This window comes from Burkholderia sp. AU30198 (genome assembly GCF_020419825.1).
GTDB lineage: Bacteria > Pseudomonadota > Gammaproteobacteria > Burkholderiales > Burkholderiaceae > Burkholderia.
Genome location: NZ_JAIZSA010000019.1, coordinates 55205 through 110628, shown reverse-complemented (window position 1 = coordinate 110628; position 55424 = coordinate 55205). Strand labels below are relative to the sequence as shown.

Here is a 55424-nt window from a genome sequence, read left to right as displayed (position 1 = left end):
GATGGTTCTGTATTCCGGCACAACTTGCCCGTTCTCCCAGCGTTGCCGGCTGGTGCTGTTCGAGAAGGGCATGGACTTCGAAATTCGTGACGTCGACCTGTTCAACAAGCCGGAAGACATCTCGGTGATGAACCCGTACGGTCAGGTGCCGATCCTGGTCGAGCGCGACCTGATCCTGTACGAATCGAACATCATCAACGAGTACATCGACGAGCGCTTCCCGCATCCGCAACTGATGCCGGCCGACCCCGTGCAGCGCGCACGTGCACGCCTGTTCCTGCTCAACTTCGAGAAGGAACTGTTCGTCCACGTCAGCACGCTCGAGAACGAGAAGGGCAAGGCAGCGGAGAAGAATCACGAGAAGGCACGCCTCGCGATCCGCGATCGCCTGACGCAACTCGCGCCGATCTTCGTGAAGAACAAGTACATGCTCGGCGAAGAGTTCTCGATGCTCGACGTCGCGATCGCACCGCTGCTGTGGCGTCTGGATCACTACGGCATCGAACTGTCGAAGAACGCCGCGCCGCTGATGAAGTACGCGGAACGGATCTTCAGCCGTCCGGCGTATATCGAAGCACTGACGCCGTCCGAAAAGGTCATGCGTCGTTAATGTTGCAGGCATGACGGAGAGGGCGGCGCGGCGTGCCGCGCTCCCGCTCCGGGTTCGAGGATTGTGATGCAAGAGATTTCAACGAAGCCTTATCTGCTGCGCGCGTTGTACGAGTGGTGCACCGATAACGGTTACACGCCGCATATCGCGGTGAGGGTCGACAACTCGACGCGCGTGCCGCGTCAGTTCGTGCGTGACGGCGAGATCGTGCTCAACATCAGCTTCGAGGCGACGAGCCAGTTGCAGATGGGCAACGAGTGGATCGAGTTCACGGCCCGGTTCTCCGGGAAGGCGCACAAGATCGAGATTCCGGTTGCCAACGTGCTCGCGATCTATGCACGCGAGAACGGGCAGGGCATGGCGTTCCAGGTCGATGCGGTCGCGGGTGAAGGTGCGGATTCGGGTGCGTTCGACGACGAAGCGGCGCAGGCCGACGACGTGCAGCGTGATGAGTCTCCGTCGACGCTGACACCTGTTGCCGAGCGCGGCGCGAACGAGGAACCGTCCGAAGGTGCCGACGAACCGCCGAAAACCGACGGCGACAGCTCGAAAGGCGGCAGCAGACCTCGCCTCAAGATCGTGAAATGAGGTAGAATCTCAGGCTACGCCGGCTTAGCTCATCTGGTAGAGCAGTTGATTTGTAATCATCAGGTGGCGGGTTCGAGTCCTGCAGCCGGCACCAAATACCCATCCGAGGGAATCCTCGGAAATCCAGAAACCCGTGATAGCATAAGGCTTCACGGGTTTTTTTATTCCAGCGTTGTCCAGCGATGCCCGTCTGAATCCGGGGGCATGTGGGGGCACCTCCGGGGGAATCTTGGCGTTTGATAAGTGCCCCCGAGAAAAATGCCCCCTCGGGTTGTAAGGTGCCCCATGCCATTGACCGACATCGCCGTCCGTAAAGCGACGCCCCGTGAAAAGCCGTACCGCCTTGCTGATGGGGGCGGCATGTACTTGGAGGTCGCGCCCTCGGGCGGGAAATACTGGCGGCTCAAATATCGCTTCGCCGGCAAGGAAAAGCGGCTCGCGCTGGGCGTCTATCCGGATGTTTCGTTGGCCGCTGCGCGCGAGAAGCGCGACGACGCGCGGAAGAAGCTTGCGGCAGACATTGATCCAGGCGAAGCCAAGAAAGCCGATAAGCGGGCGGTACGTCTGGCAGCGACCAATTCCTTCGAGGCAGTTGCGCTTGGCTGGATGGATGAACTCAAGCCGTACGTTACGGCTGGGTCGATGGCGAAGACCAAGGCCCGCTTCGAGAAGGATGTTTTCCCTTGGATCGGCAAGCGGCCGGTAGCGGAAATCGATGCCCCTGAAGTTCTGACTGTCCTTAAGCGGATCGACAGCCGTGGTGCTCGTTTCACGGCTCACAAGGTCCGTGGCGAGATCAGTCGCGCATTCCGCTATGGAATCAAGGAAGGCTACTGTAAGTTTGACCCGGCTCGTGATTTGGTCAATGCCATTCCACCGGCGCAGACCACGCACTTCGCTTCGATTACCGAGCCCGCTAAGGTCGGCGCCATGCTTCGGGCATTCGACGGGTTTTCCGGCACGTTTCCTGTTCTATGCGCGCTCAAGCTTGCGCCCATGTTGTTCACTCGACCCGGCGAACTGCGCAAGGCCGAATGGGCTCAGTTCGATCTTGATAAGGGCGAATGGCGATACCTTGTCACGAAGACGAAGACCGAGCATCTGGTTCCGCTCGCAACACAAGCCGTTCAGATTCTGCGGGATCTTCATGCGCTGACCGGAAACGGCCGTTACGTCTTTCCGGGGGCGCGTTCGGCTCAGCGCCCGATGAGCGATGCCGCAGTCAATGCGGCTCTGCGCCGTTTGGGCTACGACACGCGGACCGAAATCACCGGCCACGGCTTTCGGGCGATGGCGCGGACGATTCTTCACGAGGAACTGGAACAAAAGCCCGAAGTCATCGAGCATCAGCTTGCTCATGCCGTGCCCGACACGCTCGGCAAGGCATATAACCGCACGAAGTTCATCAAGGAGCGGAGGGCGATGATGCAGAAGTGGGCTGACTATCTGGACAAACTCAAGGTAGGGGCAGAAATCGTCCAGACGGGTGCTGCATAGTGCCGGTGGCTTACCGCCGAATTTCTGCGAATAGATGAACGAAGAGTAATGTACTGGTGCCGCGCTCAACGTGGCTTGATCAAAATGAGGACAATATGCCTTTGCAAGTGGACTTGCCTGATGGCGAGCTCATCGAATGCACCCGCTTGGCACGTGCGATCACGTTGGCGAGATTGACGAAACAAGGGCTGACCGGGATTGCTTGCGTTGTCGGCAAAGTCATGAAAATCCAATTAACGCCGAAGGCGGTGGTTGGGCAGACAGGATCGATCACGGTCGATAGCGAGGCAGAGTCCGTCTCGGTTAAGTTCCGGCAGAGGTATACGCCAGTGGGCCAATCGGGCGTTGATCCTCGCCTAATTCAATCTGGTAGACCATCGGGGTTACTGATTATCGATGAGCTGTCCAATGCCGTTGATTTGTTCGCGGAGGCTGGGGTTGACCAAGGGGCGATGTCGTTACACTACAAGCTGACGGACGAAGACCGGGCACTTCTTGTCCGGCTGTTGCCTGATCTGCCGCAATTGCAGGCTCCCGTGACCCTCGAAGCTCGTGAGGCATTTTTGAATGCCTATCGTGCTCATCCAGATCGAGCCGGCTGGGAGCCGGAATTACTCTCTGTATTCGATCCTGACGCGGAGCGGGGGCGGCTTGAAGATTTGTCGCTGAAATGCCAGCAGGAACTGCGCGACGATTTCATCGAGCAGCGTTTCGCGGCGTTCAACTCCGACCATAGTCGGGCAAAGCTGCTGGTTGCGGGGACGTTCATCCCGCGTCAGATGGTGCTCGACTATCTAAAGCAGTGGCACGACATGGTGCCGATTTGGAGCCGACCCGACGAAGGTGCTTCAACGCAGACAGCAGTTCTTGCTAGCCCCCGATCAGATGTGCCGAGCGCCATTCCTGAAAAGGTGCCGTCGCAAGATAGCCGATCCTCCAAGGATAAGGCGAGGGAGGAGGGCCTTGATCCTACGGATGTATATGAATACCGCGAGCAACTTGTGGGCAAGGCTCGCACCAAGCGTACGGCTGAACACTTCGGAGTAAGCGACGGTCTCGTTCGCAGGAAAATTCGTCAATACCACAAGGAAAGGGGGCAGCCTGCGAGTCCATTTCCTGTTCCGGCCAAGAAGAAGTAGTTCCGCTTCGGACGTTGCTGTTCCGCTTCGGACTCCGGCAGACGTTGCTGGACAATGCTCTTCAACAGACCTTTGACCGGAACAGGTGTTCCGGCCGTGAAATCTCCGTCCCCGCGGCGCAAGCCGTAATTCGGTGGGCGACGACCAATGCGTCGTTCGCCACCTCTCGACGGAGATTTTTCATGCAGTTCAAGACCCAGATCGGCAGTTTGCCGCAGCCGCTTTCGGCGTATCGCAGTACGTGTGCCGAAACGGTCGATTCGACTCGCTCGCCGGACACGGTCCGTCGGATCATCCGTGTGAAGGAACTGGTCGAGCGCATCGGCCTCTCGCGCTCGACCGTGTATATGCTCATCGCAACCGACCCGAGCTTCCCCAAGAAAATCAAGCTGACCGAGCGTACGACGGGCTTCGATTCGGTGACCGTCGATGCCTGGATCGCGTCGCGCGCGTGCAAGTAAGGGGGCCGGTCATGCTGCATTTCCCTAACCCCGGCATGTCCGCGCAGCCCGCCGTGTTGGCTCAGGCCTCGTTGAGCGACACGACGGGGCTCAACGTTCTCGGTCAGGAGCTGAGCGACGTTGTGCTCGCGCAGTGCAACAAGTACCAGCTGACCGTGGCTCAGGCCATTGCGCAGATGTTCTTCAAGCTCAGCGTCGCGAACCAGGGCGCCCGTCATGTCGAAGACGAGGGCGGTAACCGCATTCCGCTCACGCTGAACTGCGTGCTGATCGGGCCGGCCGCCACCGGGCCGATCACCATGCAGGCGCTGGCTGCGGATCTGACAGCGATCGAGATCGAAACCGCTCCCGCCGCAATCGAAAAGCAGGCGATGTTCAAGGCGGCAGGTCAGTTGCGTCTCGAACAGCGCAGGCAGATCGACGCCGCGATCAAGGTCGCGGCGCGCAAGATGGTTCGTCTGCACGCGCTGCTCGCGCAACGCCGCGAACTCGAAGCCCGCGAGCCGAAAGCGGACGACTACCCGGATCACCAGATCGAATTGATCGCGTGGAACCAGCGCAAGGAGTCGCTGCAAATCTCAGTCGTGCAGGCCGAGCTGGAAGATGATCCCGACACGGCAAAGGCCTTGTGCAAAGCGCTGAACGCGCTGGTGGCGACGCCGCCGTCGAGCTTCGAGGCCGATTACCGTGTCTGGTCGCTCAAGGTCGCGGCAGTCGAAAGCCAGATCGTGCTGCTTCAGGGAGCCGACGACGAAGTGGCGCACCTGAGCGCTGAAAGCCAGGTACTGCTGGAAGAGGACGCTCGCGCAGTGCAACCTGCCAAGCCGAAGCTCGTTTTCCTGAACGTCGCCGTGTCCGCCGTGCATAAGGCGATCACGACGCAGTGGCCGGTCGCCAGCGCACTTTACTCCGGTGCGTCGGTGATCAAGGCGCTGATCAGGCATGGGGAAGCGATGACCGCGGCAGGCAGCGGCCGGTTGCTGTCCCCGCATGCGCCCGGCCGGGTGCAGCTCGGCATATTCGCCGCGACGACGCCCGGAGTGTTTGTACGCGACGTGGCCGCAGCGGGCGCTGACGGTGCGGCGGCGCTGGGCAATTTCCTGATCCTGGGCGATCTGCCGCAGCATGATCGTGGTGTGCGGCAGAAGCCGTCCGACCCGGACTGCCTGGCGGCGTTCGACGCCCAGGTTCGGGCGATGGGCGCGGCATCGGTGCGCGAACTGTTGTCCGGCGATTTCGTGCCGCCGCCGATCACGGTGTCGCCGGATGCCGTGGCGATCATGGAGGCCGCGTGCAGCGAATGGCGCAACCAGCGCTTCGCCCGGAATCAGCTTCTGGTCATGGATGCGTTCCTCATGATGCGGGTGCGTCAGACGTTCTACGTGATTGCTGGCCTGTTGCACCTGTGGCGCGGTGAGGTGTGGTCGCTGTCGGTCGGCACCATGCAGGACGCGATCACGGTCGGCCGATTCCTGATCGACCAGATGGGGCACACCGTGGCGATGGCGCGCGAGGTGCCCGCTGAAGAGATTGATGCCAAAGCATTGTTCCAAGCGCTGTGCGGCTACGTTGACCAGCAGATGGAGAAGGGCGAGGCCAAGCCCTTCGAAATCAAGCTCAGCACGCTGCATTCCAAGGCGAAGAATTTCGGGCTGAGCCGAGCACGCGTCAACGGCGCCCTGAAGGTGCTGGTGGCGTGGGGCTGGGTCACGGTTCGTCAGGAGGGCCTTGACACTGTGCTCGATCTCGACCAGCACCGCTTCAGCTCGATGAACCGTCCCTCCTGAATCAGCCAAGCGCCCACGGGGTAGCCCGTGGGCAATATGCCCCGGTTCTTCTCTTTACCCGCGAACCTGCTGCGCATGCCGATCTTTGGTATGCGCGAGGCAGGGTGCGCCGTGAATATTCCGTAATCGTGCGGTTTGCGCACGAAAGGATCGACAAATGAAATTCCAGTTCTTCAATTCGCCGGCTCGCATGCCGGCCTTCATCTCTGCCAGGGGCACCGTTGCCACCAACCCGTCGCCCATGCAGTGGTACCTCATGTTGGCGTTCGCCGTCGGCTCGACGTTCCTGGGCGTCTTCATTGCCGCCTGCGCCGGCTGGGAAAGCGGTCGCGGCGTGCGTGATCGACTCGTGATGGCGGCGACGGGCGTCCTGATCGTTTCGAGCTCGCACGTGCTGCCCGCGCTTGGCGTCCGTTTCGATGGCATGCGCCGCGCCGCAACTCTGGGAGCGTGGATCGGATGTCTCTCGTATGCGCTACTCGGGCAGGCGACTTTTTTCGCGCTTGCGCAGCAAGACGCTGGTGATGCTCGCGCGATGGCAGTCAACGTGCCGGGCGCGACGGAGCGCGTGGACGCCTCGCCGGGACGCAGTCTCACGGTCATTGCACAGGACGAAGCCGCCGTGACCGCAAAACTCGAAAGCGCGAAGGCCGCACGCTGTTCGCCCGGTGTATGCCGGTGGCGCGATGCTCGCCAGCACGCACTAGAGGCTCAGCTGACAGCGCTCGAGGTCGAGGCCGATGAAGCCAAGCGCCGCGAAGCGCGAGAAGATCGCGCGGCAAGGCAGGCTGACGACGCGCGGGCGCTGCGCGAGGTGCGTCGTGCCGATCCGGTCGGGTTACAGGCTGCGGCGCTGTTCGGTTGGAGCGCGGCGAGCATTGGCCTGTTTCGGGCACATCTGCCGGCGGTGATGCTCGAATTGCTGCCCGGGCTGTTCTGGGCACTGGTGTTCGCGGGCGAAAGGCGCGTGGCTCCCAGCGCCCGTGATGCATGCAGTGACCATTCTGTTACCGCCGCTCCCGTCGTTGCAGCAGATCCGCTGCCTTCGGGAGCGCGCGCCGGCGCAGGCACGAGGGCAAAAACAGGGTGTGAGATGCCTCTCAACGAAGATCTGGCCACAGCTCTGAAGATGGCCGCGCGCGCGTGGGAAGTTGGCAAGTCCGTTGCGTTCCTCATCGGGCGTCGTTACGCGGTCCGGCCTGGCGTCGACAACAAGTGACGGGGGCGGACATGGGCAATAGATTCGAGACGGCTATTCCGGCGCAACAGTTCCCGGGCGTCGCACCAGATGCGAAGTATGTGACGCACGGGAACGTTCGGTTCCGTCTTCCACGGAGAGCGTCCATGGCTTTGGCCGCTGCACGCCATTTTCTGACACGTGTCGTTCATGACCAGTACGACGTTGCTGGGAGCGCCGGGAGCGAGCGGTTGCATAAGGCGAGCTGCGTCGCTCATCGGTTGGGCGAGATCGAAACGGCCGTGACGGAAGTCCTGCTGCTCAACGAGTCGGGCTTCACGAGCAAGTTGGACAGCTATGGCCGCATCGTCGAACTGATCGAAAACGGCGTGGGGCGCTTCTTCAACGACGAAAACTTCCAGATGGGCAAGGTCATCGGCGGTGATCGTGGAGAGATACTTGATCGCTATCGCGTTCGCCCGAAGGTTCAGCTTTTCTTCGATGTGTGCGCGCGACACCCAGTCGGCCAGTACGGCGCGCAGTATTTCGCCGCGCATCCCGCCAGCCGCACGCCGGACGGCAAGCAGTTCCTATGGGAGTCGTACAACGAGCTGATCGAGATGATGCGGGCCGAGGCCGAAGCGCGCAGGCTCGACAAGCTGGACATCGCGAACACCTTCCGGTCGACGCGGGCTTTCAACAGCATGATGGCGGTTGTGAAACGCTGCTTCGCGAAACGCTCCCGGATCTTCGTCGTGTGCATGGATGTCTTCTATCACGCCGACTGGGCAGACAAGGTGGCCTTTGCGGCGCGGCATGAGAGCTTCGAAACCACCCTCATGATACTGGCGCTCCCAGCGACTGACGCAGTTGGCTTCGCGCAGATCGAATACCGCGCATGTGCGCTGGTAGGACAGTTCGTGGCGCCACATGTGTTGCAGCACCGACATCTTGAAGTCAGCGCTGTACGTCTCGTGCTTCTTGCGCAGCCCTGCTTCACCATGCGCCCGGAAAGCGCTCACCCAACGTCGCAGCGTTGAATACCCGATTCCGTACTGCCGACCGAGCGACTCACAGCTGCCTTCGCCATTCAGATACGCCTTGACCATCTGTTGCTTGAACGACTGGTCATACTTCGTCATGAAAAACCCCCAAGGGTTGGAATCATGTCCAACTCTCGGGGGTCAGCTCAGTTGGCGTAGCCCTTTTTCGTATTCAAGATCCACTTGTCTGGAACTTGCCCGATAACGCACACTGAATATATATCCTGGATGCTTTTTCGGATGCGCATTCGCGGATTTTTCATCTGATGCTGCTGAGAATTTTTAAACTGTCGAGCAGGTAAAGCATGGGTAATCTCGATATTGTGTCGTAGATGGGTTGTCACGATGGGTATCATGCACGGCTCGCGTGTTTTCGCTGGACTTATGCTTCGTGATGTATTGATTGCGGGAGGCTGGATGAAGCGGCTTTTGATAGTGCTGTTCCGGGTAGCAATTATGGCGTTTGTGGCGTCGACCATCATGATGGTGAAACCCGCGCAAGCGGTGACCGTGCCGCAGAAAGATGCTGCAGCGTTGAATACGAGCGAGGGTGCTCAACCGTTCGTAGCGCAAGTTGTCGGACTGGAGTGGCTGAACCCATTGCAGCGGCGCGACTATCCGACGCAATGGCAGATTCTCTGGACAATGGGGCTTGTTCAGCCGAACAAGAACGACGATATGGTTCGGACGATGCCGCAGAAATTTGCGAAGCTCCAGTCAATTGGTGCGCTGGTGTATGGCAACCAAGGAGAGGAAACATTCAAAGGCTTCTATCACAAATACGTCCGTAAAGTGCTCGGACTGTTCGGTGATCGCTATGTGATGAACGCCAAGTATTTCTACACGGTCAAGTCCAAGAGAAAGAGCGACTGGCGTGAACTGGCCGGCATCCATGTGGAGTTTGCCGTGCCGGATGGACTTGATGCTGGCGAGGCGCAGGGGTATCTGCAGGAAAGCATCATCGATAATTTTGAGATAGGGAATAAATATGCGCTGGATCTTTGGAGCAAAGACACGCCTCCCGACGTCCACGTCAACCAGGGTGGCGCAAACGCCGGCTTCACGTCGCTGAACCGCGCACTGGATTACCTGCAGGCGAAGCGGCACAACGTTACGAAGATCACGTGAACCTGCGCATGTGCGCGCGCGACGTGACGGTCGCCCGGCGTGGGTAGGCGACGGGCAACATGAAGGGTGAAGACGGCACGAGCGATGTGCCGGAGGGTTACCAGGAATGGCACAACGACAGCTTGAGTGCTTTCGCTGGACATAAGCCACATGGCGAATTGAGCATGGGAGATTGGATGAAGCGAATGTTGATAGTGCCATCGCTGGTTGCGATTTTGACGTTTGTGGTGTCGACGATCATGATGGCTACGCCTGTCCACGCGGCTACTTCGGTGCAAAAAGACACAACGGTTGCGAGTGCGGGCGATAGTGCGACACCGTTTGTGGCGCAGGTTGTTGGACTGGAGTGGCTGAACCCATTGCAGCGGCGCGACTATCCGACGCAATGGCAGGTTCTCTGGACAATGGGGCTTGCCAAACCCAACAAGAACGACGACATGGTCCGTACAGATCCGAAGTCGTTCACGACACTTCAGTCAGTTGCGGGGGTGGCTTATGGCAATCAAGGAGAGGAAACATTCAAAGGCTTCTATCACAAATACGTCAGGAAGCTGCTTGGGTTGTTCGGTGATCGCTATGTGATGAACGCCAAGTATTTCTACACGGTCAAGTCGAAGAATAAGCGCGACTGGCGTGAACTGGCTGGCATCCATGTGGAGTTTGCCGTGCCGGATAGCCTGGATGCTGGCGAGGCGCAGGGGTATCTGCAGGAAAGCATCATCGATTATTTTGAGATAGGGAATAAATATGCGCTGGATCTTTGGAGCAAAGACACGCCTCCCGACGTCCACGTCAACCAGGGTGGCGCAAACGCCGGTTTCACGTCGCTGAACCGCGCACTGGATTACCTGCAGGCGAACCCGGACAAAAGCGCCTGGGTGATGAACTGGGACGCGCCGAGCTTCCCGCCGAAGGACGCGCAGATCAACGAGAACATGGTGGTGCTGTTTCTCGTCGGGCCGAACTTCAAGACGGAGCGCGAACCGCTCGCGTGGATCGGCCGAGCGGCGACGGGCAACGTCAGGGACTACGAGACGAAGGCCGGCACCACGCGTGCAGTGCAGGCGTGGAAAGCCACGATCGACAGCGCGGCGCGCAACGCGGGCGTGACGGTGCCATCGTTGAACTTCGTGGTGCATGACGCGGGCGGCGGCAGCGAAGCATCGTCAGAGCGGATCGGCGCGTTGTCGCAGACGCTGACGGAAGTGCTGCCGGACTACAACTTTCGCGAGCAGACATTCAATACGCCGGCGCTGCTAGGCCCGATGGGCACCGGTACGGCCTTGACGGACGTGGTGCTTGCAATCGGCCGAGCGAATCACTTGGACGAGAAGGTGCTGGTGGCAGGGACAACGGATGTGCAGCACCCGACGGCGGTGGTGGTGGTTCCGCCATCGAGAATCACGCCGATCGATCCGGACAAGGACTGGTTCCGCGCGAGGGGCGAGAACAATGCGTATCTGCCGTGGTGGGGGCGTCGCCACGATACCAACTACGGCATGCAGGGCTACTCCTACTGACCGGACAACCGACCATGCGAGGAATCATTCGAGTGGGCGACGTCCACAGTCATGGCGGCTATGTCGAGACAGGGGCGTCAAACAGCGATGTCATGGGCCGTACACCTGCACGCGTCGGTGACCGCTGTACGTGCCCGTTACATGGTGTCGAAATTAATTTGAAATGCCAAACTTCTTCCGCTTCTCATTCAATGTAGCCAGCGCGTTATCCAGGCCATCCCAGTTGTTTGCGGCCTCGTTGATTGCTTCGTATAGCAAATCATAGGCTTTGTCCTGGCTGGCGTAAGTATTCATTATGGTGTGTCCGGCGGTATAGTCATTGATACCCAATCCGGTTTTCCTGTCGGCGACGGTCAAAAGCGCCCAGCCATACGACATGCCGGCAAGAACGGAGGCGTCGCCGCTAATATTGATGACAGCATTGGCGCGTTTCAGTTTCTCGCAAACAACATCGAAATTTCTGAAATTCCAGCCTCGACTTTGAAGCAATTTGCCAACGGTATCGCCTCGATTGCTTGTAATCGAGCATTGAGCCATGGCCGATTGAGCGGCTGTAAAGATCAGGGCCGCCAGCAGAATTTTCCTCATATCGTCTCCAAAGAATTACCGAGGTTTTTTTAAAATGGGCCCCAATCCGATTGGTTCTCGGATGTTTATCGGGCATGCGATCGGGTGTGTCGTGAATGTTGGGGTGATGCAATACCTACGCCACGCCGAACCTGGGCAAGCTGCCGCGCCCGGTGGCCCCGACATTCACCAAACAATCGCCTTACTATCGGATTCTTTTAGAGAAACTTGAGGGTTGGACGCTGCTCGGAGTCCGGTTTTCCTGGTTGACGCGGTGATCGACAGTGGCGAAAGCCATTTCGCCTACGTCCCCGCACCGATCTGCATCACATGCGCGGCGCGCAGCGCATCGCCGAGTATCTTCCCCATCGCCGCCCCGCATTGCTTCGCGAGACTGTCGGAATCGACGCACGTGTCGTCGTCGGCGCGCGCCTTGTAGATCGGCCTGAACGTGTAGCGCGTCCCAGCCGGCTTTTCGCGGGTCGCCGCGACCGGCGAAATCGTGACGTCGGAAACGGTCATCTGCCACGTCGCACTCACGGGCGTGTCGTTGCGGCGCAAGTCGGACGCCGTGTACAGGCGAACCATGTGACTCGGATGCAGCGCGTCCAGCGCTTGCGGTATCGGATCGACGAACTTCATCACGTCGAGCTCGACGAGCTTCGTCGGGATGTCCGTCAGCGTGCCCTGGATGCCTTCCCCGAGTCCTGCCAGATAGGCTCGGCCCTCGCTGCCGAATGACGGCGAATCGAAGATCTTGCCGTCCACGACGATCAGGATCCCGCTCGCCTGCGTCGGCGTGATGCCGGCTACGCTCTCGTCGACGAGATTCGGCGTCGTCACGCAACCGCTTGCGAGCGCTGCGAGCACGCACGTTGTCATTCCACGTAGTGTTTTCATGACGGGCCTGCCGGGTGAGGCGTCGTGTTTGCGCGATGCCATGTCGCCGAGTGCGGGATGTTCGCGTGATTGTGTTGGATGCGGCACGGTTTGCCAACGCGTCGTCCACGATCTGTCAGAACGTAATCCTGTTGCGCCGGCCGCAAGCCGACACCCATCACATCTGCCTGAACAACCCCGCATACGCACGACTGACCGGTAGCATCTCCCGCTGACCGTGCACGCGAATCCGCAACCTTCCCAACAGATCGCGCTCGACCCGATCGATCGCTGCATACGCAACGATCACGCCGCGATGCACCTGCGCGAACCGCTCCGGATCGAGCCGCTGCATCAGTTCCTTCAACGGTGTGCGAATCACGAGTCGTTCGCCAGCCGTGACGACTTCGGTGTATTTCTCCGACGCCTGGAAGTACAGCACGTCGTCGACCGATACGAGCCGCGTTGCATCCTTCACGCCGACCGTCAGCCAGCGGATCGGTGCAGCGTCCCGCGCTTGCGCTGCCTGCTCGAGCGCATCGGTTTGTGCGAGCGCCGGCCCGCCGCGCTGCAGTTTCGCGATACAGCGCAGCAGTCGCTCGTCCGTCACCGGTTTCAGCAGGTAGTCGACCGCGGCACGATCGAACGCGTCGACCGCGTATTCGTCGTAGGCCGTGACGAACACGACATGCACATCGGGTACGAGCGCAGCGAGCTTCAGCCCGTCGATGCCGGGCATCCGGATGTCGAGAAACGCGATGTCCGGCCGCGGCGACGCGTTCAGCGCGGCCAGCGTTTCGATGCCGTTGCGCGGCATCGCGACGATTTCCAGTTCAGGCCAGAGCGTGCCCAGCCGCTGCGCGAGCGAGGCGGACAGGTTCGGTTCGTCATCGGCGATGAGGGCGGTCGGCATGTCAGTCGATCGGAATCAGAAGGGTCGCGGTCACGCCATGCGCGGCGGCGGCGTTCGTCTCGACGGAGACACGGCCGCGCTCGCCGTGCAGCGACCGGATGCGTGCCATCACGTTGGCCAGCCCGACGCCGCCATGCAGGCGCGTGTCGCCGTTGCCGAGGCCGACACCCGTATCGATCACGTTCAGTTCGAGCCGGTCGCCGCGCATCCTGCCGCGAATCACGATCACGCCGCCGTCGATCGACGGCTCGATGCCGTGCAGCAGCGCATTTTCGACGAGCGGTTGCAGCAGCAGCGGCGAGAACGGCAGCGCGTGCAGCTCCGCCGGCACGTCGATCGCATACGAAAGCCGCTCGCCGAGCCGGATCGACGCGATCTTCAGCAACGCCTCGACGAGTTCGAGCTCCTCGCCGAGCGTCGACGTCGCATCGCGCGTGCGTCGCAGGCTCGCACGCAGGTAGCGGTTCAGGCTGTCGAGCATCGTCGATGCGCGAGCCGGATCGCGCTCGATCAGGCTCTGCACGTTCGCGAGCGTATTGAACAGGAAGTGCGGCTCGATCTGCGCCTGCAGCAGCGCCAGGCGCGCGGCCGTCTCGGCCTGGCGCGCTTCGGCGGCTTCGCGGCGCTCGGTCTCGAGCGTCGCACGCATGCGCATGGACTGCAGGAACAGCGACACGCATACGAACAGGACCGCCGAGATGAGAAACGACGGCCCGTAGTTGTCCCACGTTCCGATGCGGGCACGCCCGAACACGTGCGGCACGTTTCCGCTGACGATCATCGCCGAGATCTCGAAACCGATGAGCACGCTGGCCGGTGCGATCACGATGGTCTTCAGCGCGAGCCCCGGCTTGCGCGGCAGCAGCCGGTCGGCGGCATAGCTGAACAGCAGCGCGCAGAAACCGATCGTGTTGGCGACGACGAGGTAGGGCAGCAGCGGTTCGTTGAAATGGATGGCCCAGAAACCCAGCCCGACGACCGAGTTGAAGCACGCGAACGCGAGCAGCGCGGCCGGATCGCGCAGCCGCCGCGGCGCGGCGCCGGCGGGTGGCGGCGGAATCGGCGAAGGGTTGGACGTGGCTCGCATGGTGTCGGGTGAGGGAGGGCGCGCGATGCGCCGATGGCCTGACCTTACTGCCGGTCGGGCCGACTGCGTGCGCGTTGCGACGAACGGCGCGCGGTTTCGACGAAGTGCTTCGGCCGCCGACGGTTGGCCGGTTTCCGTCACGAGTGTAGTGGAAGGGGCTGCGGAAGGACACGGGGCGTTGCCGATTTCGCGTCGAGCACGACGCGTCAACTATCCCGGCGAAGGCGGACCTTTCGATTCGGACGACGCCGGTGGCCGGGTGCGTGCGTGCATCGATCGTCCCGATCCGCTGAACGACCGTCGCCGCGACGCGCAACTCGTCCGCGAATTCCTGCCGCCCGTCGCAAGCCGTACCGCTAGTCGGGGCCGGGCAGTACGGTGTGGCCGTGTCCACTCCGATCAGGCGACTCTGACCATGTCCACGCTCCTTCATCTGAAGTCTTACGTGTACGTCACGTTTTGCGTGCTGCTCTATATCGGCATCAAGCGCTGTTTCCCGCGCGAGGTGCCGGCAGCACGACCGCTGATCTCGCCGGTCGCTTTCGGCCTGCTCGGCATCGTCAGCCTGAACGGACTCTTTCCGCATGCCGGCCTCGACGCGAACGCGATCGCGCTGGCGGCCGTCCTGGGCGGCGCGGCGCTGGGCTGGCTGCACGCGGGCCGGTGGCGGCTCGAGTACCGTCCGCTGCCGTCGGGCCTGCGCGTGCGCCTGCCCGGCGACGCGAGCCTGCTCCTGACGCTGATGCTGACGTTCGTCGCGGAAACCGGCATCCATTACGCGGTCGCCGTGCACGCGCCGTGGGCGGCGACGAGCGGCTTCACGATGCTGTCGTTCGCGGGATGGGGTGTGCTCGTCGGGATGACGCTCGGACGCGCGTTGAACGTGGTCGTGCGCTGCATGCGCCATGCGAATGGATTGGAGCGCAGGGGTTTCCCGTATTCGGTCGATCCGCGATGACGGGCACGAAACGCCGCGCGAGCGGGTAACGGACGGCCAGACGGGCGATGCGGCTCGTCGTCGTCAATCGGATCGGCATCGAACCGAAACGACAGGTAACGGACGGCGTTTCGCGCCCCGTTTTCCTGTCACGGTCGCGTCATGGTGCGCCCATAACGTTGCACGTTCCCGTCGCGGCGGCAGCGCCGGATCGGGAACGTGCGCAACCCGCTCGCGACGACGTGCCCTCGTCGCAGGCGGGGGCCGACCGGGATCTCGCTCCCGGCGGCGCAGCGGTCATGCATCGCGCCATTTCATTCGAAAATACGATCGACGACGGTTCGAACCGGATCGCGGACGATCAGGAGACAGGGACCATGCTGAGTCCGCATGAATTCTCGATGCTGTTGCGCGTTGCGCGTGCGCCGGACAGCGTCGATCCGTCGAATCCGGCCTTCGCCGTGCTGGTGGAGAAGCGGCTGGTCGACGATACGCAGGTGCGCATGAATGCCGTGGCCGCGCGCCCGGCGCTGACGCCGATCGGCCAGATGCTGCTGGCGCGCTTCGACGAAGCGGCCTGAGGGGGCGCGTCACGCCTTCACCGTGGCGAAGGGCGTGACGCGTTGAAGCGCCGGGCCGCTTACTGTGCGACCGGCACGGTCACGTCGCTGCCGAACCAGTGCATCGAGATCTTCTTCAACGTGCCGTCCTTGTGCAGCGAGTCGAGCGCGTCGTTGATCGCCTTCTCGAACTTCGGGTTGCCCTTGCGGAACGGGATCGCCATTTCCTGCTTGCCGCCATTCAGCACCGCGCCCGCGCGCAGCGGCAGGTTCGACGTCTTGATCATGTACGGCAGCATCAGGCGGTCGTCGAGCGTCGCCTCGATCCGGCCCGCGGCGAGGTCGCGCAGCTTCTCCGGCGCGCCCGGATACGTCTGCACCTCGATGCCCGGCACGGTGCGCGCCATCTGGTCATAGTTGGTACCGAGCGTCACGCCGAGCTTCTTGCCCTTGAAGTCGTCGAGCGACTTGAAGTTGCGCGTGTCGTCCTTGCGCTGGATCAGCTGCGCGGCCGAGTACGTGTACGGCTGGCTGAAGTCGAGCGCTTCCTTGCGCTGCGGCGTGATCGTGACCTGATTGACGATCACGTCGAACTTGCCGGCCTGCAGGCCGGCGATGATGCCGCTCCATTCGGTCGGAACGAATTGCGTCTTCACGCCGAGCTTGCCGGCGACGGCGTTCGCGACGTCGACGTCGAAGCCCTCGAGCTGGCCCGACGTGCCGCGCGAGTTGAACGGCGGATACGTGCCTTCGAGGCCGACCCGGAGCACGCCGGCTTTCTTGACGGAATCGAGCAGGTCGTCTGCGTGTGCGGCGACGGCCGTGAAGCCGAGGGCCGACGCAAGCAGCAGGCCCGACAGCAGGAACTTCGAACGTTTCATCGCGGATCTCCAGTGGTCAGCGGGGTGTGGGGTGAGCGCCGGGCGCCGGTCGGGCGCGGCGGGCCGCAATACGGGCACGTAGACACTACTCGCAACCGCGCCGCGCCGGAAGTCGAATTGGCCCTGATTGAAATCGATTTCATGGGTGCGCCGGACGGCTGGTGTGGCTGCTGCCCACCCCACATTCCATATTTCGAAAACATCGGGTTCAATGGACATACGCCAATGCGACCCGAAATGAATCGGAGATAGGAGGTAGCGTGGAACGTAAATTGGTGGACTATCCGATGCATGCCCCGTTAGTGAGGCATATCTACGACGAATTGATCCATGACCACTTTGAGGAGCTGGTGCGCCAGGGACTCGCTGCACCAAGCACGGCATCGGAGTACCGAGTTGCGCTGAGATCCTGCTTGTGTGGGGAGGCGGTTCGTCCGATCCCGGATGAGGCGCTGATGAATGGGTATGTATTCGAAATGGGCGGACACAAATCGGACGGACTATCAATCGAGGTACCCATCTTCTCGGAACGGGGGCGTTCGGACGCGTTCATGATCCTTCGAGTGAAGAAGGACAACGCGGCACGGCCGACGCTCTATTTGTACGACATACTGGTGCCGTGAAGCGGGCTTTGGAGAGCGAAATAGAACTGACACCGGGACCATGATCCGGCGTCGTGGCGCTACGTGTCGAAGGATCCAATCGGACTCGCGAGGAGGCAACGTCATCCAGTACGCACCCAATCCGGTGCAGTGGATCGATCCGCTTGAGCTGAATGGTAAGCCTCTTCCCGGGGCCGCTGGGGGGTAACTCGATTGATAACCTCCGTTTGATAGAGCCAGGAAAAAGCTCAATCCAGCCGGGATTTCCGTCCTGCCTGATTGTTGTCCCTGCAGCAGCTCAACAGATGACGGATGCTTTTCCGAAGACTACGGGCTTGCTGAAAGCAGCAGAAACTGTTGCATCAGGTACGGCATCTCTATTGGTGCACGCGATTGCCGCCGTGTAGCTGGATGTGGTGACGTTGAACGTGTAGACGGTGGCCAAGGCTGCACTGGCCGGTGCGGATGTATATCCAAATGCAAATCGAGCATCAGAACTCAAAAAGGTTGCAGGGATTCTCGGCAATCATGGTGAATCTGGCGCGACTCATACTTCTAAGTAAACAGCGATGGGAATCCATTTTTCTGAAATTATTGATGCGCTGCTGCAGTTTAATGGCGATGGTCCAGGTAGGTTGATCCGCGGTGAGGATGAAAGTAAGCCACAGCTCGAGGATAGGGGTTACGATGTTGTGGGAGGAAACTCTGATTTTCATTTGTATGAAAAACATATATATGTCAATCATGGGAACAGGGAAATTAATTCGCTGTATAAATTATATTTCCTTGGGGGAAATCTTGTTGGAAGTTCGGTCGATTTTGGCCCAGGCGTAGGGTTGATGGTCTTGCTCAAGAAAATTTTGGGTAGGCGTAAATTCAGTTCGCTGAGGGATGATGCTCATCTCTATTTCTCTTATGACAGAAAAGATGGCGCAATTGTGTTGGGTAAGTATTCTGTTATCCGGTTCGGTCGAAGAAATGTAAGGTCGGGGTACGCAGTCCTGGGGGTAGACTGCGCGTCCGTTGGAAATGAAAAATTGATAACGCGGGGTATAGAGGCAACAATGAATCGGCTCGATGAGAAGCCGTTGGGTAGTTTTAGGAAATGTCATCCCGAGTATGGGAAATTGGTCCATCTCTACTTCAGTTGATTATGCTGATGTGAAGTATGAAGACTCGCTTCAGAAGCTTTCTCCACATAGTCCACGATCTCGTGATATGGGATCTTCAGAACACCGACACTGATTATCCGTAGCACTTACGCTCCGTGCTTCGTTCGCAGTCTGAATTCTCCGCGCCCTCCGGCGCCCGACGGAAGGTAACGCCGGGAATTTGAGAATCAAACTGCTAGTAGATTCAGGAGTCGCCACGATGGCGTAGATTTGCCTCTTGAGCTGCGCTCTGCGCTTTTCGGCTATATTGTCCGGCGCGGGGGGGATTATTCTGGACTGGCAGCGAGTGGAGAGATTTTTGGACGCCAGATTCACGTAGAGACAACTTCAATGGCGATGATTTTTCAAGAAGAGACAAGGAGATTGGTGCTTTTGCTGCACTCAAAAGCAAGTGCCATCGTTCATATCCAGGTACGCCAAGCGGCACGATCAAGGTTTATACAGTCATGGAGGGCGCGTGAGCTATAGCGAAGATGATATTCTGGAGTTGGTGGCTAGGTATCCAAGTGACTACTCGTTCAGAGGTGATTGCTTCAAGATATTTGGTCTGGCTTTGGCTGAATTTAAGAAGCTGTCAAAGGATCATTGGCCTTTAAGTGGCTACAAAGTTTTGGTCGATCTTGGAGGAGGTGAGAGTTTGGTCGCGGTCACATTTTCCCCTCTTCCGGCATATGAAATCGATGGAGTGCCATTTGAGGTTGCGGACCAGGGGATGTATCAGAATGGACGTGGTGTAACGTATATTTACGCGATTGAAGGTGAGGTGCTTCTGAAGACGGTCTACATGCGTTAGTGGAAATGGGCTGAATTTGTAGCCCTTTGATCATTCTATGGTAGTGATAAGCCAACCCTGTAAGGCTGGCGCTATGATATCGACGGAGCGAAGCTCGTTTATCACGATGCAACGGGCGCAGTCACGAGTATCCGTTGCTGAGTGCGGGAAGCGTACATGGTGACCTGCCCGAGGGGCACGCGATACCGTGACTTGATGTGCGGACATACGCTGCTCGAAGCGTACGAACGACATGCCCATATCTTTGTCTCGCGTTCGCCAAGGACTGCGCCGACAATCAGATGGCGCATCGACTACGATGCTGAAGGGCGACTGTAACTAATATGTGGCGGGGGCTCAAATGACGATTATGGTCAAAGCGCAATTTGTTGCGACGAGTCTCTACGATGATGAAGGACGTTCCTCCTTGTTCATCAAGTGGGGACCTGCAGGTCAATATATCGATCTCGTGCGAGAGGAGAGTGGAGGCAAGGTTTATTGCGAGCTTTTCGATCAAGTTAATGGTGCTGAATTTGAGTCAATTAGATTCAATTGCTCGGAAAATCTACTTGTTCTTGAGGTGACTCCACCAGAAGCGTTCGTCCGAGCTCAAGCTGAGCACAGGGTCGAAATTGCGTTGGATGGCGCGAGTGTCGGCGGACGAGAACTGAAAAACTGCCTGGAACATCTGTTTCGCGCCGATTGAACCTAGCGTCACGAATGCGCGGCCGATCGGCACTATGCGAAATGAAGGAGGGCTAGATGACCGGTCTCACGAAGTCGTGCGATACGTCCGTGTCAAAATGCCAGGCCACAAACCCACGAATCTCGTGCACACTCGTTTCGCGTGTGCCCATCGCGAAGAAATTGGAACGCCTTCATCAAAATGAGTGCATTTTCGTTCTTAAGCATATGTGTCGCCATTGGCTTTGCTGTCGTGTGGTCGATAATCCTTCTGAGGAGAATTGCGGGGCGGAGAAAAATTGCCGGGAGCGGTGTGGCGACGTGGATCAAGAACGTTATCGATTCGCTCTCTGGGATGGGATAGTGCGGCAAGCCGATCTCACGCCGCTGTGATTTGTCGATGCAACTCCTGGGCCTGGAGTAAGAGCATCCCCATCACTGGGTCCTCCAATGTACGAGGCCGCGATTTCAAGACGTCCGTAGTTTTTGGTTTAAACGGAGGCACTCAAGCCTCAGTGGACGTCCACCACGAGAATGGAGAAAAGATAAATGGGAATCCAAAAGACAGGGAGACCCCATGATTCACATTTTGACTGGGAGAGGTTTTCACGCTTCGTGATCGATTCGTATGGGGGGTTTGAATCGCCGAATTACTCTTTCGTAAAATTGCATTTTTCGTTGGCAAAATACCCTGACGTGATTCGGTTTCTTGAGGGGAGCTATGATTTCTCGGAAGATACGGAACCCAACTCCGACGTGAGTTATGGATATTTGTTGAAGGGGGGTGTCGACGATTTCGTATTGCGGATGTCGCTTGTTGGTCCGTACTATTATTTGTCGTCATTGTCACGGGATGGAAGTCAAAGGCCGCCGAAAATTGATTATCCGACAACCAATTCTATGAGCCCGTTGATAAGGCATATGGAGAGAGTTGGCATGATCTTCACCCCTGTTGACGTGTTGAATAAAAGATTTGCTTTCGGTGGTCAGTGTTCAAGCACCTATTCGATTATTTATTGTTACGGGGATGAGCCATCCTGGATACAAGGTTAGAAGATGTGGCGTCTTTCGTGAGCGCTTGAGGCAGCTGGTCATTTTGGAAAAATTGAGCTGAGAATTGAACGGAACGATGAGCTGGCGGGTGATTGCCATCGGCGCGCTGTAGACTATTTTGTCGAGATAGGAGGATGCTCCGCGAGCGCTGCGTGTTCCGTGCGATTGACGGGGCTATCTCACGAAATCGGGGCGGAGCTCTATGTTGCAACTCAGTGGCAGTGTTAGAGATGTACTGGTGGCGCATATGCAGCGAAGCGTCGAGCCAATGGTTCAACTACGAGGTGCTGGTGTGAGTAAGTGGCTTGATGAAGACATGATCCTCGAGATATCAAAGATATGCGAATGTTTCTCGAGAAATAATTTCGAAAAGTTGGTTTCGGATGGAAATTTTGATGCCAATGAATCGGAAGGCATTAAGCGGAATATTCTGGAGTATCTGTGTGGGGATGTTCTGGATGAGCGCGCTCTGAAAAGAATTGACATTCCGGGGCGCGACTACATCGTTGGTCATGCGCAATTGTATGAAATTGCCCCTGGCGCACCATCGGAATTCAGTAAGAGAATTCAACTTGACTTGATCGTAGATGGCATTGAGAGCGATCTTACTCTTGTTATGCATGCATACAAGCGGAGTGAAGGAGGGGTGGTTCACATCTATGATGCTTACACGTTGTAGCGTGAGCGCGATATTGCGATACAAGTGGGGGCGCGCGTTTCTGGCCGCTCGTTCCGGATGAGAGCGATGCGATCGCTCAATTGGTGCGAAGCGACGCAGCCGCGTTTCGATTGGCCCGCGTCGGGCATAAACAGGCGACAACTGTCGACCGATCTCACGGGTGCGGAATTGGCATGATTGGGGCTAGCGACGCGAACACGAGCGCGACAGCAACCGAGCGTGTGCGGCCGCTGCGTCGTCGGTACCGGGCGGCTATGCGCCGGGCAGCGGGACGAGGCTCACTCCAGATGAGGATTTCCGAGGAGTCGGGAAATGAAAAGTGGTGAGATTTTTGTCGCGGATACACAGATTCAATCCTTCTCTTATCAAGACGGACGATTGACAGTGCTTATACGGGCTGATGGCGGAATGTTTGAAGTTATCTTCCATAAAGTCCTTGGCGTGAAGGCTCTTTCTCCGGAAGGGCAAGATCTGTCGCATTTGGCCGAGCGCAAGGAGGGGAGTTACCTTTTTGCCCTATGTGAAGCCGCGGAGGAACTGGCCAATGATTTCAGGGAGTTCAGCTTTGTCTCGGCTTGGACCGATGAACCGCTATTAACCGTAGTCGCTGTTGATGTTCAGGTTTCCAGGGCGTTGACTTAGACAGGAAGGCCCTCGCTTGCGCGTGAGACGCGCAACGTGAGAATCGCATATTGGAGAGCAAGGTGAATGAGGTTGACGTAAAGTGGGTTGTCTTCTCTTCCTTCATCGGATCGGTGCGTGAAGGGGTGCGTGCGATTGCATACGATTTCGATTCGAATCTGATCGAAATATATGTCTATCTGGCTAGAGAGCCTGACGAAGAGGATGGTGAGGTTGTGGATGCCGCGATTGCAGAAATCATGGCATCCTGCCCGCAATTCAATCGGCAGAAAATAGAGATGTCAAAGAGCAGTGAGCCGATCGGGAAATTGCGATCATATAAGGGATGGATTTTTGCGCGATATGAAGGATAGTTGGTGTCTGTGTGATAAGCAGATTTCATGTGGTGTTCAGGAGTGTGCTTGATGCGAACCGTTCTCGTGCCTGTCTGTCTTTTCTCGCTCGCAGCAACCTCATGTGCCTGCAATTTCCGACTGAGAGCAGCAGCAGCCCCTGACCTGGTTCATCCGAAGCGCCTCAAATCCAACGGGTTGAGCTTCGCGCTTCCGGCGAACTGGCGGGTCACGGCAAACGATCTGCTTGAGGACACCGATGGTCGAGGAGTGAGTATCCAGGCTGACAAAGCCGCCTTCGAAGGACTGAATCTGGACGTCGTTGTTCAGGTGCTGCGAACCGCGATCGCACGGTCTTCGATTGTGCTGCGCAGTCTCTTTGGAGGGGCGGGAAATGAAAGAGGCTGAACTTTCAACGGGAAAGGTGTTTGGGCAAGCGGCTAAGGCTGCCGGATTTCATGGGGCTGGGGTGACTCGTTTTGTCGAGTTGACACATCTCTGGCTCGTGGTTAATCACCAAAAATCAGCCTACAGCAAATTATTCTATGTGAATGTTGGAATGTTTTATAAGGAGCTGCTGCGGGTGGATTTTGGTGAATCTGAAATAAGGATGGCATTTAAACAGGGTGCCTCGGTGTGGCCGCACGTTGATTTTAGATTGGATGATTGTCCGGGCGTTCGAGAGGATTTCCAGGTCGAGGTGGATAAGTGTGTTGCAGGGCGTGATGCACAGGGGTTGGAGGGAATTTTGTCCGACGCTTTTTCGAAGCTTGCAGCGTTTGTTGAGACAAGTGGTGATCGAAAATCGATAAGGCGGCTCGTGAGTGAGAAGAAACTCGCTGCGATGGTGTTGAAGGAGGTGTAGTTGCGAGGTATGGCCTGAGTTCTCGCGAGGTCGTTGCGATTTGGTTGCATTTGCTCGTCGCCATCGCGTCAGCTACAACCGGGTTCATTGTGTCGGCCATCTCTTACCATGCGTTGACTACAGGCCGGTTCGTTGATGTTGAGATGAACAATCGTGGGGCAAGCAATATGGAGATGGGTGAGTCTGGTGACCATCAATAAAAATTCAGCGAAGCAGTCCGCGGGGCAAGGAGGGATAAATGAGCACTCAGTTTAAGCGTCTCGGCATGAGTGAGGCCGAGATTGATCAGGAGGAACGCGATTCGAAACGAAGATTCAAGGCATCTCGAAGGAGTGAGATGATTGCTGTCTATCACGCGCCGCTTCCATCTGGGGCTGAACTCGATCAACTCGAGCATCAAATTGGCGCTAGTTTGCCGCTTGAATACCGGCAGTTTCTCGAGGCGGTCAATGGGGGAGAGCCGTCCGGGAATTTGCTTTGGAGTGGCGATCGGGAGAGGGTGGTTAATTATTTATTTTCATCGACGGTGCCGCGTAGCTCCACTTTTTCTATCATGAAAAACATGGAGGTTTACAGGAAGAGATTTCCGGGCGAGTTGATTTGTATTGGATCCGCGGGAGGTGGGGATCTAATCTTGCTGTCGGCCAAGGGAGATAAAGTTGGTGGAGTTTATTACTGGAGTCACGGCCTTGAGTCGGAGTCGGATGGGAGCGGGTATTGGGATAATGTTGAGCTTGTGTCTGATTCGTTGAGTCATTTCTTTGATATGCTTCACGATTGATTTTAATCTGTGCCTCTGATTCGAGCAGAGGCTCGTGTGTGTAAAACAAAAAAATCGACTGATAGGGCCGCCCATGCGAATCGTCGCCGTACCTTTTGTCCTCCTCATGGTTGTGTCGACGTCATACGCCGACGATTTCCGGCCGAGAGCGGCAGCAGCCCCTGACCTGGTTCACCCGAAGCGCTTCCAATCCAACGGTTTGAGCTTCCAGATCCCGGCGGACTGGCGGATCACGGCAAACGACGCGCTCCAGGACACCGAAGGGCGGGGAGTCAGTATCCAGGCTGACAAAGCCGCATTCGAAGTACTGAATCTGGACGTCGTTGTTCAGGTGGTGCGGACCAAGGTCGCAGCTTCTTTCGAAGGTACGGCGCAGTATCTCTACAAGAGCGAGGTGGACGACAACGCGGCGCAGTACACGCAGCCGAACTTTGCCCCGTTCATGTTGGATAACAAATATCCGGCGCTCGCTTCACGCTATACGCACAAGATCTTCAATCAAGACGAGCTCTACGCGCATCGTCTCGATCTCGTTACAAGCAAGGTCTGCGGCAACGGGTGGACCTGTGTAATCTTGTCGTCCGGATTGGCGGCAAACGAAAGCGCCGCCAAGCAAGGCATGGCCAGGATCTACGAAACGATCCGCTACGAACCCTGATGTCGACCTTGGTGACGATCCACTATTCCTCTCTCGACGCCGCGTTTCAGGCACACCCGGTCAGGATCGCGGATTGGGGATACATCCGCTGTCGGGAAGCAGACCTGACCCCATTCGGCGTGGTGTTTTTCGACGACATCGAGGATCCCGGAGTCTGTCGACGTGCGGCATTTGCGGCGGAAGGCGGCGGTCTGATCGTGTTGACCATTTACGCTGCCGCGGTGGGAGACGCCGTCTTGTTTGCGTCCGACAGACGCATCGATTCCGCACGGCATTGGCGTGACGGGGTGCCGGACGCCTTCGCGCACTGGCTTGACGCGTTTGACTTCGTGTATTTCGGGGCGCCGACATAAGCTTCCTTTGGTCGATGCATTCGGTCCGTCGCATCACCATCGCCGCAGGCTTCGTCAAGCGCGGCATTCGACCGCGAGCAACTCAACCGGCAACAACGGCCGGTGTGATCTCGCGGGTACGAAATGGGCATAATTACGGCTCGCTGCACGAACGCGACAAACAGTAACCGCGCGCATTCGGCCGTTACGCAATAGGGGGCGGAGAAGGAGGCGATTCGCCACCTCGCTCGAGCCCTAGACGCATTTGCCCCAGCTACAACCGCACCACCCATGTTGACCACTTCCGTGACCGAAGCATCGCTGAAACACATCCTCGAGCGCCCTGGCGACTTCGCAGGATGGCTCTACTTGCCGCCCATGCCATGGACGCTCGATACCGAAGGCGTGTTCTTTGAAGACACCCAGGATGCGGAGGACGCTGCCGCCCCTGCTGCCGCGAATCAACCCGGTTGGCGGATCACGTTGGACAGCGCGACGATCGAGGACATCGTGATCAACGCCCACGATCAAGTCGACGAACCAAGCGTGGCGCAGTTGCTCGATGCGTTCGTTTTTTACGTCGAGAACGACGCGTTCATCCTGTTCTGACGACATGGTCTGCCACAAGTCGCGATGAAATCCTGGCATGACGTGCTGATTGCAGCCGATCCGCTCGTACGATTTCTCGAGCAGGACGCATTTTTTGGTGCCGCCTATCGCGGCGATCCAGTGACGCATCACGTTGTCCGGGATGCGGCGATCGCACGTCACTTCGCGACCGATGATTCGTTCGACGACTTCGACGAATGGGAGTCGGTCAGCGACGCTGAGGAGGTGTTTCCCGCTGGCTTCGAATGGAGCCGCCAGATTGCATCCCGGTTGATGAAGAATCGGCACTGGGGCATCGAGGGCAAGCACTTCAACGGGGCAGATCTCAAGTGGACGAATGCGGTGTCGTGTCCGCTGATCGAATTGATGACCAGGGATATCGGCATTCTGTTTCAGTGCTACGCCAACGACTGCTTCCCGCCGATTTGGGACAGCATTCTGCATGCCTATCTCGACGGCGGTTTCCCGTGTGGCTGGGATGGCCGGCATCCCGAGGGCAGGTTGGTCGTGTTTTCGAATGCCTAGCCGGTGCGGAGGGCGCCTGCGACCCAAATGCAGTCATGCGATGCAGTACGCGTGAGACCCCGCCGACACCTACCATCGACTGGAGCACGACGCGACGCGGGTCGAGAACTAGAGGGTGACCGAGTATGAATGCAGAATTCCTTGTTGATATTTTCGAGGCGGCCGGTGCGTTCTCGGAAGGTGACCTGGCTCCGATTCAGCGGCTGCTGCCCAACATTGCAAGACAGGATGTGCTCGAGGGCATGCCCATCCTGTTCCAGGTCGCAAGAAGTCGAGCGATCTTCGATTTTCTGGACGGCAACCACGTGAATTTCCTGCAGAGGAACGAGCGCACCGGAGATACGTTTCTGCATTGCGCGACGCTGGATCGCGATGCGGCGCTCTTCGAGCAAGCGGTGGCGTGGTATGCGGCGCGGAGCCTGCTGGACGAGCCGAACCGCAGCGGCATCACGGCGCTATCGGCGGCGTTGAAATTCGGATTGATCGCGCGAGCGGAGAAACTGATCGACGCCGGTGCCGACATGTCGACGGTGGCGGCAAACGGTCTCACACCGATCCGGCAGGCGCTCTATTGTCTCGACGGGGAAGACGCCGCGATATCGGGGCTGAATGTGCTGTTGCGCAGAGGGGTGGAGGTGAGCCGCGATGAGGCGCTTCATTTGAAGCAATCCGCGTCCGATCTCGGCAGGAACGAGGTCGGGAAGTGGCTCGATGGACACCTGAAATTCGACTGATGGCGTCGTCGATCTCCGGGATCGAGGATTCACGCAGATGCTGGCATGCGGCAGACAGGGAGACGCGACGCCGGCATCGTTCACAAGCGCTTCGGCAACGCGCAAGGTCAACGGGAGGCACGATATGCCCAATCGGGATCTGAATCGGTTCATCGTCCGGATTCGCGGCACGGTGGACGCACGCGCAAGCATCGGTGTACGTGCTCCCGATCATCCGGCACACGCGAAATCCGTCTCGGTCAGCGCTGAAATTGCCGCATGGTTCAACGCGCTCGACGACGTCGATCTGTCGATCCCCTGGACCGCTGACGACCTCCTGTTATACGGCAACCCGGCGAGCCTCGCGATCGGCCAGACCGGCTATCGCATCGACGCATCGGGCCGGCGGCTGTCCGGATGGCACGACGACTGGATCTTGTTGGGTCAGATGGGCGGCGATCCTGTTATCGTCGTGCCGGAAGGCGAGGTGCTGTTCGACCGCCACGGCGCGTGCGCCTGGACCCCATTGCGCGTCGCGCCATCCCTCACGCATTTCGCGCACGCGCTATGGATCTGGTGCGATCTGTATGTCGGAAAGCATGCACGCGATATCGTCGACGACACGGATGAAATCCGGCCGGCATTCCTTGCGGAAGTCCGGTCGCGGATAAGCGACGCGCTGCCGGATGCCGAAGCGGCGGTTTTCATGGAGATGGTTGCTGGGTGAATGCGGGCGAGTCGTGTGATGAGATTGGACGGCCACGACACGGATGACCTGGCAGACGCTTGCACACGATTCGCGCGCCGGTGTGTAACGAACCACAGTGATGAAGGTCCACCGACAATGAACGAGACCCGTGTTTGGCCCAGTGGCAATGGCAAGCCTGTCTGCATGCTCCGATTCGACCATGCTGAATGCGCGGCGTTGACCGGGATTCCGTTCGAGAAGGGTGTCGACGATCTGGACGAATACTTTGCATGCGTTCTGGTCGACGACAGGGTCGGGCCGATGCAGTTCATGTATTACCTCAACGCGCCGATAAAAGGCGTGGTCGTCAGCGTCGATTCGCGGGTGAAGACCGCGCATGCGGTAGAAGTCGTGAAGACGCGGTTCGGTTTGGCCGCGTCCGATTTCTATTGGGTGACGAGTATTGAGTAACGGATCAGGTCGAGCGTAAAGCGCCGAACGTCGCTCGGACAACGTAACCCGTCCGTTTGAGCAAGGGCGAAGGACATCGAATGCGAACCACGAAAGTGATCGAAGAAGCGTATATCGGCAGCCGTTCGCACGTGACGGAAGCGCACTGCGACAGCGTTGCGCAAGCCATCACCGCAGTCGAAAGGCTGAACGGAAGCGATCGCTCGACTGTCGCATTCGAGACGAGCGATGCAATGGTGATGTCGATAGGTGGCGGCAGCGACGACCGGTATGTCGTGTTCATTGCGTCGCACGTCGACGCCGCGTTACTGAATCTGACGACACCCACCGCACCGGCTGGCGAAACGATCGAACTGGTCACGGGTGGCCAGCGCGGCAGCTATCGGGTGCGAGACTGCGTGGATCGCGCGACGGCCGTGCAAGCAGCGATTTATTTCGTCTCGAGCGGCGGCGCCGATCCCGCGCTATGTTGGCAACCCGGCTGATACGCCGATACAGACGCGGCGAGCATTGAGGCAGACCGATCGATGACCCGAACAGCAACCATCGGTACGACCACGGCGGAAATCGAAGCGGCCGAAGCAGCGCTCGGCCGCGCGTTGCCGCACACGTTCGCGGCATGGCTGCTGCTCAACAATGGCCGGTCGCTCGGCGGATTGCCCGTGTTCCCCGTCTTCGATGCGCGCAATCCGCGCAAGACGTGGAATTCGATCGTTCGGCACTACAACGAAGGCTGGCGCGAGTGGCGAGACAACTTCGACCACGCGGATGCCGATTTCTCGACCCTGTTGCCGTTTGCCGAGTTCGGGACGGGTGACTACTATTGCTTCGATTACGACCGGATCGATGCGTCGCTGGAGCCGGCCATCGTCCTCTGGTCGCACGAGACGGGCGAGACGGCGCACGTGGCCGACGATTTCGCCACCTTTCTGTCGATGCGGGGCCATGCGGGAGCAGGAGCGAATTGAACGTGACCGATGATTCCGTTGCGATGCGCGAGCGCCAGGAGGCGGTGTGTGCACGATACGGTCTGCGAGCAGCCGAACCTGAGGACATGGTTGCCGTCGCCATGTCGACGCTCGGGAAAACGCCTGTCTACGGCACGCGCGTGAGGCTGTCCGAAGGTCACAACATCAGCTGGTTCTTTCATTGCGGCGAATACTCGGATGCGGACGATTTCTATCAGCCGCTGCATGTCGCGCATCTGTCTACATTCCTGCCGCTGGTCCTGCCTTATCTGATGCTGCCGGCCGGCGCGCGTTTCATCATCGACGCCACCGGTTACGAGGACATCTGGATGGATCTGCCGGACCACGAGGCGTCACGGTGAGTGCGCGGCAAACCTTCCGCAAGGCATTGATGCTGCTCGATCGCGGCATGACGGATCGTGGCGAAGCTGCGCTGTGTCTGGCGCTGACCGAGGCCGAGCAGGAAGGCGATCGCGTTGCGCTCGTGCAGTCGCTCGTCGCACTCGGGGAGTTGTGGTGCGAAACGTCACGCGGCGTATCGGCACGGCCGTTCCTGGAGCGGGCGCTTGCGGCGGCAAGCGGCACGGATGCCGACCTGCTGGCGTGCGAGCGTGACAAGGCCGAGCAATGGCTGGCGCGTATCGAATGCGAGCGCATCGGATTGCAGGTTCGCGGCCCGGAAGATTTCAAGAACAGAACCTTCACGCTTGCCGAGTTCATCGCCGTCGTCCGTGCGAAGGCCGAACGGCGGGAGCGCTACGATCCCGCCTGGCTATACGATGTTTACGGAAAGGACGGCGACGCAGCGCTGCACCCGCAACAGACGATTTACATCGGCGATACGGTACAGGTCGACGACGAGGATCGCGAGATCTACCCTGAAAGGGTCACCGAGCTGGGTTACGTATTCCAGTACTCGTGCGAGCATTTTCAGGACGTCGTCGATCTCGCCTATCGCCAGAAGCCGGACGCATCGATCGAGGACATCGTCCGCTGCCTCAACCATTTCGATCGCCACGACGACTTCCTCGATCTGGGCCCGAACGGCATGCGGTCGCGCGCATGACTGAACGGCATGCTGCAATAAAAAAGGACCGCTCGGCGGTCCTTTTTTTATCGTGAAGCGACGCGCAAAAAACGACGCCCCTCAAGGCAACGAAATCGTCAGATTTGCCGATTCCGGCCCGACCTTGATCACTTGCGAATAAGGCGCCAGCGCCTGCAGCGTCTTGTCCTTCAGATACGTGTTGAGCCCGAGATAGCCGAGCAGCGCAACCAGCGCGAACACCGCCCCGATCGCCCAAACCGGCACCTCGCGCTTCAATCGGTGCGCGATCTGGTCCGGCAGCGGCCAATGCGGCGCGAACGGCGCCCGCTTGCCCTTCATATGCGCGATCTCGTCCCCCAGCCGCGCGGTGAGGTACGCCAGCTTCTCCGGCCCTTCGAGCAGATACTTGCCCTGGAATCCGAGCAGCAGGCACATATGAAACACCTCGAGCGACTGCAGCCGCGCCGCACCCTGCGCGCGGCAATCCTCGAGATACTGGAAGAACTTCTCGCCCGCGAGCTGCTCGCCGAACAGCACGAGCTGCAGCGGCCGGCGCTCCCAGTCCGTGCGGATCTTGAACTGCGACGACAGCACCATCTCGTCGATGGCCGCGCAGAACGCGAACTTCGCGCTGTACACATCTTCAGCCGCGATATTCAGCTTCTTCGCCCCGCGCTCGAAGTCCGACAGGAATTCCTGGATCCGCGTGCTGAACTCGCCCGCGTTCTCCGGCTCCCGCCCGTTCTTGAGCAGGAACAGCATGAAGAACCCGTCGTACAGCAGGTCGAGCAACGAACGGGCCTGGAACGAGGCGTCGGTCGACGCCGGCGTATGCAGCGGTGCCGGCGCGTTGTCGCCGAACAGGGAAGGCGCGTAGCTCATGATGTGACCGCGATCAGTTCGAATTTCAGGTCATTGATGCCAGTCGGCGCGTAGATCATCGCGGACTGGGCCTGCAGCATGCGCTCGTACAGCGCGCCGCGCGAATCGAGCGCGAAGTAGCAGGCGCCCGGGCGCACCGGAATCGCGGGCGGCACCTGCGGCGTGTACGAGAGCCGCACGCCGGGCATGGCCGACAGCACGAGCTTGTCGACGTCGTCGGGCGCGCCGACCTTGAAGCGGGCCGGCACCGCATCGACGAGCTCGACGCTCGGCATGTCCGCGGACACCGCGAGGTAGAACTCGGTCTTGTCGTCGATCTTGCCCGAATCGAGGCGGCCGAGGTGGAACGACGGGCGCACTTCGTCGAGCGTGATCGCGAAGTAGCGCGTCGAGATCACGGTATCGAGCAGTTCGCGCAGCATCAGGTCGAGACGCGCAAAGCTCGGGCCCGGATCGTCGTGGCGGTACACCGGCAGGTCGGCGAGCGTATAGCCCTTCGAGAACGTCATCAGCTGGCCCGCGAGGCGCAGCAGTTCCTGGAACAGCCGCTCCGGATGCAGCGCCGAATGCTGGTGCAGGTGCGCGAGCGTCGCGAACGCGGCGTTGGCGGTGTGCAGCAGCCAGAACGACGCGATGTCGCCCGAGCGGAACTCGATGATGTTCTTCGACGGCTCGCGGTGGAAGCCGTACAGCGCGTTCACCTTCGCCTGCAGCGCGTCGACGAGCTGGCGCAGGCGCTGGTGCAGGATCGGCGACGCGTCGATCGCGAGGCACGGCGGCACGAAGCTGTCGTCGATCTCGAAACCGGACGTCGCGGTGCGGCGCACGCGCACGAGCGGTACCGACAGCAGCTGGTCGCGCGGTTCGCTGTGCGCGATCAGCTTGACCTGCGTCTTCAGGAACGTGATGTCGGCTTCGGCCGCGTCGGTGAAGTTGTCGGCGACGCTCGTCTGCTCGCTGACGAAACGCGTCATGAAGCCGGCGGCCGGATCGTCGCTGTAGTTGGTGGCGTTCTCGCGCAGCGGATGCAGCGCGAGATAGAACACGAATTCATTGATGCCGTCAGGCAGCGTGTCCAGCGCGATCGGCGGCGGCAGGTCGTCGGCCTGCGGCGCGGCATACAGCGCGCCGTCCGGGAACACGAGCGCGAGCTCGGCCACCCGCAGCACGTTGCTGCCGAGCGCATCGCGGTCGATGCGTACCGTGCGCACGCCCCAGTTGTACGGCTGGATCGCCTGGATCGATTCGAACAGGCGCGCTTCGTGGTACGCGTCCTGTCGCTGAAAGTGTTGAGGCCGGAGGAACAGCCCTTCCCCCCACAGCACCTTGGCCGAATAACTCATGTCAAATCCGGTTAATGTCGCGTTGCGATGTAATCGATTTGTTCGTGCCCGAATTAAATCGCCAATTGTTAACTCTTGTTAATTGACATTCGTGCGTCATTGTTTAACCGCAGGAGACCGAAGAAAGCAAATTCAGCGGTTGCGAAGGCGCACCCTGTTGCGGTGCGATGACAGTGCCGTCGGTGACCGTCATCGCGCAATTATGCAGGCCGATGATTATGCCGGATTTCTCCGACTTCACCGGATCGAACGTCAGTTTCCATCGTTGCAGTGCGGGATCGCGGAACAGCGCGACGATGCCGAATGCCTGCGCTTCGCGCGAAACCTTCTCGGTCGCCGTGTAGCGCTGGCCCGGAATCAGCGTGATTTCACGCACGTTCAGCAGGTCGGCGCCCAGCGCGGCCTTTTCCTTGGTCGGGTCGGTAAATGCGTCGAACGGCGCCTGCTGGAACGACGTCGGGTCCTTCAGCGTATAGAGCCGCACGACGAGCGCGAGCGGCTTGTTGTCGGTCGCGGCATTCAGGTTCGGCGCGGCGGCGAGCGTGATGCCGAGGTTGCGCGGCGGCTTCTGCGCGTCGGGTACCTCGGGCTTGCCGATGCCGGCCGCGGACATCACGGCGCTCGCGGCCGAGCCGAGCAGCGGGGCGGCCGCGCATCCGGCCAGAAGCGCGCAGGCAACCAATGGCAGCGCAAAGCGAATCATCAACGATCTCATCGTATTTCCGGCGTGCCGCCTTTATCCCTGTCAAATCTGCCGGGTAATTCCGCGCTCGCTGCGTATCCCCGACATTGCACCATTCAACTATTAAGCACGCCCGCGTCGTGGCAAGCGTCCGGAAAATTTTTCCGCCATTCGGGCGGCACGTCGCGCAACCAGTAAAATTTGCCCATTCCGGCTGATGGCAAAATCGCTGCGAGCCCGCCGCGAGAGGCCATTGGAGGGGGTAGCGTTCGGTTTTAAAAGGAATTACTCTTCACACGACGATTGAATTATGAAAAATTGATCGGTACTATACCCGCGCGCTTCTTGCAAAGCAAAAGAACCAGATTCTCAACGATTTAAAACTCACGCGCCGGTGGATATAACGATGAAAGACCGTCTCTTCGCAAAACTGTCTGGGGTAGTAGTGGCTTGCGGCGTGATCGCCGGTTGTGCGAGCCAGCCTCCCGCGCCGCCGACTGCTGAAGTGTTCAACAAGTCGCTGGCCGATGCGGACGCAGTTGCGAAGGCGGGGGACCAGGACAAGGCCCTCGGCCTGTACCAGCAGCTCGCGAAGTCGGATCCGACGCGCGAAGAGCCGTGGTCGCGCATCGCGCAAATCCAGTTCGCCCAGAACCACTACGGTCAGGCCATCGTTGCCGCGCAGGAAGCACTGCAGCGCGACGCGACCGACCGTCAGGCGAAGAGCGTGCTGGCCGTGGCCGGCCTGCGGATCGCGACGCAGTCGCTCGGCGAGCTGCGCCAGGATTCGTCGCTCGCGGGCGATGCGAAGTCCGATGCGCAGGCGCTCGCGAAGCAGTTGCGCGATACGCTGGGCGAATCGGCGCTGTTCCCGCCGGAGACGAATGCCCGCCCCGCTGTCCGGACCAAGCGGGTCCGCACGGTCGTGCACAAGAAGGTCAACCCGACGCCAGGCGGTGACACTACCGCTACGGTGACGCCGACGAACACGTCGTCGGGCGGCGGGGCGAAGGGCGGTGACCCGTTCGGTGCACTGCGCAACTGACCGCAAACTGACGCGATAACCACAACTAACCTGGGAGCCGTCGAGATGGCCAAGAAAGAAAGCATTCAGAAAAGCTTGCAGAAAATACGGCCGCCGCGCGTCCAACTGACCTACGAGGTCGAGAAGGGCGACGCGATCGAGGTGAAGGAACTGCCGTTCGTCGTCGGGGTCGTCGGCGATCTGGCGGGCCAGTCCGAAATCGAGCAGCCGAAGCTGCGCGACCGTAAATTCGTCAACATCGATCGCGACAATTTCGACGACGTGATGAAGGCGATCGAGCCGCGTGCCGCGTTCCAGGTGGAAAACCGCCTGAGCCCGGAAGGCGGCAAGTTCGCGGTCGACCTGAAATTCCGTTCGCTGTCGGATTTCAGCCCGGACGAAGTCGTCGAACAGGTCGAGCCGCTGCGCCGCCTGCTCGAGGCGCGCTCGAAGCTCGCCGACCTGCGCAACAAGCTCGCCGGCAACGACAAGCTCGAGGATCTGCTGTCCGATGTGCTGAAGAACACGCAGCAGCTGCATGAGCTCGCGAAGGGCACGGGCGGCGACAAAGACGGCGAATGACGACGGAGTGTTGAGATGAACCAGCAAACGGCTGCGGCCCAAGCGAGCGGCGCGGACTACGCCGCCGGGACCTCGCTGCTCGACGACATCGTCGAGAAGAGCAAGGTCGCGAAATCCGATTCCGAGCATGCGCGTGCGAAGGACCTGATCGGCGAACTCGTGCACCAGGTGCTCGACGGCACGGTGATCGTGTCGGACAACCTGTCGGCCACGATCGACGCGCGCGTCGCGGAACTCGACCGCCTGATTTCCACGCAGCTTTCCGCCGTGATGCACGCGCCGGAATTCCAGCGCCTAGAAAGCACGTGGCGCGGGATGGATTATCTGGTCAAGGAAAGCAACACCGGCCAGACGATCAAGATCAAGGCGCTGCACGCACCGAAGCGCGACCTCGTGCGCGACTTCAAGGGCGCGAGCGAGTTCGACCAGAGCGCGCTGTTCAAGAAGGTCTACGAAGAAGAGTTCGGCACGTTCGGCGGCTCGCCGTTCGGTGCGCTGATCGGCGATTACGAGATCTCGCGCCAGCCGGAAGACATGTACTTCATCGAGCAGATGTCGCACGTTGCAGCGGCCGCGCATGCGCCGTTCATCGCGTCGGCATCGCCCGAGCTGCTCGGCCTCGAGTCGTTCTCCGACCTCGGCAAGCCGCGCGACCTGGGCAAGGTGTTCGATACGGTCGAATATGCGAAGTGGAAGTCGTTCCGCGACGCCGAAGATTCGCGCTACGTCGGCCTGACGCTGCCGCGCTTCCTCGGCCGCCTGCCGTTCAATCCGAAGGACGGCCAGACCGCGGAGAACTTCAACTTCGTCGAGGACGTCGACGGCACGGACCACGACAAGTACCTGTGGTGCAACGCCGCGTGGGCGTTCGCTGCGCGCCTGACGGCCGCATTCGACGACTTCGGCTGGTGCGCGGCGATCCGCGGCGTCGAAGGCGGCGGCCTCGTCGAGGACCTGCCGACCCACACGTTCAAGACCGACGACGGTGAAGTCGCGCTGAAGTGCCCGACCGAAATCGCGATCACCGATCGCCGCGAGAAGGAGCTGAGCGACCTCGGCTTCATCCCGCTCGTCCATTGCAAGAACTCAGATTACGCCGCGTTCTTCGCTGCGCAGTCGGTGCAAAAGCCCAAGAAATACAGCACCGACAGCGCGAATGCGAACGCCGTCCTGTCCGCCCAGCTTCAGTACATCTTCTCGGTATCGCGCGTCGCGCACTACCTGAAGGCGATGATGCGGGACAAGATCGGCAGCTTCGCATCGGCGCAGAACGTGGAGACTTTCCTCAACCGGTGGATTTCGCAGTACGTCCTGCTCGACGATAACGCCTCGCAGGAACAGAAAGCGCAATTTCCGCTGCGTGAGGCATCCATACAAGTGTCGGAGATTCCGGGCAAGCCGGGCTCGTATCGTTCGGTCGCGTTCCTGCGCCCGCACTTTCAGCTCGACGAACTCTCGATTTCTCTGCGACTTGTCGCTGATCTGCCCAAACCGGCAAATTCATAAGCGAGTAGATCGCCCGGGCGGGCCGCCTGGGTAGGACGTTAAAACCACCTCTTTGGGGAGTCGAAGGGCCATGTTACATATGCACTTGCAGTTTGGTAGTCCCGCGGTGAAGGGCGAATCCGCGGACAAGGACCACCAGGGCTGGATCGAGCTGAAATCGTGGGATCACTCGATCGTTCAACCGCGTTCGGCAACCGCATCGACCGCTGGCGGTCACACGATGACGCGTTGCGAGCACGGCGACATGATTTTCACGAAGGAAATCGATTCGTCGAGCCCGCTGCTGTACCAACACGCTTCGGGCGGTACCACGTTCGACGAGGTGACGGTCCATTTCTCGCGCGCTGACGGTGAAGGCAAGCGCGTGCAGTATCTGGAAGTCAAGCTCAAGTACGTGATCATCTCGAGCATCGCCCCGAGCGTTCGCGAAGAAGGTCTGCCGCTCGAGACGTTCTCGCTGAAGTACGCAGCTGTGCAGTGGAAGCAAACCCAGCAGAAGATCGGCGGCAACCAGGGCGGCAACACGCAAGGCGCCTGGAGTCTGACGAAGAACGACAAGACCTACGCGGTCTAAGGTCGGTTGCGGCAACGGGGCGCGCAGCGTCCCGTTGCCGTTTTCGCTGTGAACACCGGCCGATGAAACGATTCGAACCCAGTTTTCTCGACAAGCTGTTCGACGACGAACCGCACCTGCCGGCCTCGGCAGCGATGCGGCAATTGTCGCTGGACGAGCTCAAGAACACGGTCGCCCGCGACGTCGAGGCGATTCTCAACACCCGTATCGCCCACACCGAAATCGAGCTGGCCGCGCTGCCGGAATGCCAGAAGTCGGTGCTGACCTACGGGCTGAACGATTTCGCGGGGCTGAGCCTCGCGAGTCACTACGATCGCGCGTTCATCTGCAAGTCGATCCAGCAGGCCATCGCGCGTCACGAGCCGCGGCTGCAGCAGGTGCAGGTGACGTTCGAGCTGAACGAGCAGGCCACCAACGCGCTCTACTTCGCGATCCAGGCGCTGCTCGTCGTGCACCCGGCCGAGGAGCCGGTGAGTTTCGACGCGATGCTGCAGCCGTCGACGCTGCAGTATTCGGTCACGCGCGCACGCGCCGCAAGAATGCAGTAAATCATGCCGCCGAGCGGGCCGGACCGCCCGGTGGTGGATCAGGGTCCGGCAGGAAATATTGAGGTTCGGGGTCGTCGATGGAAGAATTGCTGCCGTATTACGAGCGCGAATTATCGTTTTTGCGGCGCTATTCGCGAGATTTCGCGGAACGCTATCCGAAGATCGCGGCGCGGCTCGCGCTGTCGGGCGAGCATTGCGAGGATCCGCACGTCGAGCGGATGATCGAGTCGTTCGCGCTGCTCGGCGCGCGGATCAACAAGAAGCTCGACGACGATTACCCCGAATTCACCGAAGCGCTGCTGGAAGTGCTGTATCCGCACTACCTGCGGCCGTTCCCGTCGTGCTCGATCGCGCAGTTCACGCCGGCGTCGCCCGGCCAGCAGACCGAACCGGTCGTGATCGATCGCGGCACCGAGCTGAAGAGCCGCCCGATTCGCGGCGTACAGTGCCGGTTCCGCACCGCCTACGACGTGACGCTCGCGCCGATCCGCATCTCGGAAGCCCGCTACACGCCGGTCGCACTCGCGCCGAGCGCGACGGTGCTGCCGTCGAACGCGACGGGCGTGATCTCGATCACCTTCGAATCACTCGCCGCGCAGCTCGATCTCGGCGCGCTGAAGCTGCCGACGCTGCGCGCGCACCTGCACGGCGAGCAGTCGTTCGTCGCCGCGCTGACGGACTGCCTGTTCGTCAATGTGCTCGGCGCGTATGTCGAGCCCGAACGCAACGGCCGCTGGACCGCGCTGCGCAAGCTGCCGATCGCGCACGCCGGCTTCGACGAGGAAGACGCGCTGATCGACTACCCGGCGAAATCGCATCCCGCGTATCGCCTGCTCACTGAATACTTCGCGTTCCCCGACAAGTTCGATTTCGTCGACTTCGACATCGCGGCGATCGCGCGCGCGACCGGCCGCTGCCAGCGCGCGACGCTGCATCTCGTGCTGCAGGACGTGCGCAGCGATTCGCACGTCGCGCGGCTGCTCGAACTGCTGACGGCGAGCCACTTCCGGCTGTTCTGCACGCCGATCGTCAACCTGTTCCGCCAGCACGGCGAGCCGATCCGCATCACGCACCGCGCGGTGTCCTACCCGGTGATCGCCGAGGCGCGGCGCGCGTTCGCGTACGAGGTGTATTCGATCGATTCGGTGAAGCTCGTCCGGCAGCAGGCGCACGAGGAATCGGTGATCGAGTTCCGGCCGTTCTATTCGCTGCATCACGGCGAATCGGCGCGGATCGGCCATTACTGGTTCGCGCGCCGCAACGACTGGGTCGCGCAGAAGAGCCCCGGTTATGAAACCGAGATCTCGATCGTCGACATCGATTTCGAGCCGACGTCGCCGCAGACCGACACGCTGAGCCTCGACCTCACCTGCACGAACCGCGACCTGCCGGCGATGCTCGCGTTCGGGCTCGAAGGCGGCGACCTGTTTCAGGAAGGCGGCGCGCAGACGAGCGGCATTTCGCTGCTGCGCCGCCCGACGCAGAGCGTGCGCTTCGAGCGCGGCCGCGCCGCGCACTGGCGGCTCGTGTCGCACCTCGCGCTCAATCACGTGTCGCTGGTCGCGCACGGCCTCGCACCGCTGAAGGAAATGCTGACGCTGTACGACCTGCGGCGCACCGCCGTGTCGATGCGCCAGATCGACGGCCTCGCCGGCGTCGAGCAGCGCGGCGCCGTGCAGTGGCTGCCCGGCAAGCCGTTCGCGACCTTCGTGCGCGGCATCGAGATCCGCCTGACGATCGACGAGGAGCACTTCGTCGGCGCGAGCCTGGCCTCGTTCGTGCGCGTGCTCGACAGCTTCTTCGGGCTGTACGTCCACCTCAACAGTTTCGTTCAACTAGTCGTCGTGTCGAAGCGCACCGGCGAGGAGATCATCCGATGCAAGCCCCGGACCGGCGAATCGATCCTGGCGTAGTCGACGCGCTGCTCGACGAACCGCACCGCTTCGAGTTCTTTCAGGCGGTGCGCGTGCTCGAAGGGCTGTTCGCGCGGCAGGCGTCGGACGCGCCCGGCGCGTGGCGGCACGGCGACGTGGTCGCGCAGCGCATCGAATTCCGCAACACGCTGTCGCTCAGCTTTCCGCCGAGCGAGATCGAAGGCGCGCGCTCGTTCGACGACGACGGCACCCAGCTCAAGACGGGCGAGGCGCGCGGCGCCGCGCTCGCGGCTGGCGAGCTCGGCCACGTCGAGCTGACGCCTGCGTTCTTCGGGTTGCTCGGCGGGCAGGGCGCGTTGCCGCTGCATTACACCGAACAGATCGTCGCGCGCGAGCACCTGAAGCGCGACCATGCGGCGCGCGCATTCTTCGATGTGTTCTCGAACCGCGCGACCGCGCTGTTCTATGCCGCGTGGAAGAAATACCGGCTGCCGTTCCATTACGAGCTCGACCGCGATGAACGCTACCTACCGCTGCTGCTCGCGATCGCGGGCGTGCCGAGCGACGAGGTGCGCGACAGCCTCGCGGCCGGCGCGGGAGGCGTGCTCGACGAGGCCGTCGCCGGCTACGCGCTGGCCGCGCGGCACCGGCCGATGTCGGCCGCGTACCTGCAGCGCACGCTGTCCGACTATTTCCGCGTGCCGGTGAAGATCGACCAGTTCGTCGGCAAGTGGTACGACGTGCCGCCCGACCAGCTGAGCGTGCTCGGCGAGGTCAACGCGGTGCTCGGCGCGACGGCGCTCGTCGGCGAGCGCGTGTGGCAGCGCGACATGCGCGCGCGGATCGTCGTCGGCCCGCTGTCCAAGCGCGACTACGAGGCGTTCCTGCCCGGCGGCGCGCAGGCCATCGCACTGGAGCGGATGCTGACGCTGCTCGCCGGCGTCACGCTCGAATACGAGGTGAGGCTCGTGCTCAAGCGCACCGAGGTGGGCGCGAGCGTGCTCGGCGCGGGCTCGCGGCTCGGCTGGGACGCGTTCCTGTGCACGCGCGACGCGGTCGAGGATCGCTCCGACGCCCGCTACGAGCTGCACGTGATTCACTGATTCCGAACGACAACAAACACGCAATCGAACCTGAGATCGACGCCATGAGCACGCCTCTGAAGACCCTGATCACGAAACTGAACCCGCTGTGCCGCCACGCGACCGAGCGTGCGGCAAGCGCGTGCCTGGCGCGCGGCCACTACGAAGTCGATCTGGAGCACCTGTTCCTCGCGTTGCTCGACGAAGCGACGGGCGACCTGCCGCTCGCACTGCGCGCGAGCCGCGTCGATCCGCACGCGCTGCATGCCGATCTCGAGCGCGAACTGACGCGCCTGAAGACGGGCAACACGCGCACGCCGGTGTTCTCCGTGCACCTGATCGCGCTGTTCGAACAGGCATGGCTGATCGCGTCGCTCGACTCGCAGCTCGGCCGCATCCGTTCGGGGCACCTGCTGCTCGCGCTGCTGACCGCGCCCGATCTCGCGCAGTTCGCACAACGGATGTCGTCGCAGTTCGCGGAAATGAACGTGACGGACCTGAAGCACAAGTTCGACGAGATCATGGCCGGCTCGAGCGAAGCCGAGCCGCGTCAGGCGGACGACGAAGGTAGCGACGTCGCGCCGACCGCCGACGGCATGGCACCCGCGGCCGGCCCGTCGAAGACGCCCGCGCTCGACACGTACACGACCAACCTCACGCAGCGCGCACGTGACGGCAAGATCGACCCGGTGATCGGCCGCGAAGCCGAGATCCGCCAGGCGATCGACATCCTGATGCGCCGCCGCCAGAACAATCCGATCATGACCGGCGAGGCCGGCGTCGGCAAAACGGCGGTCGTCGAGGGCCTCGCGCTGCGCATCGCGGCCGACGACGTGCCGCCGCCGTTGCGCGGCGTCGCGCTGCACGTGCTCGACATGGGGCTGCTGCAGGCCGGCGCGAGTGTGAAGGGCGAGTTCGAGAACCGCCTGAAGAGTGTGATCGACGAGGTGAAGAAGAGCGCGCACCCGATCATCCTGTTCATCGACGAGGCGCACACGATCATCGGCGCGGGCGGCCAGGCCGGCCAGAACGATGCGGCGAACCTGCTGAAGCCGGCGCTCGCGCGCGGCGAACTGCGCACGATCGCGGCGACGACGTGGAGCGAATACAAGAAGTACTTCGAGAAGGACGCGGCGCTGGCGCGGCGCTTCCAGGTCGTGAAGGTCGAAGAGCCGAGCGAGCCGCTCGCGGCCGCGATGCTGCGCGGGATGTCTGGCCTGATGGAGAAGCACTTCAACGTGCGGATCCTCGACGACGCGATCACCGAAGCCGTGCGCCTGTCGCACCGCTATATCAGCGGCCGCCAGTTGCCGGACAAGGCGATCAGCGTGCTCGACACCGCGTGCGCGAAGGTTGCGCTCGCGCACAGCGCGACGCCGGCGGCGATCGACGACACGAAGAAGCGCATCGAGCGGATCGATGCGGAAATCGCGTCGCTGGAGCGCGAGGCGGCCGGCGGCGCGTCGCACGACGAGCGGCTCGGCGAGCTGCGCGGGGCGCGCGACACGGCGCTCGAACAACTTGCGAAGGACGAGGCGCGCTATGAAGCCGAGCGCGCGATTGTCGCCGAGATCACCGTACTGCGCGACACGCTCGACAAGGCGCGCGGCCCGTCGGAAGACGGCAAGCCGTTCGACGTGCAGCTGGCGCGCGACAAGCTCACCGAATGCGTCGCGGCGCTGCATTTGGTGCAGGAAGGCGAGCCGATGGTGCCGCTGCAGGTCGACGGCCACGTGGTCGCCGAGATCGTCGCCGCGTGGACGGGCATTCCGCTCGGCCGGATGGTGAAGGACGAGATCGACACCGTGCTGAACCTGCAGCCGCTGCTCACCGCGCGCGTGATCGGCCAGGACCATGCGCTCGACGCGATCGCGCAGCGCGTGCGCACCGCGACCGCGAACCTCGAGGATCCGAACAAGCCGCGCGGCGTGTTCATGTTCGTCGGGCCGTCGGGCGTCGGCAAGACCGAGACGGCGCTCGCGCTGGCCGACATCCTGTACGGCGGCGAGCGCAAGATGGTCACGATCAACATGAGCGAGTACCAGGAAGCGCACAGCGTGTCGGGCCTGAAGGGCTCGCCGCCGGGCTACGTCGGCTACGGCGAAGGTGGCGTGCTGACCGAGGCCGTGCGCCGCAACCCGTATTCCGTCGTGCTGCTCGACGAGGTCGAGAAGGCGCACCCGGACGTGCTCGAGATGTTCTTCCAGGTGTTCGACAAGGGCGCGATGGACGATGCGGAAGGGCGCGAGATCGACTTCCGCAACACGCTGATCATCCTGACGTCGAACGTCGGGTCCGCCGCGGTGATGCAGGCATGCCTGAACAAGCCGGCCGAGGAACTGCCCGATCCGGATGCGCTTGCCGAGACGCTGCGCCCGCAGCTGTACAAGACCTTCAAGCCCGCGTTCCTCGGGCGGATGAAGGTCGTGCCGTACTACCCGATTTCCGACGACGTGCTGGCGGAGATCATCGAGCTGAAGCTCGAACGGATCCGCCGCCGGATCGAAGCGAACCACAAGGCCGCGTTCGAATGGGACGAATCGCTCGTCGATGCGGTGCTCGCGCGCTGCACCGAGGTCGATTCGGGCGCCCGCAACGTCGACCACATCCTGAACGGCACGCTGCTGCCGGAGATCGCGGGCCACGTGCTCGGCCGGATCGCCGACGGCGAGGCCATCGCGCGCATCGCGGTGCGCGCGGACGAGGCCGGCGAATTCACGTACACCGTCGAATGAGCGCGGCCGCGCAACACAAGCATTGATGAACTGACCGAACCATGCCGATCAATCTCCCCGAGCTGCTGACGCCGATCAGCGATGCGTCGCCCAGCGGCGACGACCTGCTGTTTTCGAACGAATTCGACGCGATCCAGGACGCGCGGCGCTACGACGATCCGACGCTCGACCAGGGCGAATGGGTGACCGAGATCAAGGAGGCCGACTGGGGCTTCGTGGTCGACCATGCGGGCGCGCTGCTGCGCACGCGCACGAAGGACCTGCGGCTCGCCGTGTGGCTGACCGAGGCGCTCGCGCTCGAGGACGGCATCACCGGCCTCACCGAAGGCTATGCGTTGCTCGAAGGCCTGTGCCGCGACTTCTGGGACACCGTACACCCGCTGCCCGAAGATGACGACATCGAGCACCGGCTCGGCAACGTTGCGTGGCTGTCCGGCCGCACGGCCGAGCTGCTGCGCGCGGTGCCGATGACGGACGGCGCATCGAACGCGTTCAGCACGCTCGACTGGGAAGTGGCGCAGCACGTCGCGCAGGCCATCAAGCGCGACCCCGAACACGCGGACGAGATCGCGCGCGGCAAGCCGTCGATCGAGCAGATCGATTCGTCGCGGCGCGTGACGTCGATCGCGTTCTACACGGCGTTGCTCGCGAACCTGAAGGCGTTCGAATTCGCGCTCGATGCGTTCGAGGAACGGCTCGTCGAGCGCGCGGGCGATTCGGCGCCGAGCTTCCGGCAGGCGCGCGACGCGTTCGAGACCGTTTACCGGCTCGCCGAGCGCTTTGCGCGCGAGCAGGGCTACACGGGCAGCGCGCCGCACACGCAGTCGGCATCGCAGGCGCAGCCCGAACGCATCGAGCCGGTGTTCGGCAACCCGATCCAGACGGAGGAGACTCACGTGCAGCCGCAGCCCGTTCCGCGCGCCCCGGTGCCGCAGATGATCGCCGGCATCCAGAACCGTGCGCAGGCCGTCGACCAGTTGCGCGCGGTCGCCCGCTATTTCCGCCAGACCGAGCCGCACAGCCCGGTCGCTTATCTCGCCGACAAGGCCGCCGAATGGGCCGACATGCCGCTGCACAAGTGGCTCGAGAGCGTCGTCAAGGACGACGGCTCGCTGTCGCATATTCGCGAGCTGCTGGGCGTGCGGCCCGACGAGCAGTCGTAAACGCAAAACGGGCGGCGCATCGCTGCAGCCGCCCGTTATCCCGCGCCAGGTTGCGCCTCGTGGAGCAACCTGTGCCGTCCGTTACTGCCCCACCCGGAACTCGATCCGCCGGTTCCGTGCCCGCCCATCCGCCGTATCGTTCGGCGCGATCGGCTGATCCGGCCCGACGCCCGTCGTGGTCATCTGCTGCGGCTGAATGCTCTTCGTGATCAGGTAGCCCTTCACCGCATCCGCGCGCGCCTGGCTCAGCGCGATGTTCGACGTGCGGTTCCCCGAGTTGTCGGTGTGGCCGATGATGTCGACCGTGCGGTTCTGCATCTTCGCGAGCGCGGCCGCCATCTGGTCGAGGATCAGCTTGCCCTGCGGCGTGAGCGTCGCGCTGCCGGTCTCGAACTCGATCGTCCGGTTCGCGAGCGTCTGGTCGAGCACGCCCTGTTCGGACGCCGACACGCGCAGCCCGTTCTTGATCGTGTACGTCGGGTTCAGCGTGTTCGCCATGTCGCTCGCGAGCTGCTGGCGTTGCGCTTCGTTGTGCACCTCACCCTTCATCTCGATCTGCGTGCCGTTGATCTTCAACTGCCCCTTGCTGATCTGCTTGAGCTGCGCGCCGAGCAGCTTCTGCACGTTCGCGCTCCAGTTCGGCGGCGTTGCAACGTCACCCACTTCGATCTGGTCGACGACGTTCGTGGCGCCGTAGGTGTCGCGCAGCTTTTGCAGCACGGCGGCCTTGGTCGCCTCGTCGGGCACCTTGCCGCCGACGACCACCTGGCCGGGCGTCGCGGTCGCGGGCGGCGGCGTGAGGGTGCTCGCGGTGCCGGCCGTGCCGTGGATGACGGCGCCGGAGGCCGACCCCGGTGCGGCGCCGGTGTTCGCGGACAGTGCGGTCGTCGTGACCGTGCCGTTGCCGACCGGCGTGACGGTCGCGCCGGTGTTCTGCGCGAAGGCCGCGCCACTGGCGAACAGCCCGGCAGCGAGGAAGGTGGCGACGGCGGGCGAGAGCGCGGCCGAAAAGCGCGTGCGCCGGTCGTGAATCGTGCGATGCATCCCGTCAGCCTCCGATGAACGCTTCGCGGAACGCGTCGATGGCGACGCGCAGCGAGAGTTGCGGTTGGTCGAGGTAGCTGACGAGCTTGCTGATCTGGTGATCGTTTTGCGCATGGGCGTCGATCCACTCGGGATCGTCGATGTCGATGTTGTGGGCGGCGTAGGTCTGCGGGTCGACGACGCTCAGCAGCGTCTTTGCCGACGCACCGTTGAAGCCGATGATGAGCCGTTCGCGCTCGGCGATCGTGCCGATGAAGATCGCGAGCTCGAAGTCGGCCTGCGCGACGAACGGCGCGATCAGTTCGAGCCAGAACGCGGCGACGAGGCTGCGGTAGAACGGATCGACCGGCAGCGGCAGCGTGAGGCCGCGCTCGATATGCGACGAGCCGCTCTGCATCACCGGCCGCAGCAGCGAGCCGAGCGCGAGCATCGCGCCGCGCAGCCGCACGGGATGACCGCTTTCGAGCAGCATCTCCTGGAGGCCGTACAGCGACTGGTGTTCGACGAAATCGTTGAAGGTGCCGTCATGCGACGTGCCGGGGCCGCCGACGTCGATCGGCACCTGCGTGTCGCCGAGCGCCTGCAGTGCGCCGGGCGGCTCGTCCTTGCCGAGCAGCGGCGGGATCTGCGTGGCGACGCGCGACCACAGCCGCGCGAAGGCGAGCGGGCTGCGCGCGAGGAACGCGAGCGGCCGGTCGACCTCGAGTGCGGTTGCGCCGAGGAACGGGAAGCGGCGCATCGACACGTCGTGGCTCGCGACCATGTGGCCCGCGATCGCGAGCCTGCTGCGCGAGCCGAGGAACGCGAAATGCATCGGCTTCGCCTCCTCGTAGACGAGCTTCCAGCGCGGATCTTCCGCGAGCAGTTCGAGCGCCTGTGCGATCCAGCGGTCGAGCGTCTGCAGCAACTGCGGGTTGTGCGGGCTCTTCACGAAGTCGCCGCGCGACGGAATCTTGCCGAAGTAGGCGATTTGCGCCTGTACGGTTTGCGTCATTGCGCCCCCTGGGCATTCGTTGCGTTGGCGGCCGCGACGGCCGGCGCTGCGGCCGGCGTGCCCGTGCCGGCGGACTGGGTCGCGTTCTGCGCGGCGCCCGCGCTCGCGTCGGCGACCGACGACGGCAGCTGCAGGCCGCGCAGGCTCTGCTGCTGCGGCTGGTCACCGCCACCGCCGGACGGCTGCGACGTGCTGATGATGCGCATCGTCACCGACACGTTCACGCTGCCCTGCACCCACGTCAGGTCGAAGGTGCCGTCCGGACGGCGCTTGCGTTGTGCCGAGTTGATCAGCTTCTCGAGACCGTAGCGGCCCGGCTCGTTGACGAGCTGCACCGTGCGGCCGTCGAAGGTCGTCGCGGACAGCGTCGCGCCCGGCGAGCCCTGCGGGTTCGGCCACACGAAGTTGGTCCACTGCGGCGGCGTGTTGCGGTAGCGCAGTTGCTGGCCGTCGATCGCGATCGTGTATTCCGTCGTGCCCGTGCTCGGCTGCGGCAGGATCTGGAACACGGTCTGCGGCTCGGACGATGCGGCGGCGCTGCCTGCCGCCCCGCCGGCGAGCGGCGCGACCCAGCGTGCGAAGCCGTTCGTGAAGTCCGGCGTGAGGCCGATGCCCATGTCGCCCCACGTGCGGGCGGCGAGGGTGTCGCCGCGGCGCACCGCGAGCGGCCCGAGCGTCGTGCCGACGAACTTCGCGATCGAACCGTCCGGACCGAACACCTGCGCGATTTCACCGGCGCCGGCCTCGACCTTCGCGCTCGCCGCGAACGGGTACTTCGTCGCGAGCGAGTTCTGGAACGGCTGGTAGACCTGCGCGTTCCACACCTTGTTGACTTCGGCGCTGGCCGGCTGGATCACGACCGCGAACGCCTGCATCAGCGGCCGCACCAGCAGCGGACGCAGCGACTTGCGTTGCGAATCGGTGAGGCCCGTCAGCATCTGCTCGTCGACGAGCTTCAGCGAATCGGCGAGTTCCGAACCGTTGCCGTCGAGCGTCTGCTGCATCAGCTGGCGCGCGCCCGGGCCCGGGTCGCCCTGGTTCTTGATCACGTTGAAGCGCGTGCGGACCTTCGACAGCGAATCCATGTAGCCCTTGAGCATCGACGTGCCGTCATGCGTCGCGACGATCCGCGCGAGCCCGATGAACTCCTGGCCGATCGGACCCATCGGCACCTCGGCCGGATTGCCGTTGATGTCGATGTTGGCGGCCGCCACCTGGCCGGCCTGCGAGCGCGAGAACAGTTGCTTGACCCAGTTCACGACGCCCGTCTGCGCCTTCTTGATCGCCACGTTCGCGAGCGACGGGTTGTCCCACGACGTCTGGTCGTACGCGGTCTCGAGGATCTTGCGGATCGGCGAGTCCTGCGGGTCGCCGAGGCGGTTCATCCCGTCGACGGCCTGGCCGAAGCTGCTGAAGCCCTGCACCGCGATGCCCTGCATGAACTTCTGCCAGTGCTGCGCGTATTCGGTCTTGTACATGCCGACGAGCGTCTTCTGGATCTGCTCGGGGCTGCCTTCGAGCGTCAGGTCGTCCTGCGTCGACGTGTTCAGCACCCAGTCCTTCGCCTGCAGTTCCTTGGTCGCCGCGTCGCGGATCGCCGGCTGCACGTAGTCGAACCACGCTTCGCGCGTGAACGTGCCCGGAATCGCGTAGCTGCCTGCCACGAGCCCCTGGTTGCCGTCGCCGACGATGCGCGCGATGGTCATCGGCGCGAAGCGGGTCGACGCGCGCGCCTTGATTTCCTCGTACACGCGCTGGCGGGCCGGCATGCCGCGCACGACGTGGCGCAGGTTCTCGCGGGTCTGGTCGACGAGCGCGAGGTTCGCGTCGATCATTGGCCAGTCGTCGTCATTCACGCGGGACAGGTAGAACGAGATCATGCGCTCCGCGCTCTTGATCATCTCGTCACGCGGCATGTTGCCGCGATTCGTCTCGAGCCAGCCGCGCCAGAAGCGGGCGAGCTGGTCGGTCAGGTGCGCCTGCTCGACGTGACGCTTGTCGGACAGCATCAGGTACGTCTTGAGCGCGTTGTACGCGTCCTGCACGTTGGTCGGCGACGCATCGCTGTAGAGGCCGCCTTGCGGCGCGGCCGGCTGCTGCGCGGCTGCGACGGGTGCGGTGCCGGACGCGGCCAGTGCGGCACCGGCCTGCGGCGCGGCGCCTGCCGCGTTGGTCGAGACCGGCATCGTGCCACCCTGCACGGCGCCCGATTCGGGCGGGCGCGTCATCGGGACGAGCTGTTCGGGGTGCGCGTTCACGTCCTTCATGAACGACGCGAGGTTCTGCGACACCGGGGCCAGCAGGATCTGGCGCACGCCGTTGTAATACTCGGTCAGCAGGTGCTGCTCGAGACGGTCGCCCTGGTACAGGCCGAGCGACACCGACAGCGGCTTGTCGCGGCGGAACTGCTCGAGCTGCTCGATCCGGTCTTCGAGGATGTCCATCGCCTGCAGGCGCGACTGCAGGTCGTTGCGGCCCTGCTGCAGGCGCGTGACGTTGTCGAGGTCGGCCTGCACGTTCGTGACGAGCTGCTGGTTGCCGATCGTCGACCAGGTCCAGCCGCCCAGCGCGAGCGCGAGCGCCGCCACGAAGCCGAAGAAGGTTGCGTAGCGCAGCCGTGTCTTGGTCGGGCTCGCGAACTGCCGCACCGTCTGGCGATCCGCGAAGATCACCTTCGAGAACAGGTCGCGCAGGAAGAAGCCGTTCTTCGAGAACGCACTGTGCGGCTTCGGCAGCGCGGCGCCGTCGAGGCCGAAGCGGTGCGCGATGCGCTGCGCGGCCGCGCTGTTGGTTTCGCCTTCCTGCAGCGCGCTGGTGAAGTAGAAGCCACGGAAGATCGGCTTGTACTGGAACGGGTTGTTCTCGAACAGCGTCGCGAGGAACGCGCGCAGCGACGGCTTGATCGTCGAGAATTCGAGCGGGAAGCTCAACTGGCCCGGCGACAGCTGGTTGCCGCGCGACAGCGACAATTGCGCGACGCTGATCTCCTTCAGCCCTTCGTAGAGTTCCTCGAAGTGCGTATCGAACTGCGCGACGACGTCGCGCTTGTCGTCGGGCTCGTAGGGCAGGGTGGCGCCCCACACGCGGTCGTACTCGTGCTTGTCGCTGCTGCTGAAGAATTCGGTGAAGCCGGTGATCAGGTCGGTCTTCGTGAACATCACGTAGACCGGCGCGAACACTTCGAGCTTCTCCGTCAGCTCCTGAACGCGCTGGCGGAGGTTTTTCGCGAGGTTGATCGCGAATTCGGGGCGGTTGCCGGTGAGTTCGGCGATGCTCGCGGTGACGATGATGCCGTTGATCGGCGCCTTCGGGCGATAGCGCTTGAGCAGGCCGAGGAAGCCGAGCCACTCGCTGCGGTCTTCCTCGTGTACCGAATAGCGGCCGGCCGTGTCGAGCAGGATCCCCTCGGTCGTGAAGAACCAGTCGCAGTTACGCGTACCGCCGATGCCGTGGATCACGGCGCTGTTCTTGTCCGCGAACGGGAACTGCAGGCCGGAATTGAGCACGGCGCTGCTCTTGCCCGCGGCCGGGTTGCCGATGACGATGTACCACGGCAGTTCGTACAGCGCGGAGCCGCCCGACACCTGGCCAATCTTCGACGTCTTGATCGTCTTCACCGCGTCCGACAGGCGCGTGCGCAGCACGTCGAGGTCGGCGGTCTTCGAGTCGGGCGCGAGCGCGGCGGCGGCGGGCGCGGCGATCTTGCCGGTTTCCGCCTGCTCTTCCAGCACCTGGCCGAGCTGCTGGTTCGCGCGCTTCACGCGCCAGCGGCGCACCAGCGCGACGACGAGCCACAGCGCGAGGATCGCTGCAAAGGCGATCGCCGCCCACAGGAGCGGCAGCTGCAGCATGTCGGCGACGATGAAGAGGATGGCCGCTAGCGCGACGATCCCGACGATCGAGAGCGTACGCGGATGAGTCAGCACGTTGAGGATGCGTTGCATAGGACGTTCAGGTTCCGGTGCGATTCGGTGAGGCGACGCAGGCGCGCCGAGCGGCAAGGGTGGCGCCGCGATGTGTCGCCACGCTGTCAAACGGGATGAAGGGGGCTGGCATCAATGCGCCCGCGGCATCGGAGAAGGCGCGCGCATTAATGAAAGGACGCTGTGAGATTTAAAACGGAAGCGGCGGCCGGAAAAAATCGCGCACCGGAATGCATGATTTTTTGCGCCGCCCATATCGTTTCCTGCCGGGATATTAAAAAGCCCCATGCCGCCCTCATTATTTCCTGTCCGGCAGCCTTGGCTAGCTGCCGCGTCCCAGTTTAAAACCGGGTTTATGGTATTCCACGTGCCCGAGATCCATCATTTTCCAGCGGCCGCCCCAGGTCAGGCCGACCTGTTCGGCGACCTGGCCGTACAACTGATAGCCGCGCATCGCCCACGGATCTTTCTCGGAAATGACCAGTTTGCCGTCGCGCAGGAATGCGTTGTCGGCCGCCAGCCCGAATTGGTGATAACTCTGGAAGGCCGCCGCGTTGGTCACGCTACCGCCCATCTGCGCGAGCCGGTTCTGCCGTTCCGGGCTCCGATAACCTTCCAGCAACGCCATTTCATAACCATATTGTTCGTGCATGATCTTGTAGACCAGCAGCAAACGCGTACGGAAATCCGGATCCAGCAGGTTCCAGTCGCGGCTCGCATCCTTCAGCGCCGGGCGTACCTGTTCGACTTCCTTGGTGGCGAAGACTTCCGGCGGCAGCGGCGGGGGCGGCACGAGTTGTTCGCCCTGCAGCAGCGCGGCGATCTTCTCGTCGGGCACGCGCGCCGTGTCGTCGTACTGGAACAATTGCCGGCCGCGTAACGCAATGGCGACCAATGGCGGCGTCGCAAGAATACCTGCCGATACCATAATCATCAAGCGCCGCCGAATCAGTAAATTTTGCACGTCGTTTAAAGCACCGCGCGTAACGCTTGCCGATTTAACAATCTGACTTCGCGTACGCGTGGCGCGATCGTTCGCACGGCGCGTGAGACGGCCGTGAAACTGGGCGACGGATTCGAAAACGGTCGCGCGGATACCCGGTAAAAGCAACAGTGCCGCAACCGCTACGGCAAGGGCGAAATAGGCGACGAGTGCGACGGCAATCAATGAAATCCCCGGAAATTGGAATTGATTGTGTTTTGCAATGCTTGCTCTTAGAATCAGGCTGCTTCGAGAGGCCGGGCTATATTATCGCGGTGAATTAAACCAGGATTCAATGAGACGCTGAATGAGTGCGCCGGAAAATTCAAATTCGAAATCTCCGCCCAGCCTGCTGTCCGATACCAAACCGGCAGGCGACGGAAGAGCTCAGCAGTCGCGCATTCTCGCGAATCTGGAAGGACGTGTCACGCCGCCGGCCGAACCGCCGCGCCGTTCGCTGAAGGCCCCGATCGCCGCGGTCGTGGCCCTGGTGGTTGCCGTTGGGGGCTGGGGCGCGTGGCGCGTGCAGCATTCGGCCGAGCAGGCACCCATCGTCACGGCCGAGGGCGCGCCTGCAGCGGCTGCACCGGCGAAGGCCGCAGTGGCCAGCGACGCCGCCGTGCAGGTCGCACAGAATGCCGCGTCCGCCGCATCCGCCGTGCAACCGGCCACGATCGTCAACGACGACGCGGCGTCCCGAACCGTTGCATCCGCATCGTCCGCGTCTGCCGCGGACAACAGCCGCCTGTCGCGCGCGCTCGCCAATGGCGCCGATGACGCATCGGGCGCGGCCACGGCCGGTGCGGCCGCTGCCGCTGCTGCCGCTGCGACGACCAAGGCCGCGAAGGCCGACACCGCGAGGGGCGCAAAGGTCGCGGCGCGTGGCAAGGCCGATGCGAAGACCGACACGAAGGTCGATGCGAAGGCTGACGCCCGCAAGCATCACAAGGAACAGCAGGCCGAGCTCGCGCAGGCGAAGAAGCATCGCGACGCCACGCCGACCCGTACCGGGAAGGCTGGCGGGAAAGACGATCCGGATGCGGATCTGCTCGCGGCGCTCGTCGCGCGCACGAAGCCGGCCGACAAGAAGCTCGCTGCGCAGAAGATGCAGGCCGTGCCGACCAAGACGGCCGCGACGACCGGCTCGCTGGCGTCGCGCGTGAAGGAGTGTTCGGAGCGCGGTTTCTTCGAGGATCAACTGTGCCGCTGGCGCGTCTGCGAAGGCCACTGGGGCAAGGATCCCGCGTGCCCGAGCGCCGCGCAGTCGGAGACGCGGCAGTAACGCGTCTCGTGCATGCCGTCCGCCGCACCTGCGCCGCCCGTTGGGCGGCGCGTTGCTTTGGGGGCACGCAATCGTGCCGGTATGATGCGGCGTGACGCTGTCACCGGCGCGTCATGCCCGTCGGGCATACGTCTCCTTTCCTTTTCCGGCGCGGGCGCGCGACCCGCCATGTGCGGCGCGCCGCGCGCCGCACGACCTTCTACACGATGGACCTGATCGTACAGACTTACGGCGCCGATACGTCCGGCATGGTGTGTGGATTCCGCTTCGTACCCGGCGGATCCGGCACAACGCTCGATGCGGACTCGGCCGCCACGTGGCTGCGCACGTGCCGCGAGCACGATGCCGGATCGGGCGATTTCGTCTGGCTGCACTTCAATCTCGCGCACGGCGCGAGCGAGCGCTGGATGCGCACGCATCTCGGGCTGCCCGACAGCTTCTTCGCATTCCTCCACGAAGGGTCGCGCTCGACGCGCATCGAGCAGGAAGACGGCGCATTGCGCGCGATCGTCAACGACGTGATGTTCAACCTCGAACTTACGCCGTCGGAGATCGCGACGCTGTTCGTCCACGTCGAGCGGCGCATCATGGTCACCGCGCGGCTCAAGCCGCTGCGCTCGGTCGACACGCTGCGCGCGTGCGTGCGCGATGGCGAAGCGTTCAGGTCGCCCGCGGAATTGCTCGTCCACCTGCTGCGCGACCAGGCCGACCTGCTGATCCAGATCATGCGGCGCACGAGCGTCGACGTCGATCGCATCGAGGACCGCTTCCTGTCGCAGCGGCTCACGTCGAGCCGCATCGAGCTCGGCGCGATGCGCCGCACGCTGACGCGCCTGCAGCGCATGCTCGCGCCCGAGCCCGGGTCGATCTTCCGGCTGCTCGCGAAGCCGCCCGCGTGGCTGCACATGGAAGACGTGCAGGAGCTGCGCGAGTCGACCGAAGAGTTCTCGCTGGTGCTCGTCGATCTGGCCGGGCTCAACGAGCGGATCAAGCTGCTGCAGGAAGAGATCGGTTCGCGTCTCGACGAGCAGAACAACCGGACGCTGTTCACGCTGACGCTCGTGACCGTGATCGCGCTGCCGATCAACATCGTCGCCGGCTTCTTCGGGATGAACGTCGGCGGCGTGCCGTTCTCCGAGAACAAGCACGGCTTCTGGCTGATGGTGCTGCTCGTCGCGGGCTTCACGGCGCTCGCCGCGTGGTGGGCGTTCCGCCGGCGCAACGACCGCTAGCACCGGCGCTGCGTCGATCCGTCAGCGCAGCAGCGCGATCGCGCGTTCGCCGATCACCATCCCGAGCAGGCCCACCAGCGCGACGAGCGGCGGGGCCGGCGAGCGCACGTGCAGCAGCGCGTACAGCACGCCGACGCCGAGGCCCACCGCGAGCGAAATCACGTAATCCATCATGGCGGTCTCCCGTGCGGACCGGCGTCAGGGTTTGACGATGACGCGCTCGCGCGCACCGGCCAGCACCGCGCGATACGCGTCGTGTGCGCGCTCGAGCGGATACACGTAGTCGTCGCTGATCGGGAACGGGCGCAGCGTGCCGTTGCCGAAGCCGGGCGCGAGCGTGTCGAGGATCTGCGCGACCGTGGTGCCAGCGAGCTGCAGCGAATCGACGCCCACGAACGTGTGCTGGCCGCGATAGAACGCGAAGATGTCGAACGGCACGCTGCGGTCGATCGTCGAGATGAAGATCTGCCGCGCACCGATCGCCATCGACGCGTTCGCGGCTTCGAAATACGGGCTGCCGACCGTGTTGTAGACGATGTCCGCGCCGTGGCCGCCGGTCGCCGCACGCACCGCGTCGGCCACTGACTGGCTCGATGCATCGATCATGTGCACGTCGCCCGATGCATGGCCGCGATAACCGCCGGGGCTGCGCTCGACGCCGATCACGGTCGCGCCGTGCGCGGTCGCGAGCTGGATCGCGGCCTGGCCGACCTTGCCGTTCGCGCCGAACACGAGCACGACGTCGCCGGCCGTCGGCATGCCGGCGCGGCGCAACCCCTCGTATGCGGTGACGAACGGCACGCCGACGCCGGCCGCTTCGTCGAGCGTCAGCACGGCAGGCTTGCGGCGCACCCATGCCGCGTCGAGTACGAGCCACTCCGCATGCGAGCCGTCGCGATGCACGCCGAGATCGCCACCCGAGCCCCACACCGGCGCGCCGACCCAGCCGTCCGGGCCGCTGCGCACGATGCCGGCCCAGTCGCGCCCGGGCGTGCGCGGCCACACCGCGTGCGGCATGCGGCCGAGCGCGGCCTTCACGTCGCTCGGGTTCACGCCGGCCGCGCGCACCTCGATCAGCATCTGGCCGTCGGCCGGGACGGGCGTGTCGATTTCCCGGACGCGCGCGTCGAGCGAGTCGATGTCGGCGGCGGGGGCGTCGAAGCGGATGCTGCGCATGATGATCTCCGTGGCGGTTGGCTGCCGCGCGGCCGGTTGGGCCGGTGCGTGCAGCGGGTGAAAAGGATGAATGCAGTCTAGTCGGCCCGGTTTGACGCGGAAACCTGCAAAGGCGGATGATTGCTTTGCGATAAATGCATAGCCAAATCCGAAGGCCCTGAATGGACGATTTCCTTTCCCCGCATCTGGCGCTGTTCGTCGACGTGGTCGACCAGCAGAGCTTTTCGGCAGCCGCGCGCCGGCTGGGTGTCGCCGCGTCGTCGGTCACGCGGCGCATCGACCGGCTCGAGGCGCAGCTCGGCATTCGTCTCCTGCATCGCACCACGCATGCGCTGCGGCCGACCGAGGCCGGGCAGCTGCTGTACGGGCGCGCGACGCGGATGCTGGCCGAGCTGCGCGGCCTGCAGGAAGACCTGCACAGCCAGCAC

Annotated in this window: 60 protein-coding genes, 1 tRNA gene and 1 pseudogene (2 of these 62 running past the window's edge); 46 read left to right on the top strand and 16 right to left on the bottom strand. The window is 62.2% G+C overall.

From position 1 onward, the window contains the following. The 8 genes from LGN19_RS32165 to LGN19_RS32130 form a co-directional block, all read left to right on the top strand. A protein-coding gene (locus LGN19_RS32165; RefSeq protein ID WP_006400565.1) for a glutathione S-transferase N-terminal domain-containing protein crosses the window boundary here: on the top strand, positions 1–610 show its 3' portion. Its footprint begins 2 nt before the window's first position; only the last 610 of its 612 coding nucleotides appear in the window; the start codon is cut by the window's left edge — 1 of its three bases falls inside, at position 1; its stop codon occupies positions 608–610. A 66-nt stretch (positions 611–676) separates the two neighbouring features. Then, positions 677–1198 (top strand): ClpXP protease specificity-enhancing factor, encoded by a 522-nt coding sequence (locus LGN19_RS32160; RefSeq protein WP_226219291.1) that lies wholly within the window; start codon positions 677–679, stop codon positions 1196–1198. Between the two features lie 18 nt (positions 1199–1216). After that, positions 1217–1292 (top strand) — tRNA-Thr (locus tag LGN19_RS32155). 191 nt (positions 1293–1483) lie between these two features. Continuing rightward, positions 1484–2695, top strand: a complete 1212-nt coding sequence (locus LGN19_RS32150) for a tyrosine-type recombinase/integrase (RefSeq protein WP_213263731.1) — start codon at positions 1484–1486, stop codon at positions 2693–2695. Positions 2696–2790: 95 nt separating this feature from the next. Continuing rightward, positions 2791–3834 carry a hypothetical protein gene (locus tag LGN19_RS32145; protein ID WP_226219289.1) on the top strand — a complete coding sequence of 348 codons (1044 nt, stop codon included), beginning with the start codon at positions 2791–2793 and terminating at the stop codon, positions 3832–3834. A gap of 14 nt (positions 3835–3848) precedes the next feature. Beyond that, complete coding sequence (locus LGN19_RS32140; protein ID WP_226219287.1) at positions 3849–4295, top strand: helix-turn-helix transcriptional regulator; 447 nt, start codon at positions 3849–3851, stop codon at positions 4293–4295. Between the two features lie 11 nt (positions 4296–4306). After that, entirely contained in the window at positions 4307–6082 is a 1776-nt protein-coding gene (locus tag LGN19_RS32135) for a DUF3987 domain-containing protein (RefSeq protein ID WP_226219285.1), read from the top strand. Positions 6083–6239: 157 nt separating this feature from the next. After that, positions 6240–7301: a hypothetical protein gene (locus tag LGN19_RS32130; RefSeq protein ID WP_226219283.1), complete on the top strand. Its 1062-nt coding sequence runs from the start codon at positions 6240–6242 to the stop codon at positions 7299–7301. On the opposite strand, the gene LGN19_RS39975 is transcribed toward LGN19_RS32130, so the two are convergent. Further along, positions 7268–7816: a hypothetical protein gene (locus LGN19_RS39975; protein WP_226219281.1), complete on the bottom strand. Its 549-nt coding sequence runs from the start codon at positions 7814–7816 to the stop codon at positions 7268–7270. The genes LGN19_RS32130 and LGN19_RS39975 overlap by 34 nt on opposite strands. 33 nt (positions 7817–7849) lie before the next feature. Beyond that, complete coding sequence (locus tag LGN19_RS39970) at positions 7850–8368, bottom strand: helix-turn-helix domain-containing protein (RefSeq protein WP_413227258.1); 519 nt, start codon at positions 8366–8368, stop codon at positions 7850–7852. A 279-nt stretch (positions 8369–8647) separates the two neighbouring features. Between LGN19_RS39970 and LGN19_RS32115 the strand changes: the two genes are divergently transcribed. The 3 genes and pseudogenes from LGN19_RS32115 to LGN19_RS32105 form a co-directional block, all read left to right on the top strand. Continuing rightward, the gene (locus LGN19_RS32115) at positions 8648–9430 is read left to right on the top strand and encodes a hypothetical protein (protein ID WP_319000672.1); all 783 of its coding nucleotides are present in this window, start codon (positions 8648–8650) and stop codon (positions 9428–9430) included. Positions 9431–9594: 164 nt separating this feature from the next. Then, positions 9595–10950, top strand: a complete 1356-nt coding sequence (locus LGN19_RS32110; protein WP_226219342.1) for a virulence factor — start codon at positions 9595–9597, stop codon at positions 10948–10950. Between the two features lie 14 nt (positions 10951–10964). After that, a pseudogene (locus LGN19_RS32105) lies at positions 10965–11096 on the top strand (PAAR domain-containing protein); the annotation flags it as partial. A 7-nt stretch (positions 11097–11103) separates the two neighbouring features. On the opposite strand, the gene LGN19_RS32100 reads toward LGN19_RS32105, so the two are convergent. From LGN19_RS32100 to LGN19_RS32085, 4 genes are all read right to left on the bottom strand, one after another. Continuing rightward, on the bottom strand, positions 11104–11538 hold the full coding sequence (locus tag LGN19_RS32100) for a hypothetical protein (protein ID WP_164462515.1): 435 nt from the start codon (positions 11536–11538) through the stop codon (positions 11104–11106). Positions 11539–11820: 282 nt separating this feature from the next. Then, the gene (locus tag LGN19_RS32095; RefSeq protein ID WP_226219277.1) at positions 11821–12387 is read right to left on the bottom strand and encodes a hypothetical protein; all 567 of its coding nucleotides are present in this window, start codon (positions 12385–12387) and stop codon (positions 11821–11823) included. Positions 12388–12574: 187 nt separating this feature from the next. Further along, a complete protein-coding gene (locus tag LGN19_RS32090) occupies positions 12575–13309 on the bottom strand; it encodes a LytR/AlgR family response regulator transcription factor (protein ID WP_226219275.1) in 735 nt (244 codons plus the stop codon). 1 nt (position 13310) lies between these two features. After that, a complete protein-coding gene (locus tag LGN19_RS32085) occupies positions 13311–14396 on the bottom strand; it encodes a sensor histidine kinase (protein WP_226219273.1) in 1086 nt (361 codons plus the stop codon). Between the two features lie 415 nt (positions 14397–14811). Between LGN19_RS32085 and LGN19_RS32080 the strand changes: the two genes are divergently transcribed. Together LGN19_RS32080 and LGN19_RS32075 are read left to right on the top strand one after the other, a co-directional pair. Continuing rightward, a complete protein-coding gene (locus LGN19_RS32080) occupies positions 14812–15354 on the top strand; it encodes a hypothetical protein (RefSeq protein WP_226219271.1) in 543 nt (180 codons plus the stop codon). Positions 15355–15710: 356 nt separating this feature from the next. Next, positions 15711–15914, top strand: coding sequence for a hypothetical protein (locus LGN19_RS32075; RefSeq protein WP_011350748.1), 204 nt, complete (start codon positions 15711–15713; stop codon positions 15912–15914). 59 nt (positions 15915–15973) lie between these two features. Here LGN19_RS32075 and LGN19_RS32070 read toward each other — a convergent pair whose 3' ends face one another. Beyond that, the gene (locus LGN19_RS32070; RefSeq protein WP_089455481.1) at positions 15974–16774 is read right to left on the bottom strand and encodes a transporter substrate-binding domain-containing protein; all 801 of its coding nucleotides are present in this window, start codon (positions 16772–16774) and stop codon (positions 15974–15976) included. A 260-nt stretch (positions 16775–17034) separates the two neighbouring features. Here LGN19_RS32070 and LGN19_RS32065 point away from each other — a divergent pair, with 260 nt between their 5' ends. The 21 genes from LGN19_RS32065 (at position 17035) to LGN19_RS31965 (ending at position 30386) form a co-directional block, all read left to right on the top strand. Further along, positions 17035–17397 (top strand): hypothetical protein, encoded by a 363-nt coding sequence (locus tag LGN19_RS32065; protein WP_226219269.1) that lies wholly within the window; start codon positions 17035–17037, stop codon positions 17395–17397. A gap of 548 nt (positions 17398–17945) precedes the next feature. Beyond that, a complete protein-coding gene (locus LGN19_RS32060) occupies positions 17946–18527 on the top strand; it encodes a hypothetical protein (protein ID WP_226219267.1) in 582 nt (193 codons plus the stop codon). Between the two features lie 478 nt (positions 18528–19005). Further along, positions 19006–19341: a hypothetical protein gene (locus tag LGN19_RS32055; RefSeq protein ID WP_226219266.1), complete on the top strand. Its 336-nt coding sequence runs from the start codon at positions 19006–19008 to the stop codon at positions 19339–19341. Positions 19342–19681: 340 nt separating this feature from the next. Continuing rightward, a complete protein-coding gene (locus tag LGN19_RS32050; protein ID WP_226219264.1) occupies positions 19682–20026 on the top strand; it encodes a hypothetical protein in 345 nt (114 codons plus the stop codon). Positions 20027–21259: 1233 nt separating this feature from the next. Next, on the top strand, positions 21260–21736 hold the full coding sequence (locus tag LGN19_RS32045) for a hypothetical protein (protein ID WP_226219262.1): 477 nt from the start codon (positions 21260–21262) through the stop codon (positions 21734–21736). Positions 21737–22048: 312 nt separating this feature from the next. Continuing rightward, on the top strand, positions 22049–22378 hold the full coding sequence (locus tag LGN19_RS32040) for a hypothetical protein (RefSeq protein ID WP_226219260.1): 330 nt from the start codon (positions 22049–22051) through the stop codon (positions 22376–22378). A gap of 62 nt (positions 22379–22440) precedes the next feature. Next, on the top strand, positions 22441–22731 hold the full coding sequence (locus LGN19_RS32035; RefSeq protein WP_226219258.1) for a hypothetical protein: 291 nt from the start codon (positions 22441–22443) through the stop codon (positions 22729–22731). 51 nt (positions 22732–22782) lie between these two features. After that, positions 22783–23118: a hypothetical protein gene (locus LGN19_RS32030; RefSeq protein ID WP_226219256.1), complete on the top strand. Its 336-nt coding sequence runs from the start codon at positions 22783–22785 to the stop codon at positions 23116–23118. After that, positions 23105–23575 carry a DUF4304 domain-containing protein gene (locus LGN19_RS32025; protein WP_226219254.1) on the top strand — a complete coding sequence of 157 codons (471 nt, stop codon included), beginning with the start codon at positions 23105–23107 and terminating at the stop codon, positions 23573–23575. Before LGN19_RS32030 ends, LGN19_RS32025 begins: the two co-directional genes overlap by 14 nt. A 238-nt stretch (positions 23576–23813) precedes the next feature. Then, entirely contained in the window at positions 23814–24356 is a 543-nt protein-coding gene (locus LGN19_RS32020) for an SMI1/KNR4 family protein (RefSeq protein WP_226219252.1), read from the top strand. Between the two features lie 73 nt (positions 24357–24429). Then, entirely contained in the window at positions 24430–25014 is a 585-nt protein-coding gene (locus LGN19_RS32015) for a hypothetical protein (RefSeq protein ID WP_226219250.1), read from the top strand. After that, complete coding sequence (locus LGN19_RS32010) at positions 25014–25367, top strand: hypothetical protein (RefSeq protein ID WP_226219248.1); 354 nt, start codon at positions 25014–25016, stop codon at positions 25365–25367. The genes LGN19_RS32015 and LGN19_RS32010 overlap by 1 nt, the downstream gene beginning before the upstream one ends. Positions 25368–25637: 270 nt before the next feature. Next, positions 25638–25955, top strand: coding sequence for a hypothetical protein (locus LGN19_RS32005; RefSeq protein WP_226219246.1), 318 nt, complete (start codon positions 25638–25640; stop codon positions 25953–25955). Between the two features lie 24 nt (positions 25956–25979). Further along, the gene (locus LGN19_RS32000; RefSeq protein ID WP_226219243.1) at positions 25980–26480 is read left to right on the top strand and encodes a hypothetical protein; all 501 of its coding nucleotides are present in this window, start codon (positions 25980–25982) and stop codon (positions 26478–26480) included. Between the two features lie 125 nt (positions 26481–26605). Beyond that, a complete protein-coding gene (locus LGN19_RS31995; RefSeq protein WP_122944319.1) occupies positions 26606–27214 on the top strand; it encodes an ankyrin repeat domain-containing protein in 609 nt (202 codons plus the stop codon). A gap of 37 nt (positions 27215–27251) precedes the next feature. Next, positions 27252–27920, top strand: coding sequence for a hypothetical protein (locus tag LGN19_RS31990; protein WP_226219242.1), 669 nt, complete (start codon positions 27252–27254; stop codon positions 27918–27920). Between the two features lie 117 nt (positions 27921–28037). Continuing rightward, positions 28038–28352: a hypothetical protein gene (locus LGN19_RS31985; RefSeq protein ID WP_164462525.1), complete on the top strand. Its 315-nt coding sequence runs from the start codon at positions 28038–28040 to the stop codon at positions 28350–28352. Positions 28353–28432: 80 nt separating this feature from the next. Further along, positions 28433–28837, top strand: a complete 405-nt coding sequence (locus tag LGN19_RS31980; protein ID WP_226219240.1) for an Imm1 family immunity protein — start codon at positions 28433–28435, stop codon at positions 28835–28837. A 42-nt stretch (positions 28838–28879) separates the two neighbouring features. Continuing rightward, positions 28880–29320: an SMI1/KNR4 family protein gene (locus LGN19_RS31975; protein ID WP_226219238.1), complete on the top strand. Its 441-nt coding sequence runs from the start codon at positions 28880–28882 to the stop codon at positions 29318–29320. 2 nt (positions 29321–29322) lie between these two features. Then, complete coding sequence (locus tag LGN19_RS31970; protein WP_226219340.1) at positions 29323–29682, top strand: hypothetical protein; 360 nt, start codon at positions 29323–29325, stop codon at positions 29680–29682. Then, positions 29679–30386: a hypothetical protein gene (locus LGN19_RS31965; RefSeq protein ID WP_226219236.1), complete on the top strand. Its 708-nt coding sequence runs from the start codon at positions 29679–29681 to the stop codon at positions 30384–30386. Before LGN19_RS31970 ends, LGN19_RS31965 begins: the two co-directional genes overlap by 4 nt. Positions 30387–30467: 81 nt before the next feature. Here the strand turns inward: LGN19_RS31965 and icmH are convergent, their stop codons facing one another. From icmH to tssJ, 3 genes are all read right to left on the bottom strand, one after another. Further along, complete coding sequence (icmH, locus tag LGN19_RS31960) at positions 30468–31250, bottom strand: type IVB secretion system protein IcmH/DotU (protein WP_226219234.1); 783 nt, start codon at positions 31248–31250, stop codon at positions 30468–30470. Beyond that, positions 31247–32593: a type VI secretion system baseplate subunit TssK gene (tssK, locus tag LGN19_RS31955; RefSeq protein WP_122944328.1), complete on the bottom strand. Its 1347-nt coding sequence runs from the start codon at positions 32591–32593 to the stop codon at positions 31247–31249. Before tssK ends, icmH begins: the two co-directional genes overlap by 4 nt. Positions 32594–32696: 103 nt before the next feature. After that, positions 32697–33308, bottom strand: coding sequence for a type VI secretion system lipoprotein TssJ (gene tssJ, locus LGN19_RS31950; RefSeq protein ID WP_122944329.1), 612 nt, complete (start codon positions 33306–33308; stop codon positions 32697–32699). A 373-nt stretch (positions 33309–33681) separates the two neighbouring features. Here tssJ and LGN19_RS31945 point away from each other — a divergent pair, with 373 nt between their 5' ends. The 9 genes from LGN19_RS31945 (at position 33682) to tssA (ending at position 44363) form a co-directional block, all read left to right on the top strand. Further along, positions 33682–34320, top strand: coding sequence for a tetratricopeptide repeat protein (locus tag LGN19_RS31945; protein ID WP_122944330.1), 639 nt, complete (start codon positions 33682–33684; stop codon positions 34318–34320). Positions 34321–34365: 45 nt separating this feature from the next. Then, a complete protein-coding gene (gene tssB, locus LGN19_RS31940) occupies positions 34366–34881 on the top strand; it encodes a type VI secretion system contractile sheath small subunit (RefSeq protein WP_226219232.1) in 516 nt (171 codons plus the stop codon). 15 nt (positions 34882–34896) lie between these two features. Further along, positions 34897–36387, top strand: coding sequence for a type VI secretion system contractile sheath large subunit (tssC, locus tag LGN19_RS31935; protein WP_011350759.1), 1491 nt, complete (start codon positions 34897–34899; stop codon positions 36385–36387). A 70-nt stretch (positions 36388–36457) separates the two neighbouring features. Beyond that, a complete protein-coding gene (locus LGN19_RS31930) occupies positions 36458–36961 on the top strand; it encodes an Hcp family type VI secretion system effector (RefSeq protein WP_006477093.1) in 504 nt (167 codons plus the stop codon). 62 nt (positions 36962–37023) lie between these two features. Continuing rightward, positions 37024–37509, top strand: coding sequence for a type VI secretion system baseplate subunit TssE (gene tssE / locus LGN19_RS31925; RefSeq protein ID WP_043191646.1), 486 nt, complete (start codon positions 37024–37026; stop codon positions 37507–37509). Between the two features lie 77 nt (positions 37510–37586). Further along, the gene (gene tssF / locus LGN19_RS31920) at positions 37587–39422 is read left to right on the top strand and encodes a type VI secretion system baseplate subunit TssF (protein ID WP_226219230.1); all 1836 of its coding nucleotides are present in this window, start codon (positions 37587–37589) and stop codon (positions 39420–39422) included. Beyond that, positions 39386–40486, top strand: a complete 1101-nt coding sequence (gene tssG, locus LGN19_RS31915) for a type VI secretion system baseplate subunit TssG (protein WP_226219228.1) — start codon at positions 39386–39388, stop codon at positions 40484–40486. The genes tssF and tssG overlap by 37 nt, the downstream gene beginning before the upstream one ends. 44 nt (positions 40487–40530) lie before the next feature. Further along, the gene (tssH, locus tag LGN19_RS31910; protein ID WP_226219226.1) at positions 40531–43200 is read left to right on the top strand and encodes a type VI secretion system ATPase TssH; all 2670 of its coding nucleotides are present in this window, start codon (positions 40531–40533) and stop codon (positions 43198–43200) included. A 41-nt stretch (positions 43201–43241) separates the two neighbouring features. Beyond that, on the top strand, positions 43242–44363 hold the full coding sequence (gene tssA, locus LGN19_RS31905; RefSeq protein WP_226219224.1) for a type VI secretion system protein TssA: 1122 nt from the start codon (positions 43242–43244) through the stop codon (positions 44361–44363). An 81-nt stretch (positions 44364–44444) separates the two neighbouring features. Here tssA and LGN19_RS31900 read toward each other — a convergent pair whose 3' ends face one another. From LGN19_RS31900 to LGN19_RS31885, 4 genes are all read right to left on the bottom strand, one after another. Continuing rightward, positions 44445–45407: an OmpA family protein gene (locus tag LGN19_RS31900; protein WP_226219222.1), complete on the bottom strand. Its 963-nt coding sequence runs from the start codon at positions 45405–45407 to the stop codon at positions 44445–44447. Between the two features lie 4 nt (positions 45408–45411). Then, positions 45412–46401, bottom strand: coding sequence for a type VI secretion system-associated protein TagF (gene tagF / locus LGN19_RS31895; RefSeq protein WP_226219220.1), 990 nt, complete (start codon positions 46399–46401; stop codon positions 45412–45414). Next, complete coding sequence (tssM, locus tag LGN19_RS31890; protein WP_226219218.1) at positions 46398–50345, bottom strand: type VI secretion system membrane subunit TssM; 3948 nt, start codon at positions 50343–50345, stop codon at positions 46398–46400. The genes tagF and tssM overlap by 4 nt, the downstream gene beginning before the upstream one ends. A 301-nt stretch (positions 50346–50646) precedes the next feature. Beyond that, positions 50647–51492 carry a M15 family metallopeptidase gene (locus LGN19_RS31885; protein WP_122944338.1) on the bottom strand — a complete coding sequence of 282 codons (846 nt, stop codon included), beginning with the start codon at positions 51490–51492 and terminating at the stop codon, positions 50647–50649. A 121-nt stretch (positions 51493–51613) separates the two neighbouring features. On the opposite strand from LGN19_RS31885, the gene LGN19_RS31880 reads away from it, so the two are divergent. Both LGN19_RS31880 and LGN19_RS31875 read left to right on the top strand, forming a co-directional pair. Continuing rightward, positions 51614–52588, top strand: a complete 975-nt coding sequence (locus LGN19_RS31880) for a phage tail protein (RefSeq protein WP_226219216.1) — start codon at positions 51614–51616, stop codon at positions 52586–52588. A gap of 206 nt (positions 52589–52794) precedes the next feature. Continuing rightward, the gene (locus LGN19_RS31875) at positions 52795–53820 is read left to right on the top strand and encodes a transporter (protein ID WP_122946591.1); all 1026 of its coding nucleotides are present in this window, start codon (positions 52795–52797) and stop codon (positions 53818–53820) included. A 21-nt stretch (positions 53821–53841) separates the two neighbouring features. On the opposite strand, the gene LGN19_RS31870 is transcribed toward LGN19_RS31875, so the two are convergent. Next, positions 53842–53994 carry a DUF1427 family protein gene (locus tag LGN19_RS31870; RefSeq protein ID WP_122944340.1) on the bottom strand — a complete coding sequence of 51 codons (153 nt, stop codon included), beginning with the start codon at positions 53992–53994 and terminating at the stop codon, positions 53842–53844. A gap of 24 nt (positions 53995–54018) precedes the next feature. Next, complete coding sequence (locus tag LGN19_RS31865; RefSeq protein WP_174958783.1) at positions 54019–54996, bottom strand: quinone oxidoreductase family protein; 978 nt, start codon at positions 54994–54996, stop codon at positions 54019–54021. Positions 54997–55157: 161 nt separating this feature from the next. Here LGN19_RS31865 and LGN19_RS31860 point away from each other — a divergent pair, with 161 nt between their 5' ends. Next, positions 55158–55424, top strand: partial view of a LysR family transcriptional regulator gene (locus LGN19_RS31860; RefSeq protein WP_122944342.1) — the start only. Its footprint extends 654 nt past the window's final position; 267 of the gene's 921 nt are visible here — the first part of the coding sequence; its start codon is at positions 55158–55160; its stop codon lies beyond the right edge, outside the window.

What these genes read in the sequence shown, in the direction of transcription:
- LGN19_RS32160 (WP_226219291.1), top strand. Translation starts at nt 677, where the DNA reads ATGCAAGAGATTTCAACGAAGCCTTATCTGCTGCGCGCGTTGTACGAG.
- LGN19_RS32150 (WP_213263731.1), top strand. Translation starts at nt 1,484, where the DNA reads ATGCCATTGACCGACATCGCCGTCCGTAAAGCGACGCCCCGTGAAAAG.
- LGN19_RS32145 (WP_226219289.1), top strand. Translation starts at nt 2,791, where the DNA reads ATGCCTTTGCAAGTGGACTTGCCTGATGGCGAGCTCATCGAATGCACC.
- LGN19_RS32135 (WP_226219285.1), top strand. Translation starts at nt 4,307, where the DNA reads ATGCTGCATTTCCCTAACCCCGGCATGTCCGCGCAGCCCGCCGTGTTG.
- LGN19_RS32130 (WP_226219283.1), top strand. Translation starts at nt 6,240, where the DNA reads ATGAAATTCCAGTTCTTCAATTCGCCGGCTCGCATGCCGGCCTTCATC.
- LGN19_RS39975 (WP_226219281.1), bottom strand. Translation starts at nt 7,816, where the DNA reads ATGCGCGGCGAAATACTGCGCGCCGTACTGGCCGACTGGGTGTCGCGC.
- LGN19_RS39970 (WP_413227258.1), bottom strand. Translation starts at nt 8,368, where the DNA reads ATGGTCAAGGCGTATCTGAATGGCGAAGGCAGCTGTGAGTCGCTCGGT.
- LGN19_RS32115 (WP_319000672.1), top strand. Translation starts at nt 8,648, where the DNA reads ATGGGTATCATGCACGGCTCGCGTGTTTTCGCTGGACTTATGCTTCGT.
- LGN19_RS32110 (WP_226219342.1), top strand. Translation starts at nt 9,595, where the DNA reads ATGGGAGATTGGATGAAGCGAATGTTGATAGTGCCATCGCTGGTTGCG.
- LGN19_RS32100 (WP_164462515.1), bottom strand. Translation starts at nt 11,538, where the DNA reads ATGAGGAAAATTCTGCTGGCGGCCCTGATCTTTACAGCCGCTCAATCG.
- LGN19_RS32090 (WP_226219275.1), bottom strand. Translation starts at nt 13,309, where the DNA reads ATGCCGACCGCCCTCATCGCCGATGACGAACCGAACCTGTCCGCCTCG.
- LGN19_RS32085 (WP_226219273.1), bottom strand. Translation starts at nt 14,396, where the DNA reads ATGCGAGCCACGTCCAACCCTTCGCCGATTCCGCCGCCACCCGCCGGC.
- LGN19_RS32080 (WP_226219271.1), top strand. Translation starts at nt 14,812, where the DNA reads ATGTCCACGCTCCTTCATCTGAAGTCTTACGTGTACGTCACGTTTTGC.
- LGN19_RS32075 (WP_011350748.1), top strand. Translation starts at nt 15,711, where the DNA reads ATGCTGAGTCCGCATGAATTCTCGATGCTGTTGCGCGTTGCGCGTGCG.
- LGN19_RS32070 (WP_089455481.1), bottom strand. Translation starts at nt 16,774, where the DNA reads ATGAAACGTTCGAAGTTCCTGCTGTCGGGCCTGCTGCTTGCGTCGGCC.
- LGN19_RS32060 (WP_226219267.1), top strand. Translation starts at nt 17,946, where the DNA reads ATGGGAATCCATTTTTCTGAAATTATTGATGCGCTGCTGCAGTTTAAT.
- LGN19_RS32050 (WP_226219264.1), top strand. Translation starts at nt 19,682, where the DNA reads ATGACGATTATGGTCAAAGCGCAATTTGTTGCGACGAGTCTCTACGAT.
- LGN19_RS32045 (WP_226219262.1), top strand. Translation starts at nt 21,260, where the DNA reads ATGTTGCAACTCAGTGGCAGTGTTAGAGATGTACTGGTGGCGCATATG.
- LGN19_RS32040 (WP_226219260.1), top strand. Translation starts at nt 22,049, where the DNA reads ATGAAAAGTGGTGAGATTTTTGTCGCGGATACACAGATTCAATCCTTC.
- LGN19_RS32030 (WP_226219256.1), top strand. Translation starts at nt 22,783, where the DNA reads ATGCGAACCGTTCTCGTGCCTGTCTGTCTTTTCTCGCTCGCAGCAACC.
- LGN19_RS32025 (WP_226219254.1), top strand. Translation starts at nt 23,105, where the DNA reads ATGAAAGAGGCTGAACTTTCAACGGGAAAGGTGTTTGGGCAAGCGGCT.
- LGN19_RS32020 (WP_226219252.1), top strand. Translation starts at nt 23,814, where the DNA reads ATGAGCACTCAGTTTAAGCGTCTCGGCATGAGTGAGGCCGAGATTGAT.
- LGN19_RS32015 (WP_226219250.1), top strand. Translation starts at nt 24,430, where the DNA reads ATGCGAATCGTCGCCGTACCTTTTGTCCTCCTCATGGTTGTGTCGACG.
- LGN19_RS32010 (WP_226219248.1), top strand. Translation starts at nt 25,014, where the DNA reads ATGTCGACCTTGGTGACGATCCACTATTCCTCTCTCGACGCCGCGTTT.
- LGN19_RS32005 (WP_226219246.1), top strand. Translation starts at nt 25,638, where the DNA reads ATGTTGACCACTTCCGTGACCGAAGCATCGCTGAAACACATCCTCGAG.
- LGN19_RS32000 (WP_226219243.1), top strand. Translation starts at nt 25,980, where the DNA reads ATGAAATCCTGGCATGACGTGCTGATTGCAGCCGATCCGCTCGTACGA.
- LGN19_RS31995 (WP_122944319.1), top strand. Translation starts at nt 26,606, where the DNA reads ATGAATGCAGAATTCCTTGTTGATATTTTCGAGGCGGCCGGTGCGTTC.
- LGN19_RS31990 (WP_226219242.1), top strand. Translation starts at nt 27,252, where the DNA reads ATGCTGGCATGCGGCAGACAGGGAGACGCGACGCCGGCATCGTTCACA.
- LGN19_RS31985 (WP_164462525.1), top strand. Translation starts at nt 28,038, where the DNA reads ATGAACGAGACCCGTGTTTGGCCCAGTGGCAATGGCAAGCCTGTCTGC.
- LGN19_RS31980 (WP_226219240.1), top strand. Translation starts at nt 28,433, where the DNA reads ATGCGAACCACGAAAGTGATCGAAGAAGCGTATATCGGCAGCCGTTCG.
- LGN19_RS31975 (WP_226219238.1), top strand. Translation starts at nt 28,880, where the DNA reads ATGACCCGAACAGCAACCATCGGTACGACCACGGCGGAAATCGAAGCG.
- icmH (WP_226219234.1), bottom strand. Translation starts at nt 31,250, where the DNA reads ATGAGCTACGCGCCTTCCCTGTTCGGCGACAACGCGCCGGCACCGCTG.
- tssK (WP_122944328.1), bottom strand. Translation starts at nt 32,593, where the DNA reads ATGAGTTATTCGGCCAAGGTGCTGTGGGGGGAAGGGCTGTTCCTCCGG.
- tssJ (WP_122944329.1), bottom strand. Translation starts at nt 33,308, where the DNA reads ATGAGATCGTTGATGATTCGCTTTGCGCTGCCATTGGTTGCCTGCGCG.
- LGN19_RS31945 (WP_122944330.1), top strand. Translation starts at nt 33,682, where the DNA reads ATGAAAGACCGTCTCTTCGCAAAACTGTCTGGGGTAGTAGTGGCTTGC.
- tssB (WP_226219232.1), top strand. Translation starts at nt 34,366, where the DNA reads ATGGCCAAGAAAGAAAGCATTCAGAAAAGCTTGCAGAAAATACGGCCG.
- tssC (WP_011350759.1), top strand. Translation starts at nt 34,897, where the DNA reads ATGAACCAGCAAACGGCTGCGGCCCAAGCGAGCGGCGCGGACTACGCC.
- LGN19_RS31930 (WP_006477093.1), top strand. Translation starts at nt 36,458, where the DNA reads ATGTTACATATGCACTTGCAGTTTGGTAGTCCCGCGGTGAAGGGCGAA.
- tssE (WP_043191646.1), top strand. Translation starts at nt 37,024, where the DNA reads ATGAAACGATTCGAACCCAGTTTTCTCGACAAGCTGTTCGACGACGAA.
- tssF (WP_226219230.1), top strand. Translation starts at nt 37,587, where the DNA reads ATGGAAGAATTGCTGCCGTATTACGAGCGCGAATTATCGTTTTTGCGG.
- tssG (WP_226219228.1), top strand. Translation starts at nt 39,386, where the DNA reads ATGCAAGCCCCGGACCGGCGAATCGATCCTGGCGTAGTCGACGCGCTG.
- tssH (WP_226219226.1), top strand. Translation starts at nt 40,531, where the DNA reads ATGAGCACGCCTCTGAAGACCCTGATCACGAAACTGAACCCGCTGTGC.
- tssA (WP_226219224.1), top strand. Translation starts at nt 43,242, where the DNA reads ATGCCGATCAATCTCCCCGAGCTGCTGACGCCGATCAGCGATGCGTCG.
- LGN19_RS31900 (WP_226219222.1), bottom strand. Translation starts at nt 45,407, where the DNA reads ATGCATCGCACGATTCACGACCGGCGCACGCGCTTTTCGGCCGCGCTC.
- tagF (WP_226219220.1), bottom strand. Translation starts at nt 46,401, where the DNA reads ATGACGCAAACCGTACAGGCGCAAATCGCCTACTTCGGCAAGATTCCG.
- tssM (WP_226219218.1), bottom strand. Translation starts at nt 50,345, where the DNA reads ATGCAACGCATCCTCAACGTGCTGACTCATCCGCGTACGCTCTCGATC.
- LGN19_RS31880 (WP_226219216.1), top strand. Translation starts at nt 51,614, where the DNA reads ATGAGTGCGCCGGAAAATTCAAATTCGAAATCTCCGCCCAGCCTGCTG.
- LGN19_RS31875 (WP_122946591.1), top strand. Translation starts at nt 52,795, where the DNA reads ATGGACCTGATCGTACAGACTTACGGCGCCGATACGTCCGGCATGGTG.
- LGN19_RS31870 (WP_122944340.1), bottom strand. Translation starts at nt 53,994, where the DNA reads ATGATGGATTACGTGATTTCGCTCGCGGTGGGCCTCGGCGTCGGCGTG.
- LGN19_RS31865 (WP_174958783.1), bottom strand. Translation starts at nt 54,996, where the DNA reads ATGCGCAGCATCCGCTTCGACGCCCCCGCCGCCGACATCGACTCGCTC.